We start from the raw sequence: 41070 nt of genomic DNA, 5'->3' as shown, positions 1-41070 counted from the left end.
CCGCCGAAGCCCTCAAACAGCTACTCTCACGACCAACAGAAACAGGTGTTGCAACCACCACCTGAATCCACCCCTCGACGTCGTCGCTCGTTGCGTGTGCATGTTCCGACGATCCACGCGTCGAACCACTCGTGGATCGTCGCAGACCCCGCTCGCCTCAGACCGCCTGAACGATCCCGTGCCGAGGCTACGAGCGCTCTCGCTCGCGCATCTCGACGTAGTCCCCGGCAGCGCACGCCGAGGTACCACTGACCGTGTCGCCCCCGCCGAGGTCGGAGGACTGGAACCCGATGTTCGCCACGCCGTCCCCGCTGCCGTCGACGCCGCTGTAGGACGCGTCGGGATCGGAGAACCGCTTCGTGTCGAGTCCGCGCTCGCCCCACAGCTTCTCGAGCGTCCGGATCCCCTGCTCGACGTCGCCGCGATCAGCACGGGACTTGATGTACGTGTAGTTCACACCCTCGCCGACGCCGCGCTCGTCCTCGCACGTGCCGAGCCGCGGCCCTTCCTGGACCGTCCACGTCCCGCCGAGCGCATCGGTCGTGTCGTCGACGAGTTGCTGGATGCTGCGCTTCGCATTGGCTGGCTCCTGGGTCGGTCGGTTCTCCATGTGTCCTCCAGAACAGCCGGCAGTCGTGCCGACGATCGCGATCGTGGTCACGGTGACTGCGATCCACTGCTTCAGGGCGGTCATCGGTGTCGGTCTCCGTTGGGTCGTCGGGTGTCCAGCATGTCACCCTGCCGGTGTCACGCGGTCGCCGTGACCGGTCGTCGTCTTAGCCACGTTCCTCAGCGACTCCGTGCCCGGGTCGAGGTAGCCGTTTCCGCTTGCGGTGTGCACGCCGTGGTCCTTCACGGGGTCGAAGCCGTCGGCGCCATCCGCGCCGAAGGTCTCCGCGCCGAAGCTGGAGTTCGTCGGGTCGAGCCGGTACGGCACGCTGAACCCTCTGCCGATGTAGGCGTACTGGTCGCCCAGCCCGGGAATGCCGACGAAGGTGTCCTGGGCCTGCCCCGCGTAGACGTGGTCAGCCTGGATGTCCTGCGCTGTCGGGATGGTCTGCGGGATGCCGGCAGACGCGATCGACGTGAACGAGTCGACGTGGACGCCTGGTGCCGTCAGCCCGATCGACGCCGTCGTGGTGCCGTACGAGTGTGCCAGGACGTTCGTCCGGGGCATGTCGCCGGCACGAACGGCGTCGAGCCCACGGATCGATGCCGCCAGCTTCGCCCCACCGCTCTCGGCCGCGTCCTCGTTGAAGACACCGAGGTCAGGCGGCGCTGGCGGCGCCTCGTAACCCATCCAGGCGATCACCGCACGGTTTCCCGGGCCGTCCACCTTGACCTGCTCGTCCGCGACGTTCTGCGCTGCTTGTACCCAACCGGTCATCGTCTTGGTGCTGGATCCCATCCCCGGAACGGCCCATGTGACGTTGGTCGCGGCGTCCAGGTCTCCGATCGAGACTGCGGCCAAGGGCGGGACGTCTCCCGTCAGCGAGATGAGGAACCGGTTGTCTCCCAAGCTGGCCCGGATGCTCCTCAGCGCTTCGCGCTCATCGGGATCGAGGTTCTTCCGCGCGAGACGGTCGTCGAGGACCTCTTGGTTCGCGGTGTTCCGTGCCCAGTACGGGATCCCCTCGAGGTTCCCGAGCATCGCGAGCACCTCGGGCGGCAACGCCAGGAGGTCCATCTCGTTCGCCTTCGTCAGACCGAGACCCACCCAGGTCGCCGCGACCTCGGCCGGCGTGGCCCCGGGTGCGAGCAGGGTTCGGAACGACGGGGGGATCGTCGCAGCAGCAGCGAAGTCGAGGACGGAGTTCGAGAGCGTGCTGCTTGCGCCGGCGCGTTCGAACGCGGACGCTATCCGCTCGATCCAATCTGCATCGGAAGCGTTCTCCTGCAGGTACCGGTCGAACCCCGGGAGCAGGGTCGAACTGGACACCTCTGCCCAGGAGCAGTTGCTCGTGAAGCCGGACCATGCCTTCCGCAGCTTCACCGCATGCTCCGAGAACCCGCGATCCGAGGCCCGCGCCGACGCCACGAAGGTCCGGAGCCGCTCGGGGTCCGCCGAACTGCGACCCATGCTCGACCCGCCAGCCGTTCGCGGACGGTCCGATGCGGAGAACGACGCCGAGATCGGTGTAGGTCGGATCGGGATGTCCGAGGGCTTCGGGTCGAACATCGGAGTCGGATTGACCTCGAAGATCCCCAGCGGTTCATCGTCGGCCTGCTGACGCGCGGTCTCGCGTCCCTGCCAGGCGTCGACAGCGGCCAGCCGTTCGCGCTCTCGCTGGGCCTCACCGATGACGACCTGCACCGCGTCCGCAAGTCGACCGAGCGCACCGGCGAGGCGGACACGATCAGCGGCTTCGGCCACCGCAGCTTCGGCGAAGCGGTCAGCGTAGGCACCGGAGAAGTCAGTGGAAGCGTCCTCGGCAGCTGATCGACGGGCAGAAGCCGCGAACAGCAACGTGATGTCCGCTCCAGTCGCCGCCTTGATCAGGCGGTTCGCCGCGCTTTCGTCGAACGGTATGGTCCCCAACATCGCCCCCGTGATGCTCGCTTCCGCTCATCGACGGCCGAGGCCTCAACCTTACCCATCGACGACGATGTGCGGACACTCCCGTCCCGGACCCTGCCCACGCCTCAGACGGCCGGCGCCGCGTCCCCCGCCGCTGCCGCCGGTGCTCCGGCCACCTCGAACGACGCCCCCGGCAACCGCTTCCGCATCACGTCGATCGCCGCCGGGTTGTCGTCCACCAGCACGTACCGCCGCCCCAACGCCTGTGCCACGGCACCCGTGGTCCCGCTGCCCGCGAAGAAGTCGAGCACCCAGTCCCCCTCGCGCGAGGACGCCTGCACGATCCGCCGCAGCACCCCCTCGGGCTTCTGCGTGGGGTAGCCGGTCTTCTCGCGACCGGTCGGCGACACGATCGTGTGCCACCAGACGTCGGTGGGCAGCTTGCCGCGCTCGCGCTTCTCGGGGGTGACGAGTCCCGGCGCCATGTACGGCTCGCGGTCGACGGCCTCGGAGTCGAACCAGTACCGCGACGGGTCCTTCACGTAGACCAGGATCGTGTCGTGCTTGGTGGGCCAGCGCGTCTTGGACTTGGCGCCGAAGTCGTACGCCCAGACGATCTCGTTCAGGAACGACTCGCGACCGAACAGCGCGTCGAGCAGCACCTTGGCGTAGTGCGACTCGCGGTAGTCGAGGTGCAGGTACAGCGTGCCGTCGGCGGCGAGCAGGCGCCAGGCCTCGATGAGCCGGGGTTCGAGGAACGACCAGTAGTCCTCGAACCGGTCGTCGAAGCGCATCAGGTCGCCGCGCACCCGCTCGTAGGTCCGGCCGTGGAACCCCATCACGGGCCCGTCGGCCTTCGGCACCGCTGAGGTCGCGTGGCGGCGCTGGTACCGGCCGGTGTTGAACGGCGGGTCGAGGTACACCAGCGTGAACGAGCCGTCCGGGTAGGCGGGGACCACGTCGAGGGCGTCGCCGAGGACGACGCGGTCCGGGCCTCGGTCGTCTCCCCTGCGCACGGACCCATTGTCGCGCACACCGAGCGAGCACGCTCGACGCGCACCGCACCGCACCGCACCGCACCGCACCGCACCGCACCGCACAGCACAGCGCACGGAGCCAGCGTGCAGCACAGAGCGCACGCCCAGGCCCCGGCGTACGGTCGAGTGCATGGCAGCAGCACCCGAGATCCGCAACGACACCGACAAGCAGCAGTACTCCCTGGTCGAGGACGGCGAGGTCATCGGCCTCGCGGCGTACGAGATCGACGGCGACGAGATCCGCTTCGTGCACACCGAGGTCGATCCCGAGCACCGCGGCGGTGGGCACGCGTCGATCCTGGTGCAGCACGCGCTCGACGACGTGCGCGCGAGTTCCTCACGCCGGGTCGTCGCACAGTGCAGCTACGTGCACGCATGGATTGAGCGGCACCCGGACTACCAGGAGCTCACCACGCGCTGAGCGAGCAGCACGACGCGCAGAAGCTCAGTACGACCGGTCGTGCGTCCCCATGCGGGCCTCGTGCCGCCCGGCGCTCCGCACCGTCGGCACCCGGATGAGCACGCTGCCGCTGAGCAGGTCGTGGTCGTCGTCCGCCGGCGACGGGGCCTGTTTCGGCAGGCGCGCCTGCCGTTCGTACTCGGCCTGCGTCTCGTGCCGGGTCGGTGCGAACACCTCGTCCAGCATCCCGACCATGCCTCCGGAACCGCCGCTGCGCTGGGACTTGTTCGACAGGTCGATCCACCCCAAGCGATCGGCGATCCACACCACGACGGCCACCGCGGCCACCGCCCCCAGGAAGATCAACCAGTTCACGGCAGCGACGCTACGTGGACCGCGCGGCGAGCGGATCAGCCGCGCGGGGGATTCCCATCATCCACACGTCTGGTTCATGAGGTCGGGGCGCACACTCGAACCAGCGGCGGCCGGGACGTCCCCCCTCAGCTCCGGCCGCCGCGTCAACGCCCGACCGAGCGCGGACGCCCGGCAGCCCCCGGGGGCTCACGGCACCCGCTCGAGCCACTCCTTCGTCGCGAACTTCGTCCGCACCAGCTCCTGCGCCCGCTCGCGCTCGGCCTCGGTCACGTGCCCCTCGGTCGCCCCGTACAGGCGGGTGAAGGTGCCGATCAGCCGCTCGATGATCTCGGCTCTGGACAGCCCGGTCTGCGAGCGGAGCGGGTCGACGCGCTTCGCGGCGCTGGTGGTGCCCTTGTCGCTCATCTTCTCGCGCCCGATCCGCAGGACCTGCACCATCTTCTCGCCGTCCATGTCGTAGCTCATGGTGGCGTGGTGCAGCAGCGATCCGGTGCCGAGGCGCTTCTGAGCGGCCCCGCCGATCTTGCCCTTGGTCGAGGTGATGTCGTTGAGCGGCTGGTAGTACGCCTCGATGCCGAGCGATTTGAGGGCCTCGATCACCCACTCGTCGAGGAACGCGTACGAGTCGGCGAAGGTCATGCCCTGCACCAGGTCGGACGGGACGTAGAGCGAGTACGAGATGACGGCACCGGCGTCCATGAACATCGCGCCACCGCCGGAGATCCGCCGGACCACCTGTACGCCGTACTTCTCAGCGCCGGCCGGGTCGACCTCGTTCTTGAGCGACTGGAACGAGCCGATCACGACGGCGGGCTGGTCCCACTCCCAGATGCGGAGGGTGGGCCCACGGCGTCCGGCGCCGACCTCTTCGGTGAGCACCTGGTCGAGCGCGAGGTGCTCGTTCGGGCTGATCGGCCCCTCGTGGACGATCTGCCAGTCGTGGTCGCGCCAGGTCGAGGCCCGCGACAGTGCGCGGCGCACGGCCACGCCGACCGACTCGGGCGTGAAGCCGAGCAGCACGGCGTCGGTCGGCAGGGCCGCCCGCACGGCCGTGGCGATGCCCGGTGCGTCGGTGGTGGCGGGGAGCCCGTCGACGGCCGCGTCGATGAGCGGCAGCGCGTCGTCGGGTTCCAGGAAGAAGTCACCCGCCAGACGGAACTGCTCGATCGTGCCGTCGACGACCTCGAGGTCGACGACGACCAGCTTGCCTCCGGGGACCTTGTACTCACCGTGCATGCCGCAACCCTATTCCGGACCGCCGACGGCCCGGCAGTGAGCCTGCCTGGTGACGGACTGGAGGCCCGTGGCGGTGCCGCCACGGGCCTCCAGTCCGTCGCCGGTCCCGCTTCAGGACCCGGCGAGCGCCGTCAGCGCGCCGTCACCCGGTCGAGCCACGCGACCAGGTCGGCGACGACCTCGTCGCGGTTCGTCTCGTTGTAGATCTCGTGGCGCGCGCCCTCGTACACCTGCACGGTCACGTCGGACAGCCGGCCGCGGCGGCGGTAGGCCTGCGCGAGCCGCTCGATCGACCGCGGCCCGCCCAGTGCGTCGTCGGACCCGACCTGCAGCAGCATCGGCAGGTCGTGCGGGATCCCCCGCCGTGGCACCCCGAGCAGCCGGAGGGTGTCGGCGAGCCCGAACAGCCCGATGACGTCGGCCTCGACCGCGAGCGGGTCGACCGCCACGGCGTCGATGATCTTCCGGTCACGGGTGAGCCACTCGAACTTGGTGGGCCCCGAGCCGGCGTGACGGGCGTTCAGGTCGCCGCTGTTCATCCAGCCGGGCAGCCGGTAGGCGCTCGCGGACAGGACGACCCCGTCGTAGGACGCCGACGAGGTGTTCACGATCCGCTGCGCCATGAGCGACCCCCACGAGTGCCCGAGCAGCACGAGCGGTAGGCCGGGTTCGTCGGCGCGTGCGACCGCACCCATCTGCTCGACCGCCGCGATGGCCGCACGCAGCCCGCCGGGGCCGAGCCGACCGAGCTTGGCGTGGTCGCCGTCCCACTGCGCCAGGCCGGTGCGTCCGTGCCCGCGGTGGTCGTTCGCGTGCACCGTGTAGCCGGCCCGCACCAGGTCCTGCGCGAGGGGCTCGTACCGCAGTCCGTGCTCGCCGACGCCGTGCGCGATCTGCACGACGCCCCTGGGTCGTGCCGCACGCCAGGTCGAGTAGACGATCTCGACGCCGTGTGCGTCGGTGAACGAGGCGTCGCCTCGAGCGGCGGAGAAGGTGGGCACGTGAGCATCCTCGCAGACAGGCACCTTCGCGGACCTGTTCACCCGGCGTTCACGCAGGCGGTTCCGGGGGTGGCCTACCGTCCTGCGCATGGACGTCATCGTCATCGTCACGCTGGTGATCGTCGTGGCCCTCGTGTTCGACTTCACGAACGGCTTCCACGACACCGCGAACGCCATGGCCACGTCGGTCGCGACGGGAGCGTTGAAGCCCCGGACCGCCGTGCTCATCTCCGCCGTGCTCAACGTGGTCGGCGCGTTCCTGTCCACCGAGGTCGCCAAGACCGTCTCGCAGGGCATCATCCGTGAGGGCGAGGGCGGCGTCAGCATCTCCCCCACGATGATCTTCGCCGGCCTCGTCGGCGCGGTGCTCTGGAACCTGGCGACCTGGTACGTCGGGCTGCCGTCGTCCTCCACCCACGCGCTGTTCGGCGGGCTCATCGGTGCCTCGATCATCGGTGCCGGGCTGAGCTCGATCAGCTGGGCGACGGTGGTGTCGAAGGTCGTGCTGCCGGCGCTCCTCTCGCCGCTCATCGCCGGGGTGATCGCCCTCGTGGCGACGTACCTGGCGTACGTGCTCACGAAGAACGCGACGACGCACGGTGCGGCGACGGGGTTCCGGCACGGGCAGACGATCTCGGCGTCGCTGGTGTCGCTCGCGCACGGCACGAACGACGCGCAGAAGACGATGGGCGTCATCACGCTGACCCTCATCGCCGCGAACTACCAGGCCGCCGGCACGGGTCCCGCGCTCTGGGTGATCCTGGCGTGCGGGCTCGCGATCGGCCTCGGCACCTACATGGGCGGCTGGCGGATCATGCAGACCGTCGGCAAGAAGATCTCCGACGTGCAGTCGCCACAGGGCTTCGCCGCCGAGACGAGCTCCGCCGCGACGATCCTCATCTCGTCGCACCTGGGCTTCGCGCTCTCGACGACCCACGTGACGAGCGGCGCCGTCGTGGGCTCGGGGCTCGGCAAGAAGCTCGCCGACGTGCACTGGTCGGTCGTCGGCCGCATCGTCGCCGCGTGGGTGATCACGCTGCCCGCCGCTGCGGTGGTCGGGGCGCTCGCGACCTGGCTCGCGTCGACCTCGGCGTTCGGGCTGGTGCTCGTCGCCGTCCTCGCCCTGGCCGGCGGGCTCACCTTCTACGTCCTCGCCAAGCGCAAGCCGATCTCGCACGAGGACATCACCACCGAGTCCGGGCCGGCCGAGCAGGCCGAGCCGCAGCCGACCGGCGCGACGAACTGAGGGGAACGACGATGGACATCGACTTCACCGCGATCGGCACGGTCGCCGGCGTCGGCTTCGTGGCCGCCGTGGGCCTGGTGCTCGTGTACACGCTCGGCCTCCGGCTGCTCGGGACGGGGCAGCCGGACGACGCGGGCGGCGAGCGCACGCAGTACTCCGACGAGAGCCCGCGCTCCGGGCACACCCCGCCGGCGGCACTGGCGGGTGCTGTGCTGTGCTTCGCGGTGTGCGTCGCCGCGGTCCTCGCGGGCATCTGGCTGACGATCCCCCAGTTCCACTGAGGACGTTCCTTCCCAGAACACCCGCGATGGCTGGTGGAATCGGGCGTACCCGGTCAGAACTTCCGACCAGGTACGCCCGATTCCACCCCGTACGCCCGATTCCACCCCGTACGCCCGATCCCACCCGGTACGCCCGATCCGACCCCGTACGCCCGATCCGACCAGGTACGCCGCGCCCGCCTGGGATGATCGAGCGGTGACGACCCACCACCACCTCGATGCCACCGCCGACACCGCCGTCGACGTCTTCACCGCCGAACGTCAGCCAGTCCTGACCGTGGAACCGGGCGACACGGTGACCGTCCGGACCCTCAGCGCCGCGGGCTACACGGAACGCCAGCCGGGCCCGGGTCTGGACGCCCCGACCCTGATCGACCCGCGCCGGGGCCACTGCCTCGTCGGACCGATCGCCGTCGCCGGTGCCCGTCCGGGGATGGTCCTCGCCGTGCACTTCGACGACCTCGTGCCCGACGACTGGGGCTACACCGCCTCGGGCGGCGTCGACTCCCCGGTCACCCGCGCACTCGGCCTGACCGACCCGGCGTCGCGGGGCCCGCTGCTCTGGGACATCGACGTCCCGGCCGGCATCGCCGTGAACCAGCTCGGCCTGGGGGTGCGCACGGCGCCGTTCCTCGGCGTCGTCGGCGTCCCACCGGAGGCCACCGGCGAACACTCCACGATCCCGCCCCGCACGGTCGGCGGCGGCAACATCGACTGCCGCGAACTCGTCACCGGCTCGACCCTGTACCTGCCGGTGACCGTGCCGGACGCCCTGCTCCACGTGGGGGACGGGCACGCGGCCCAGGGCGACGGCGAGGTCTCCGGCACCGCGGTCGAGTGCGGCATGACCACCACGATGACGCTCGACCTCCTCGACGAGGCCCCGGTCGCCGGCGTGCACGCCGACACCCCGGCCGGACGCATCACCTTCGGTTTCGACGTCGACCTCAACGTGGCGACCACCACGGCGCTCGACCGGATGGTCGACTGGATCGCCGGGCTGCACGGGATCGGCCGAGCCGAGGCACTCGCGATGGCGAGCGTGGCGGTGAGCATGCGGGTGACGCAGGTCGCGAACCGCACGTGGGGCGTGCACGCCCTGCTCCCGCACGACGCGATCCTGACGGACGCGCGGCACTGAAGGACGGGAGGCCCGCCCAACGCGAGCCGACCGGCGCACGCTGGGCGGGCCTCCCGTCCGACGTTCCTTCCCATCGCACCCGCGCTGGAAAGCGGGAACGGGCATACCTGGTCGAAAGAACCGACCAGGTACGCCCGTTTCGACCAGGTACGCCCGGAACGGTCACCTGTCACCCGATATGCAGTTCGTTCGCTGAACTAATGAGTTAGGCTGACGATCGATGACCGACGCCACCGACCTCCGCATCGCGGTGAACCGGCTGTCCCGCACCCTCCGTGCCCAGAAGGCCGACTCGAGCGTCACCGACGCCCAGTTCTCCGCCCTCGCCCGCCTGCACCGCGACGGCGCCATGACCCTGGCCGACCTGAGCCGACAGGACGGCGTCACCCCGCCCTCGATGACGAAGACGATCGCGGTGCTGGTCGAGCGGGGCCTGGTGTCGAAGTGCGGGCACGGGGACGACCGCCGCAAGGTGCTGCTCGGCGCGACGCCCGCCGGAGCGTCCTTCGTCGAGGAGACCCGACGCCGCCGCGACGGCTGGCTCACCCCGCGACTCGCAGCCCTGACCGGCGACGAGCGGAGCACCCTCGCCGACGCCACCGAGATCATGAGGAGGCTGGCCCAGCAGTGACCGCCATGTTCCGCTCCCTCGCCGGACGCAACTACCGCATCTGGTTCGCCGGGGCCCTGGTGTCGAACGTCGGCACGTGGATGCAGCGCACCGCCCAGGACTGGATCGTCCTGACCCAGCTCTCGGACAACAACGCCGTCGCGGTGGGCATCACGATGGCCCTGCAGTTCGGCCCACAGCTGCTGCTCCTGCCGCTCACCGGCCTCGCCGCCGACCGGTTCGACCGCCGGAAGATGCTCATGCTCACCCAGGGCCTGATGGGCCTGCTCGGGCTGGGACTCGGTGTCATGGTCCTCACGCACACCGCCACCCTGCTCGCGCTGTACGGCTTCGCCCTGGCACTCGGCATCGTCGCCGCGTTCGACGCCCCGATCCGGCAGGCCTTCGTCTCCGACGTCGTGCAGGGCGAGGACGTGTCGAACGCCGTCGCGCTGAACTCGGCGTCGTTCAACGCCGCACGCCTGATCGGTCCAGCGGTCGCCGGCGTGCTCATCGCGGCGATCGGGTCCGGATGGGTGTTCGTCATCAACGCCGGGTCGTTCCTCGCCGTGCTGCTCGCGCTGCGGTTCGTCGACCCCGCCCAGCTCACCGAACGGGTCCGAGCCGGCCGCGGCAAGGGGCAGATCGTCGCCGGCTTCCGGTACGTCCGCACCCGGCCGGACATCGTCGTCGTGCTCTGCATGATCTTCGTCGTCGGCACCTTCGGCGTGAACTTCCCGATCTTCACCTCGACCATGGCACGGGTCGAGTTCCACCAGGGCGCCGGCGAGTTCGGGCTGCTCAACTCGGTGATGGCGGTCGGTTCGGTGCTCGGCGCGCTGCTGTCCGCCCGGCGCGACAAGCCCCGGATGCGCACCCTCGTCCTCGCCGCCGGCGGGTTCGGGCTCGCGTGCACGGCCGCCGCCGTCGCCCCGACGTACTGGACCTTCGCGATCGTGCTGATGTTCGTCGGACTCGCGTCCCTGACGTTCATGACCACGGCGAACGCCCTGGTGCAGACCACGACGAAGCCCGCGATGCGCGGCCGTGTGATGGCCCTCTACATGGCGATCTTCGCGGGTGGCACCCCCATCGGTGCCCCGCTCGTCGGTGCGGTCGCCGACGCCTTCGGCCCCCGCTGGGCGATCGTGGTCGGCGCGGCCTCGGGCTTCGTGGCGCTCGGGATCGCACTCGTGTGGCTCGTCCGGTACCAGCGGGTCCGGTTGCGGTACGACGCCGACTCGCGACTGCACCTGGCGATCACGCATGCGGTGCCCGTGGTGGGCTCGCACGCTGCGCTCCGCCGCGAGCTGGAACGCGACGAGACCCTGGCCGACCGCTCCAGCGCCGTCTGACGGACCGGCGGGACGACCTGCGCGTCGGCCGACGGCCCGTGACGCCACCGGCCGCCGGACGGGAGGCCCGTGCCGGCGCCGCCCCGGGCCTCCCGTCCGGCGCGACGCGCGTCCACGGCCGCGGTCGCGACGCAAGGACCGGCCCCGTTCCGCCACACGCGCGTCCGGTCGGCTCAGAGCACGGGTGCCGACGCCGCGAAGACGCGTTCGTCGAGTGCCGCCGCGACGCGGTCGGCGGCGACCGCCAGGCGTTCCCCCACGTCACCGACCGCGGCGAGCACCGACTCTTCCGGGATCCCGTCGAGCTGTGCGCGCACCTCGGCGAACGCGGCGACCTCGTCCGCGACGCACGACGGGACGACGTCCGCCAGACACTCGGCGGCGCGGTGCACGGTGAAGCGCAGGGAGCGGGGGCTGTGCTCGTCGAGGAGCATGAAGGCGGCGGCATCGGCCGGCGTCGGAGCATGGTCGCGTCCACGCAGGAACGCCTCCCCCGCACCGCATGCCCGGAGCGCCGCGGTCCACGAGGTGACCGCGTCGGGTTCGAGCAGCCGCGACGCGAGCAGTCGTGCCGTGGAGACGCAGCGGGTGAGCGACCGGCCGAGGGTGAAGAACTCCCACACCTCGTCGCGGCTGGCGTCGCCCTCGACCACTCCGATGGCGAGGGCGCTGCGTTCCCGGACCCAGCCGAGGAACTCGTGCGCCCGGTCGGGAGCGATCTTCCGGGGCATCCGCGACCGGGTGACGTCGAGGCAGTCCCAGAGTTCGCTCGAGACGACCTCGCGGGCACGGCGGGCGTGGTCGCGCGCGACGGCGACCGCGGCGGCGATGGACGCCGGTTCGTGCCGGTCGAGCGCGAGGGCGTCGACGGTGGTGGCGCGGTCCGTGTCGTTCGCCGGGCCGGAGGCGCCGATGACGCCGCGGAGCTCGGTGGACACGAGCCGGTCGTCGTCGAGGGTGCCCGGTTCTCGCCGGGCGACGTAGACGTCGAGCAACCGTGCGACCACGTCGGTGCGCTCGACCGCGCTCCCCACGTGGAAGACGTTCCCCGCGAGTCGGCTCAGCACGGCTGCTCCTGCATGCCGAGAACCTAACGAGCCGTCGTTGCCGGGGTGTTACGGAACGGGGTCACGGGTGTTGCGGGTGTCCCGTCACCGCGCTCGCTAGACAATCTAACTAGAGCGTCTAGCATTGGGGCCATGACGTCCGAGGTGATGACCAGCACCGCAGGGTACTGGTACGAGGACTCCGCGGTCTCCGCCGTGGACGTCCTCAACGCCCTGCGACGGTACCGAACGGCCGAGAGCGCGGCCCAGCGTCGTGCGCGTGAGGCACTCGGCATCGGGGAGAACGCCCTGCTGGCGCTGCGCTTCCTGATCGACGCCGAGCACGACGGCCGCACCGTCAACGCGAAGGACCTCGCCGAGCGGCTCGAGATCACGGCGGCGTCGACATCGGCACTCGTCGACCGGCTCGTCCGCAGCGGTCACGTGGAACGACACCCGGACCCGAACGACCGCCGCGGCGTGATCCTCACCGCCACCGGCACCTCGATGCGGCACGCGCTCCGCGTCATCGAAGAACTCGACGCCCGTGCGCTCGAGGTCACCGAGCACCTTCCGACCAACGAGATGGCCGTCGTCGTGGACTTCCTCGACGAGATGGTCCGGGTCGTGGACGAGCTCGACGCCGGGTCAGACCAGCCCCGTCGCGCGTGACCGCGACGCCCGCGTGACCTCGACGCCCGCGTGACCTCGACGCCCGTCGCGCGTACCCTCAACGCCATGGACCCTCGCGGCGAGCACCACCCCGAGGACGACATGCCGTTCGCCGAGCTCGACTCGCAGGCCCGGGCCGACGCCGCACTCCGACGGATCCAGGCCGGTGCCGATCCCGCACGCGAGGCCTTCGACCTCGCCAACACCATGAACGACGAGGCCGTGGGGCGGCTCACGAAGCGCCTACGGCGGCTGTTCCGTCGGGGCTGATCCCCCGCGTCAGAACGCGGTGCAGACCGCGGCGATGTCGTCACCCCCGTGGCCGGCCGCGCTGGCATCGGCGTAGACGCGCCCGAGGGCCTCGAGCAGCGTCGTGGACACCCCGGACGTCCGGGCGGCATCGGTGATGAGTCCGATGTCCTTCCGCAGCCCGTCGAGTGCGAACTGCGCGGGGAACTCCCGGGCGATCATCGCCGCGCCCTTGGCGTGGGCGTAGGCGGAGTCGCTCGCACTCCCCTCGATGGCCTGCAGGAACAGCGCGGGGTCGAGTCCGAGTGCGGCCGCCAGGGCGAGCGACTGCCCGGTCGCCGCCGTGATCGAGGCGATCCAGGCGTTCGCGGCGAGCTTCAGCGCGGTGCCGTCGCCGACGTTGTCCCCGGCGCGGACGGTCTTCGCACCGATCGCGTCGAGCACCGGGTCGACGCGGTCGAGCAGGTCACTCGGCCCGGCTGCGAGCATGGTGAGCTTCCCCTGCTCGGCGGGGGCCTTCGTGCCGAGCATCATCGCCTCGACCAGGGTGATGCCGTACTTCTCGGCGAGCTGCACGACGGTCGCGGTGCCCTCGACCCCGATCGTCGAGGCCTGCACCCACACGGCGTCGGTGGGGGCATCGCCGGCGGCCTGCTCGAGCACGTCGACGACCGCGTCGGTGTCGAACAGGGTGAGCAGGACCACCTCGGCGCGCTCGACCGCGACGCCCGGTTCCGTGGCCACCGTCGCCCCACGGTCACCGAGGGGCGCTGCCCGGTCGGCGCTCCGGTTCCACACCGTGACCTCGTGGCCCTCGCGGAGCAGCGATCCGGCCACGCCGGCGCCCATCGCACCCGTCCCCAACACCGTCACTCGCACGTGCGTCTCCGTCCTGGCGCGACACCGTGCCGCGACCGTGTCGACGCTACGCCCGAGCGCCGCGGAGGCACCGGGCCGGGTCCAGGTCGGTCAGAGGAGACCGCGGGCTTGCAGCCAGGCAGCGGGGTCGATCGGAGTCCCCGCCACGATGACCTCGAAGTGCAGGTGCGCGCCGGTCGAGACGCCCGTGTCGCCGACGGCCCCGAGGCGTTCCCCCACGGCGACGACCTGGCCGGGTCGGACGTCGATCACGGACAGGTGCCCGTACCGGGTCTGGGTGCCGTCGGCGTGCTGCAGGAGGACCTGGTTGCCGTAGCCGCCGAGGACCCCGGCCGAGACGACCCGGCCGGGCAGCGCGGCGACGACCGGGGTCCCGATCGCCGCGGCGAAGTCGACCCCCTGGTGGTTCGACGAGCATGCCGCGCAGCCGACCACCCAGCGGGAGCCGAAGCCACCCTCGTCGGGGACCGCGCCGACGGTGGGACGGACCGCGCCGCCGGTCGGGCCCGAGCCACCGGGAACCCGGAGGGCTGCCGCAGCACGACCCACCGAGAAGTCGTCGCGGCCGGCGGTCGGCCCGGTCGAACCGTCGGCGGTGAAGTGCTGCGTGCCGGACGCTGCCGACGCCGCCGGGAGCACCCCGGCTGCGGCGGAGGCGGTCTGCGGCGCGGTGACGGAGACGAACAGGCACGCGACCGCGGTGGCTGCGGCGGCCGGGAGGGTGTGCCGGACCGGACCGCGGAAGAACGAGGTGCTGCGCGGAGCGGGTCTGCTCCGCGCAGCTGCGGGGGTGGAAGCCGGGGTGGCGGTGCCCCCTCCCGCCACCCCGGCGGCTCGGAGGGCGTCCGGCTCGGCGCTGTGATGCGCACGGCGTCGGCGGGACGCGGTCGATCGGTTGGCGGTGCGCCGTTGGGCACCGCGGGGACGCAGCGGAAGGTCGTCGCCGGACGCCGTCATCGTTCGGGGACCGGCCGGCTCAGACGCGGACGACGCCGTCGCGGGCGATCCGGTCGAGTTCGGACACGACGGCATCGACGACCGCGCGGGTGATCGCGTCGGCCACGGTCTCGACCAGGACGAGGTGTTCAGGACGGACCGTGACCTCGGTCACGAGGGCCGATGCCACCCGCACCGGGATCTCGTCGATCGCGGCGACCAGGGCCGCCGGCACCAGGGTGGAGTTCCCCGGGCGGACGGGCGCGGACATCGGCGAGGTCGGCACCGCCGGGGTGACGACGGCACGCGCCGGCGTCGGGACGGGTCGGGGAGCGTCGGCCTGATCGCGACGCTGGGCGATGGAGTCGAAGAGCGGGGTGGAGGACATGCTGCGGACGGTCCGATCTGGATGTCGTGGCTGGTCGTTCTCGGGCGACCGGCGATGGAGACGTGCCGTGCGGCACGTCCGCCATTCAACCATCGATATTTCAGATGTGCAATAGTGACCGGACAGTCGGCGCGATCAGTCCGGATCGACGGCAGCGGCGGTGGGGTCGTCCGGCTGCAGCGCACGTCGGACCCGCTCGACGATCGTCGCCGGCGGGTTGTTGTACGCGTTCGCCGGCTCCTGGCCGCTGAGCTCCTGGATCGCCGCCATCACCGCGTCGGTCGCATGCCGACGGGCACGACCGGACGATGCCTCACCGAAGGACGACAGGTCGAGCGGTCGCCCGAACTCGATCGTCACCCGGGCGAGCTTCGGGAACCGCGACCCGACCGGCTGCACGTCCTCGGTACCGCGCAGCGCGACGGGCACCACGGGAGCGCCACTCGTCAGCGCCAGCCATGCCACACCCGTGCGGCCCTTGTAGATCCGGCCGTCCAACGAGCGCGTGCCCTCCGGGTAGATCGCGAAGGCCTCGCCCTCCTGCAGTCGCGCGAGCCCGAGGTCGAGGGCCTGCTGCGCCGCGGCGCCGGCACCACGCTCGACGCCGATGGCACCGATCCCGCCGAAGAACGCGCGGGACACCGCACCCTTGACGCCCGAACCGGTGAAGTACTCCTGTTTGGCGAGGAACGACACCTTGCGCGGGGCCATCAGGGTGATCGCCGGGGAGTCGATGAAGGAGCGATGGTTGCTCGCGAGGATCACCGGGCCGCGCTTCGGGACGTTCCGGCGACCGATGATCTTCGGACGCCACAGCAGCCGGGCGAGCGGGGTCACGACCGCGCGGCTGAGCACGGTGGCGAACTTCGTCGAACCGGACACCGGACCTCCTCGTGATGACGAGCTACCGAGTGTAATGAGGCGCGCGGACGGCACATGCCGGTGGCGGCATGCAGTGGTGGCAGGGCGTCAGTCGGCCGCCGCGACGACGTCGAGGACCGCGCGACCATACCGCTCGAGCTTGGCGGCGCCGACCCCGGATATCTCACCGAGCTGGTCGACGTCGGCCGGGCGGACGGCGGCGATGCCCCGGAGGGTCGCGTCGTTGAACACCACGTAGGCGGGGACCCCCTGTTCGCGTGCTTCGGCCGCACGCCAGGCACGCAGGGACTCGAACAGGCCGACGGCTTCCTGCGGCATGTCGGTGACCACCGTCCGCCGGCTGCTGCGGCCCGCCCGGGGCGCCTTGACCGGGTCACGACGCATCCGCACCTGCACGGCGCCCTTCAGGACCTCGGCGCTGGTCGGGCTGAGGACCACCGTGCCGAAGCCGTCACCCGAGACCGCCGCGTAGCCCTGTGCCAGCACCTGTCGGGCGACCGCGCGCCACTCGCCGTCGGACAGGTCGGAGCCGATGCCGAAGGTCGCGAGTGAGTCGTGCCCGAGCTCCTGCACGCGCGGCGACTGCTTGCCGACGAGGATGTCGACGAGGTGGGAGACCCCGTACCGCTGGCGCCGCTCACGCTCGAGCCGGACGACGGTGGACAGCAGCTTCTGCGCGGGGACCGTGCCGTCCCACGACTCCGGGGGCGCGATGCACGTGTCGCAGTTGCCGCACGCCGTGCTCTCCTGCCCGAAGTACGCGAGCAACCGCACCCGGCGGCACTCGATCGTCTCGCAGAGGCTGAGCATCGCGTCGAGGTGGGCACTGAGCTGTCGACGGTGTGCGGCGTCCCCCTCGGACTGGTCGATCATCCGGCGCTGCTGCACGACGTCGTTCAGGCCGTACGCGAGCCACGCGGTGGCCGGCAGCCCGTCACGACCCGCACGGCCGGTCTCCTGGTAGTAGCCCTCGACCGACTTCGGGAGGTCGAGGTGCGCCACGAACCGGACGTCGGGCTTGTCGATGCCCATGCCGAACGCGATGGTGGCGACCATCACGACACCGTCCTCGCGCAGGAACGTCGACTGGTTGCGGGCGCGCACCCGGGCGTCGAGACCCGCGTGGTACGGCAGGGCGTTGATGCCCTGCTCGGCCAGCGCGGTCGCCGTGCGCTCGACGGAGTTGCGGGACAGGCAGTACACGATGCCGGCGTCGCCGCTGTGCTCCGTGCGGATGAAGGTGAGCAGCTGCTGCAGCGCGCCGGTCTTCGGCTCGATGCGGTACTGGATGTTCGGTCGGTCGAAGTCGGCGACGAAGTGCGCGGCGTCGTCGAGGCCGAGCCGGGCGGAGATCTCGCGGTGGGTCTGCGGCGTCGCGGTGGCGGTCAGGGCGATGCGCGGCACCGTCGGCCACCGCTCGTGCAGGACGCTCAGCTCGAGGTAGTCCGGTCGGAAGTCGTGGCCCCACTGGGCGACGCAGTGCGCCTCGTCGATGGCGAACAGCGACACGCGTGCCCGGTCGAGGAGCGCGCGGGTGGACTCGAGCCGGAGCCGCTCGGGCGCGAGGTAGAGCATGTCGACCTCGCCCTGCACCACGGCACGCTCGACGCGGGACCGCTCGTCGGGGCCCTGCGTGGAGTTGAGGAACGCGGCCCGGACACCGTTGGCCGCGAGGGCGTCGACCTGGTCCTGCATGAGGGCGATGAGTGGTGACACCACGACGCCGACGCCGTCTCGGACGAGCGACGGCACCTGGTAGCAGAGGGACTTGCCGCCACCGGTCGGCATGAGCACGAGGGCGTCGCCGCCGGCCACCACCTGGTCGATGATGGCCGCCTGCTCGCCGCGGAAGTCGTCGTAGCCCCACACGCGGTGCAGCACGTCGAGCGCAGCGGCACGGGAAGCAGACACGGCAGCGGGCGCGGGCGTGGTGCTCATGGCACGAGCCTACGGGCGACCGGCGACACCCACCGCACTGTCCACAGCGCCGTCCGTGCCGGAACCGGCACGGTGGTCGGAACCGGCCACGTCGTCGGCGCGGGCCGGCGTGGTCGCCCAGCCCGTGCCTCCAGGCCGGATCCAGCGGACGCCGCCCGCCCAGGCCGGGGTCACACCGCGGAACCGGGGCGCCTCATGGCCGGCGAACCGGCGGTCCAGTCCCCGCCACCAGGCCAGGATCTCGACCATGCCCCAGAACGCGAGTGACGTGACGAGCGTGGTGAGGGTGCCCTGCCACGTGCCGTTCGCGTCCGACGAGGTCAGGTCGATCCCGGACCAGCCGGGCGCCTGCAGCACGAAGATCATGATGTTGTTGAACGCGTGCTGCAGGACCGTGGCCTCGAGCCCGCCGGTCCGGAGCACGATGATCGCGGCGATCAGACCGAACGAGCCGACGTCGAGGATGCCCCACACGTTGTAGCCGTTCGGGATGTGCAGCAGGGCGAACACGACCGTCGACACCGCGACGGCGATGATCGTGCCCGCGCGACGCGGGATCCACGACGCGACGGTCTGCATGAGGAACCCGCGGAAGATGTACTCCTCCGCAGCGCCCTGGAACGGGACGAGCAGGACGACGAGGGCGATCGTCAGGGTGAGCGTGCCGAGGGAGACCGTCGACTGGCCGATGGCGTCGTGGTTCCAGGCGAAGCCGCCGTCGGTCGTGATCATCCCCCCGTCCCAGAACAGGCCGGTCTGCAGGACGAACATGACCGCCGCGATGACGAGCGTCGGCAGCAGGCACCATGCCGTCCAGGCCCACCGGACCCGGAACCGCGTCGACGACAGGATGCCGGCCGGTCCGATCCGCGCGATCTTCACCGCGAGCAGGATCCCCGGCAGCAACACCACGAGCGACACGAGCGACAGCGAAAGGACCAGCGGGTCGGTGGGATCGAGCGCGCCGCCGGCCAGGTCGTCCTGCAGGTCGATCAAGGCCTGCGGCCCCTGGGTGGCGCCGATCGGCACGAAGTACGCGACCGCGATGACGATCTGCGAGACGAGGTACCACCCCGCCAGGAACGCGAGGGCGACGAGCGGCCGCCACCACCTCCACCGTCCGTCGATCCGGGGCAGGCGCTGGTAGGGAACACTCACGTCCCGCAGGCTACCGGGCGAGGCAGGATGGGAGCCGTGCTCACCGTCCTGTTCGGCCTGTCCGGCGCGATCGTCTACGGGTTCGCCGACTTCCTCGGCGGACTCGCGTCGCGGCGGGTCCGGCCGGTCACCGTCACCGCGGTGGCGGCCGCGATCGGGATCGTGCCGCTGCTGATCGGCCTGGCGGTGGTCGGTGGCGTGTTCTCGTGGCCGGCCGCGGTCTGGGGTGCGGTCGCCGGGATCTCCGGCGGGGTCGGCGTGCTCCTGCTCTACGCGGCACTCGCGATCGGACCGATGAGCGTGCTCTCCCCCGTCACCGCCGTCTTCGCGGCCGTCGTGCCGGTGCTCGTCGCGGTGCTCCGCGGCACGGTGCTGTCGCCCGTCGCCACCGGAGCGCTCGTGGTCGCCGTCGTCGCGGTGGTCCTGGTCGCGGTGGTCCGGGACGCCTCGGGCGCCCGGCTGACCGCCCGGGGCGTGGCCGCCGCGGTCGTCGCCGGGTGTGGCTTCGGCGGGATCGTGCTCGCCTACGACATGACGCCGTCGGACTCGGGCGTCGCTCCACTCGTGGTCGCGCGGGTGCTGCAGGCGGTGCTGCTGGGTGCGGCGGCGATCGTCGTCGCGGTCCGGACGGGAGGCCCGGTGCACCCCTCGACGTCGGCTCGCCCGGACGGGGCTGCCGCGGTCCACGGGCGTCGGTCGGGTCGCGGGTGGGGTCCGCGGCTGCTGGTGAGCGTGGCCGCGTGCGGCGTCTTCGACGCGATGGCGAACGTGTTCATCCAGGCGGGGCTGCACAGCAGCGACGACCCGGCGACCCTGCCCGTCGTCAGCGTGCTCAACGCGCTGTACCCGATCGGCACGGTGGTGCTGGCCGGGGTCGTGCTGCGGGAGCGGTTGACCGTGCAGCAGTGGGTCGGCATCGTGCTGGCGTTCGTCGCGTCGGTGGCGCTGGCGCTGGCGTAGCGGGTCGGCGGCGCGGGCGGAGCGGGGCGGGCACGATGCCGAGTCGTTCGAACCGTGCGAGGTTGACCGCCCGGTGCGGACTTGCAGCACCGCACCGAGCCGCCAACGCCGCACCGGATTCGCGAACCCGCACGGTGCGACGGGCGGGCGCGGTCAGGCGTCGGGGATGAGGCGCTTGCCGAGCGAGACGGTGCGGTCGTCGGTGTACCCGAGGGACTCGTAGAACCCGAGCACCTGCTCGTTGCCGGCGCGCACCTGCAGGTTGAGCTTCGGGCAGCCGAGGTCGGTCAGGAGCCGCTCGAACTCGGCCATCAGGGTGCGACCGAGGCCCGAGCCCTGCAGGTCCGGGCGGACGGCGAGGTAGTTCACCCAGCCGCGGTGTCCGTCGAAGCCGGCCATGCCCGCGCCGACGACGCCTTCGCTGTCGTCCTCCTGCTCGGCGACCAGGAAGAGCTCGGGCTGGACCGTCAGCTTGCGGGCGATGTCACGGCGCGGGTCGTTCCAGGGTCGGACGAGGCCGCACGATTCCCACAGGGCGACGACCGCGTCGGTGTCCTCGGTGCGGAAGGGGCGGATCCGGTACTCCATGTCCCCCACGTTAACGGGGGTGGGGAGAACGTCGTCACCGACCTGTCGTCGTGATCTGATAGACCTGTCCGACCACCCAGCCGATCAGGAGCCCCGTGACCGCACACGACACCCTCCCGTCGCGCCGCAGCGCACGGGACGACGAAGCCGGTTCGCGGTCCCGGCGATCCCCCCGCAGACGGCAGACGGTCGGCGGCGCGATCGTGTCGCTCATCGCCGAACTGCTCATCATCGCGGGCGCCGGCACCGGCCTGTACGTCGTGTGGACGGCGTGGTGGACCGACGTGGTCGCCGTGAACGAGCAGACGAAGCTCGTGCAGGGCCTCGACCAGGTCACGACCCCGAAGGTCGAGGGCACGGAGCACCGCGGCACCGCACCCGTGCTGGACGAACCGCCGGGGTTGTCGGACGTGTTCGGGACGATGCAGATCCCTCGGTTCGGCAAGGACTACAACCGGCCGATCGGCGAGGGCACCGACCGCGAGCAGGTCCTCAACACCATCGGACTCGGCCACTACCAGGACACCGCGATGCCCGGCGCACCCGGCAACTTCGCCGTCGCCGGACACCGGGTCACCTACGGCAAGCCCCTCAACCAGATCGCAGAGCTGAAGAAGGACGACTCGATCGTGGTCCGGGTCACCGACGCGAAGACCAAGTTCGACGTCTGGTACGTCTACAAGGTCACGGGCAGCCAGATCGTCACGCCGGACAAGATCGAGACGATCGCGCCGGTGCCGAACGAGCCGGGTGTGGAGCCGACCCCGCAGGACCGCTGGCTGACCCTGACCGCCTGCCACCCGATGTGGTCGGCGGCGGAGCGGTTCGTGACGCACGCGAAGCTCGACTACTGGATGCCCGCGTCCGAGGGCACCCCGAAGGAACTCTCGGAGACCGCGAAGTGATCTTCCCCCTGGTCTGGCGTCTGCTGCCCGGACCCACCGCCCTGAAGGTGCTCGAACTGCTCGTGCTCCTCGCAGCCATCGTGTTCGTGCTGTTCCAGTGGGTCTTCCCGTGGATCGCGGCCGACATCCTGCCGCCGCCGGACGGCACGGTGGAGTCGACGCCGACGCCGACCCCGTAGACGGCACCGACCCGGATCGGACCCGCGCCCGGTTCTGCGCCTGCCCCTGCGCCTGCGCCTGGCCCGTCAGACCCGTCAGGCCCGTCAGACCCGTCAGACCCGTCAGACCGTGGTCGTCACCTGCGACCCGCCGGCCGGGGTGCGTCGGACAGCGATCCGCTCCGGGATCCGCTGCTTGAGCTCCTCGACGTGGCTGACGATCCCGACCTGTCGCCCGCCGGCCGTCAGCCGTGACAACTGCCCGATGACGTCGTCGAGGGTCTCGGGGTCGAGCGTGCCGAACCCTTCGTCGACGAAGAGGGTGCCGAGCGAGACGCCGCCGGCCTCGGCCTGCACGACGTCGGCCAGCCCGAGCGCCAGGCACAGCGACACGGTGAAGGTCTCGCCACCGGACAGGCTGCGGGGATCGCGCACGGTGTCGGTCGTGTGGTCGTGGACGGCGAGGGCGAGCCCCGTCCGACGCGCCCGCGAACCGGACTCCCGCTCGTCGGAGGTCTCGAGCGTGAACCGGCCGGCGAGCATGCCGCGCAGCCGGTCGTTCGCCGCGGCCACGACGTCCTCGAAGCGGCGCATGAGCACGTAGGTACCGAGCGTGATCCCCGTCGGGTTCACCGAGGCGACACCGTTCGCGACGTCGGCGAGCCGGACGACGGCGCGGCTGCGGGCCGAGGTCTCCTGCCGAGCGCGGACGGTCCGGTCGACCTCCGTCGCGCACTGCTCGACGGCCTCGGCGCGGTGCGCTGCGGTCACCGCGAGCCGTGTGGCCTCGTCCAGTTCGGCCGTGGCTCGGAGCCGATCGGCCTGTGCTGCCTCGAGGTCGAGCTGCTCCGGGTCGTCGTCGGCCGCCGCCACCACCGCTGGTTCGTCCAGCCCCGCCTGCACGACGGCGTGTTCGGCCTCGGCGGCGCTGATGCGGCTGCGGAACGTGGCGACGGCGCCGGGGTCGAGCAGGCCCGCCCGTGCTGCCGCGACGTCGGGGAAGTCCTGCTCGTCGAGGACCCGGGCGACCTCGGCCCCGCGCTCGTCACGGGCGCGGGCCGCGGTCGCCGCGCGCTCGTCGGCCTCGGCGAGGGCACGGAGCACGGTCAGTCGTGCGTCGAGCTCGGCGACCACAGCCCGGAGCGAGACGGGCTCGGCGTCGGTGTCGAGCAGCGCACCGAGCCGGGCGGCCGCGTCCTGCACGGATCGCAGGTCCGCCTCGAGCCGCTCGGCATCCGACGCCGCGGTCGACGCGAGCACCGTTCGGCGAGCATCGAGGTCGTTCCGCTCCCGCTCGAGCGCGCGGGTCGCGGTGTCGTGGGCGGACCGCTGCCGCTCGTGCTCCAGCACCAGCGCGGAGGCGTCGTGCGCGGCCCGGACCCGCTCGTCGGCGGCAGCTGCCAGCACGTCGAGCGCGGCACCGTCGACCGTGCCGACGACGTCGGTCAGGCGGAGGTGCTCGGCACGCTCGACCGCCAGGTCGGCCGCGGCGTCGGCGAGCTGCTGATCGGCGAGGCGGGTGGCGTCGCCCGCGGACTCCACCGCTTCGGTGGTCGGGTGGTCGTCCTGCGGCGAGGCCACCGACGGGTGCGCGGTCGACCCGCAGACCGGGCAGGGGTCGCCGGGGACGAGCGCTGCGCCGAGTTCACCGGCGAGCCCGGCGATCCGGCGCTCGCGCAGCGATCGTTCGGCGTCGAGGGCCTCGGTCGCCCGGCGGCGAGCATCGGCCACGATCCGTTCGGCCTCGGCGACGCGGCGCTCGGCGCGGTCGCGGGCGGCCAGGTCGGCGCGGAGCGACTGCACCCGAGCGACCTCGTGCGTCGCGGCGTCCGCGTCGGCAGCGGTCGTGGAGGCGACTCGGGCGGCCTCGACGATCCGCGCGCGTTCCGCCGGTCGGGCCTCGAGCGCGGTGTCGAGCGCGCGCAGTTCGTCCGTGAGTCGCGCGACGGTCGCGATGTCCTCGGCGATGGCGGTGCGCCGGGCAGCCGCACCGTCGTCGATCGCGACGAGGTGCCGGACCCCGGACAGGGCGTCGGTCAGGGTGTCGCGGCGCCGGACGGCGTCGGCCGCGTCGACGGCGTCGAGCCCGTGCTGTTCCCGCAGGCGAGCGGACGCCGTTGCGGTGTCGTCGGCACGTGCGGACGCGGCGTCGAGGCCGTCGGCCACCGCGGCGACCCGGGCGGCACGCTCAGCCACAGCGACCGCGGACCGTGCCCGCTCGATCGCCGGGGCGTCGGCGTCGAGGAGCGCCCGCCGTCGGAGCAGCGCCGCTCGTCGCTCGAGGGCCGCCGCACGCGCGGTCACCGATCGTTCGTGGTCGACCGCCGCGGTCGCGGTCGCGGCCGCACCGGCACGGGCCGCCCCGGCCGAGTCGGCGGCAGCCCGGAGGGAGTCCACCGTGTGCGGGACCACGGACTCGTCGGCGTCGTCGAGACCGGCGGCCTGCGCGAACCGGGCCAGGGCATCGCGGACGCGGTCGTCGGCGCCCTCGACCTCGGCCTGCACGGCCCGACGGCGCGTGGCGAGTTCGTCGGCGGTGCGGTCGTAGACCTGCGTGCCGAACAGCGACTGCAGGAGCTTCCGGCGGTCTTCCCCCGGGGAACGGAGGAACCGGGCGAACTCGCCCTGCGGCAGCACCACGGTCTGCAGGAACTGCGCGCGGTCGAGTCCGACGATCCGGGCGATCTCGACCGCGACCTCGGGGATCCGGGACGACATCGGCTCGCCGGCTACGTCGGTCGGCGCGGCCAACCGGAACAGCTGGACGGACGCCTGCTGCTTCACCGTGCCGGTCCCCCGCTGCTTCGGACGGTCGTACTGCGGCGTGCGTCGGACCCGGTAGGTGCCGGCACCGGTCTCGAACACGAGCTCCACGAACGGCTCGACCGCGGGGTCGGCGTGCTGGCTGTGCAGCCGGTCGGAGCTGGCGTCGGACCCGGCGAGTCCGCCGTACAGGGCGAACACGACGGCGTCGATGATCGTCGACTTGCCGGAACCGGTCGACCCTTCGAGCAGGAACACCCCGGACGCGGCGAGCGCGGCGAAGTCGATCGTCACGAGGTCGGGGTACGGCCCGATGGCGCGCAGTTCGAGCCGGTGCAGGTACATCAGCGGTCCCCTTCGCGCTGCAGGGCGAGCACCGCGGCTTCGTACGCCTCGGTCAGGACGGCCCGTTCGTCGTCGTCGGGGAGGCCGCCGGTGGCGAAGGCCACGAAGTCGCCGGCGACCTCGACCGGGTCGGACGTCGCCGTCACGGCCCGCGCGGCGGTCGTGGCCGGTCGGTCGGCCGGTTCGTGCGTGATCGCGAGGGCGTGCGGGAAGTGGTCCTTCACGCGGGCGTACATGCGCTCCGGGTGCACGGTGTCGGTCACCGCGACGCGGACCCAGGCGTCGGCGTCGGCCCGGAAATCGCCGGACTCGATGGCGTCGATGCTGCCCCGGACGTCGACGAGCCGCCGCGGAACCGGCGTCGGCACGAGCTCGGCGGTCACGGCACCGGCGGCGTCGAGGTCGACGATGGTCACGGACTTCCGCTGGTGCCGCTCCCCGAACGAGAACGCCAGCGGCGAGCCGGCGTACCGGATCCGACCGTCGTCGCCGACGCGCTGCGGGCCGTGCAGGTGCCCGAGGGCGACGTAGTCGAACCCGTCGAAGACCGACTCGGCCACGCGGTCCACCCCGCCGACGCGGATGTCCTGCTCGCTGTCGCTCGGGTCGGCGCCCCCGACGAAGGCGTGTGCCACGACGACGCTGCGGGTGTCGGCCCGGGTGGCGAGGTCGGCGCGGATGCGTTCGGTGGCGGCGTGCACGACGGCGTGGTGCGAGCGGGCGAGGGGTTCGTCGGGGACCGCGGCCAGGGCGTACCGGGTGAGGTCGGGGTGCAGGTACGGGATGCCGTACACCGCCAGCACGCCGTCGTCGTCGGTGACGAGCACGGGATCGGCCACGTGCGTGGGCTCGGCGAGGATGCGGACGCGCTGCCCCATCACCCCGGCACCGAAGCCGAGCCGAGCCGCGGAGTCGTGGTTGCCCGGGGTGAGCACCACCGTGGTGGTCTCGGCGAGGCGCTCGAGGGTCCGGGAGAGCATGCGGACGGCGTCGACCGGCGGGATCGCGCGGTCGTAGACGTCGCCGGCGATGACGACGAGGTCGACCGCGCGCTCGCGCACGAGGTCGACGAGCCAGTCGGTGAACGCCGCCTGGTGCTCGAGCAGGTCGGCACCCAGCAGTGTGCGGCCGAGGTGCCAGTCGCCGGTGTGCAGGATGCGCATGCGGCCACGGTAACGCCGGCCGGGGACATCCGAGGACACCTCGCGGTGCCCTGTGGACGACTCAGGCGGTCACACAGCTCGCGGACGCCAGACCCAGGACCGAGACGACCCGGACCTTGACCGTCGGCGTGCTCGTCGCGGTCCAGCTGCCCCCGAGGTTCGTGCGGAGGTGCAGCGTGTAGGTCGTCCCGAGGTTCAGGAGCCCGGCGCCACCGTAGGTCATCGAACGGGCGCCGGCGATCGTCGTCGTCGCCACCTGCGTCGTCCCGTTCATCAGGTCGAACGATGCCGGGACGGTCGCGCCGTTGTCGTAGGTCCAGGCGATCGTGACCGTGTTCGACCCGGCCGGGGCGCAGGTCAGGGTGGGGACACCGGTCGCCGTGCCCGCCGTGAAGTTCGCGGTCGGTGCGACGGTGGTCCGCGACCACGGGGCCGCGTCCGCCTGCGCGGGCAGCAGCACGCCGGCGGCCGCCGCGAGCACGAGCACCGCGGCGCCTCCGCCGATGCGGCGCAGCCGCCGTCCGCGACGGACTCGTCGACGGAGCGCGCGACGGGTGAGGACGGTGGACGCACCGGTCTGGAGGCCCGTGGCGGCGCCGTCCCGCGCCTCCCGGCCGTCGTCGGCTCCGTCTGCCGGGCCGGCGGCGTCGTCCGCACCGGCGTCGTCATCGGGACCGGCGTCGTCGTCCGCGCCGTCCTCGGCGACGAGCCGGCGGAGCGACCCGTCGATCGTGCAGAGGGCGAGGAGCGCGGTCAGGCCCAGTGCGAGCAGGACGACGCGGCCCCACTCCCCGGTGCTGATCCACTGGATCGGCGCCCCGATGTAGGGGATGCGGAGGAAGGCGACGCCGTGCACGGCGGAGCGTTCGATCGGTGTGGAGTCCTGCTGCGGGTTGGCGTCGCCCTTCGTGACCATGGTGCGTCGCGGACCGTCCTCGACGTAGCGGTGCATGCGCAGGTGGTCCGCCTGGTCCGGGTCGTCGGCGAGCAGGACCTTGCCCATGCTGATCTCGCCCGAGCCGACGGGACGCGAGACGACCACGTCGCCGGGGACGATGCGCGGCTCCATCGAGCCGGTCATCACGGTGGTGGGCTGCCAGCCGATGAGTGCCGGCGCGGCCGCCCAGAGCGCGAGTCCGAGCAGTGTCGCCACCACCCCGCGGGCGACGGTGGCGACGACGACGCGCCCCCACTCGACGGCGTCACGGATCGCTGCGTGCGGTGCGGGACCACCGTGCACTGCGATGCTGCTCATGACTGCCTTCGACCGGGGGCGCGTTGCGGGAGGGAACGGACGGGGCTGGTTCGGCCCCGGTCCCGACTCAGCTGTTCTGGGCCTCCCAGGTGAGGCCGAGGGCTGCGGTGCCGCCCTGCACGGTGTTCGGGGCGGTGCTCGAGACCGTGTAGGTGACGCGGTAGACACGCGACTCGGAGGCGGTGCCGGTCGGGGCCCAGGTGCCGACGCCGGTGGCGTAGTTGGTCGACGCGGTGCCGAAGGCGGCGAGGGTGCCGCTGTAGAGCGTCCCACCGGTGGCGGCCGGGGTGAAGCCGGAGCAGGAGCCGAAGCCACCGCCGGTGCCCTGCTCGACGGTCATCGTCATGTTGCCCGCCAGGTCCTTCGTGGTCGAGGCGTTCGTGCCGTACAGCTTCACGGTCGAGGGCAGCGAGCCGGTCGAGGTCACCGTGATGCAGTTCGCGCCGGTCGAACCGGGCTTCAGGTTGTTGGCCGTGAACAGCGCGGTGTTGTTGTCGTCGTCGGACAGGGCGACACTGCCGGCCGTCCAGTTGTTCGTCGGGTTGACGGTGGTGGAGGAGAAGGCCGCGTACGAGGCCGTCGAGACGACGACCCCCGAGGCGACGAGAGCAGCGGGGATGGCGATCCAGGCGGCGAGGCGGGCAGCACGAGGCGTGACACGAGACATGGTTGTACTCCGTGAGGAAGAGATCTGATCGGTGGTTCGGCCGGGCCCGCGGTGGTTGGTCGCGCTACGTGCCGAGGTGGTACGACGATCAAGTTACTTCTCCGTCGAGCAGCTCACAAGATGAAGAAGACCCCCCGTGGTGGGGGTATCTTGATCGTCGAGATACTTGTTCACTGAAGTTCCCACCCCCACCGAGAAGAGCTCCCATGACGGACACCGACCCGGTCGTCCTGCCCCAGCACGCACCGGCCGTCCCCGCGGCCCGCGTCGCGCCCACCACGCCCCCGGCACCGGTGTCGCCCGACGTCACGGTCCTCGACCCGGTCACCGCCGACCCGGACCCGGACGCCGACCTGCCGCGCCTGCTGACCGCGTTCCGGGTGCTCCAGATGCAGCACGCGCGCGTCCTGCACCACGAGAGCACGAGCCGCGGACTGAACGCGACGGACACCCGCTTCGTGTTCTTCCTCAACGCAGCCGGCGGCCACGGCGTGACCCCGAAGCAGGCCGGCGAGTACCTCGAGCTCACCACCGGGGCGATGACGTCGCTCATCGACCGCCTCGAGAAGCACGGGCACCTCGAGCGCCGCCCGAACCCCGAGGACCGTCGGAGCGTGCTCCTGCACCTCACGCCGTCGGGCACCGCGGTCGCCCGCGAGGTCGGAGCCGTCTACTCGCAGGCGTTCCAGCAGGTCGTCGCACCGTCGGACCGCGCCGTCGTCGCCACCGCCTTCGAGGGGTTCGCCGCTGCCCTGGAACGCCACCACCGGTCGTCCACAGCGTGACAGCGGGTGTCACGGCCCGCGCGTAGCGTGAGCGCCATGACCCCCTCTGAACTCCTCACCGAAGCGTTCTCCCGCGTCCCCGAGACCGTCGAGCGGGCCGTCGACGGGCTCTCCGAAGACCAGCTCGCGGCACGACCGGCAGCCGGGGCGAACACCCTGGCGTGGTTGGCGTGGCACATCGCCCGCGGCCAGGACGCGCAGATCGCCGACCTCGCCGGCTCCGAGCAGGTCTGGACGGCGGACGGCTGGTACGACCGGTTCGGGCTACCGTTCCCGGCCGAGGCGCTCGGCTACGGCATGTCCCGCGACGACGTCGGCCGGGTGCGGGCCTCCGCGGAGCTGCTCACCGGGTACCTGCGGGCGGTGCACGAGCGCACCGTCGCCTACCTCGGTACGCTCGGCCCGGACGACCTCGACCCCGTCGTCGACGAGGCGTGGGACCCGCCCGTCACCGCCGGCGCGCGGCTCGTGAGCATCCTCGACGACTGCACGCAGCACGCCGGGCAGGCCGGCTTCGTGCGCGGGCTGCTGTTCTTCAACCGCTGACGCGGTCCCGCGGTCGCGCGGTCACTTCGTGAGCAGCAATGGTCGGGTCCGACGTCGCGACCCGACCATTGCTGCTCACCATGTGACGGACGGGAGGTGGGCCTCACCCGCCGGTACCGGCGTGACGCGCCAGCGGCACGACGGCCGTGACGGCTGTAACGGGAGGCCCGGTACCAGCTGGTACCGGGCCTCCCGTCCGTCGTGTGGTCGCGACTAGCGCGCCGCGAGCTCCGACACGATGCCGTCACCGGGTGCGGCCTGCACCAGGTCCGCCTCGATCTCGGCGCGCTCGAGGATGCCCTCGATCTTGCGGATGCGTCCACGCGGGACGATCGTCACGACCGTGCCCTCCTTGCCGGCACGACCCGTGCGGCCGGAGCGGTGCATGTACGCCTTGTAGTCGTCCGGGGCGTCCGCCTGCACGACGAGCGAGACGTCGTCGACGTGGATGCCGCGGGCGGCGACGTCGGTGGCGACGAGCACGTTCACCCGGCCGCTCGTGAGCAGCTGCAGGTTGCGCGTGCGGCGCGACTGGTTCAGGTCACCGTGGAGCGAGGTGGCACGGATGCCGGCGTCCTCGAACTGGTCGGCCAGACGCTCGGCGTAGGCGCGGGTCCGGGCGAAGACGATGGTCTTGCCGTCGCCGGCGACCAGCTCCTCGAGGAGACGGTCCTTCTCGCGCTGCTCGACCACGAGGACACGGTGGTCGATGGTCGAGGACGCCTGGTCCTCACCCGCGACCTCGTGCACGCTCGGCTCGTGCAGGAACTGCTCGACGAGCGCCGCGACCTGGGTGTCGAGCGTCGCGCTGAAGAGCAGCTTCTGCGCGCGGTTGCCCTGCGGGGTGACCTCGGCCGTGGCGGAGAGGATCTCCTGCACCGGCTCGAGGAACCCGAGGTCGCACATGTGGTCGGCCTCGTCGAGCACGGAGATGATGACCTCGCTGAGGTCGAGCTTCCCCTTGTTCATGAGGTCCTGCACACGACCGGGGGTGCCGACGATGATGTCGACGCCGCGCTCGAGCGCGCCCTCCTGACGGCCGTAGGGCACGCCGCCGTAGATCTGCGTCGTGAACAGGCCGACCGAACGGGCGATCGGCTGCACCGTGCGGTCGATCTGCAGGGCGAGCTCGCGGGTCGGCGCGAGGATGAGCGCACGCGGGGCGCGGCCCATCTTGCGCTTCGTGCCGCCGCCGTGCTCCATGAGCTTCTCGACCAGGGGCGCACCGAAGGCGATGGTCTTGCCGGAGCCCGTGCGACCGCGGCCGAGGACGTCCTTGCCGGCGAGCACGTCGGGGATCGTCGCCGCCTGGATCGGGAACGGGCTCGAGGCACCGAGCTCCTGCAGGGCACGGGAGATGTTGCCGCCGATGCCGAGGTCGCCGAAGGTCACACCCTCGACGTCGGCCGCGATGGTGGCCTCGGCCTGGAGCTTCTCGAGCTTGACGTCGTCGGCCGGCACGAACTTGCCGCGCTCGGGCTCGTCGAACGAGCGGCGCGGGGTGCGGTCGTCGCGGTCGAACTTGCGCGCTGCGCGGTCGTCACGGTCGAAGCTGCGACGGGGACGGTCGTCGTTGTCCCGACGGGGCGCACGGTCGTCGCGGTTGAACGAACGAGGAGCGCGGTCATCGCGGTCGAACTTGCGCGGAGCGCGGTCATCACGGTCGAAGCTGCGACGGGGACGGTCGTCGTTGTCACGGCGGGGGGCACGCTCGTCGCGGTCGAACTTGCGCGGAGCGCGGTCGTCACGGTCGAACGAACGACGGGGACGGTCGTCGTTGTCACGACGAGGCGCACGGTCGTCACGGTCGAACGAACGACGGGGACGGTCGTCGCGGTCGAACGAGCGACGCGGACGGTCGTCGTTGTCACGGCGGGGCGCGCGGTCGTCACGATCGAACGAACGACGCGGGCTGGGCCCCTGCGCGCCGGTACCGGCGCGACGCGGAGCCTGCGAAGCGTCGGGACGGCCGTGCGAGTAGGGAGCGTCGTTGTCACGACGCGGAGCGCGATCGTCCCGGTTGAAGGAACGCGGAGCGCGGTCATCGCGGTCGAACGAACGACGGGGCCGGTCGTCGTTGTCACGACGCGGCGCACGGTCATCACGATCGAACCGACGCGGGGCGCGGTCGTCACGGTTGAAGTCGCGACCACCACGGTCGTCGCGGGAGGGGCGGCGCTGGCCGCCGCCGTCACGCGGCTCCCAGTTCGGACGGGCCGGACGCTCGCCCTGGGATGCACGTCCGCGACGTTCCTCGGCGTCCCAGCGCTGCTTCTGACGCGGCTGCGACGAGTCGGCGGCACGGAACCCGCGGTGCTTGCTGCTGCGGGCGGCAGGGGTGCCGTTCGGGTGGCGGACGCGGTCGGAGGCGCGGTTGTCCGCGCCGCCCTTGTTGTACGGGGCCATGGCTACTTTCTCGGGTGCGCAACGTACCGCAGCGCCCGACAGCGACATCGGCGGGGGCTGCTTGCGGAGAGGGGGTTCATCCCGTCGCGAGTCGACGTGATTCCAGCCCTCGAGCAACACACACCCAGCAGAATTTCCGTGATCACAATGTCACGACGTCGAAGGCCGACCGACCGAGTCTACGCGAGCCGGTGCCCTGACGCCAGCCCTGCTCGGTCCGGCGGCGGCGTGCAGGGCGCGGGACGGGCCTCCAGGCCGGTGGTCGGGCGCTCAGGACTCCGCGAGCCGACGACGCTGCTCGGCGACGTCGAAGTCGGCCTTCGGCCAGGACAGGTGCATGTCCTCCAGCGCGCGGAGCAGGAGCTGCTGGACGGCGAGGCGGGCGTACCACTTGCGGTTCGCCGGCACGACGTACCAGGGCGCCTGCGGGGTCGACGTGCGGTCGAAGGCGATCTGGTACGCCTGCTGGTAGCGGTCCCAGAGCAGGCGGTCGTCGATGTCGGCCGGGTTGAACTTCCAGTGCTTGTCGGGGCGGTCGAGCCGGTCGCCGAGGCGTTCGCGCTGCTCGTCCTTCGAGATGTGCAGCATGACCTTGACGATGGTCGTGCCGGCGGCTGCGAGGCCGTCCTCGAACGCGGTGATCGCGCCGTACCGTCGTTCGATCTCGTCCGGTGCGGCGAGCCCGCGGACGCGCTGGGCGAGCACGTCCTCGTAGTGCGATCGGTCGAAGACGCCGAGCTGCCCGGCGGCCGGCAGCTGCTTCTCGATGCGCCAGAGGAAGTCGTGCTCGCGCTCCTCGGCCGTCGGGGCCGTGAAGCCGGCGTAGTGCACGCCGTTCGGGTCGACCGCACCGACGACGTGCGAGACGATGCCGCCCTTGCCCGCGGTGTCCATCGCCTGCAGCACGAGCAACACCCGGCGCTCGTCGCCGGCGGTCGACGCCGCGTACAGGCGCTCCTGCAGGGCCGCGAGGCGCGAGGCGCCGGCGGCGAGGGCCTCGAGTCCGTCGATCTTGCGACCGGGGAAGCCCGGGGTGCCGTCGGGGTCGACCTGGTCGAGGCGGAACCCCGGTTCGACGCGAAGCAGCGGTTCGGGATCGGCGTTCCAGGCCTTGCGACTGCTCACGGGTCCTCCTGCGGTGCTCCGGTCGGCGACTGCCGTGCTCATCCTCGCACTGCCGGGTGTCGCCAGTGGTCCGGTCGACCCGGGTTCCTCCGCTCGGGTTCCTCCGCTCGGGTGACGTGGGCCGCTGCGGGTGCGGCTAGCGTGGACGTGATGAAGTCCGTCCGCCGCTCAGTGCTCGCGCTCGTCGCCGCGGTGGTGGCGCTCGGCGCGATGGCGTCCTGCAGCACGGACCCGGTCGGCGACGAGAACGCCACGGTGACCGCGGACAGCGTCATCTACCCGCTGTCGCTGCGGTACCACGGCATCGACGTGGTGGCGGACGTGCCGTACGGCGCCGATCCGTTGCAGCGGCTCGACGTGTGCCTGCCCGCGGACAGCGACCCCGCGACGACTGCGACCCCCACGGCGGCGCCGACCGCCAGCGCCACCGCCGAACCGGACGCCGAGGCGGTCGAGGCCACCACGGGTCGTCCGGCGGTCCTGATGATCCACGGGGGCAGCTGGTCGCACGGCGACAAGGCGACGGCCGCGTACCGGTCGGTGTGCAAGTACCTGGCGTCCGAGGGCTTCGTGACGTTCAACGTCGACTACCGGCTCGCGCCGACCGACCCGTTCCCGGCAGGGCTCGACGACGTCCGCCGTGCGCTCGACTACGTGTTCCGCCCGGCGACCCTGGAGACCTACGACGTCGACTCCCAGCGCGTGGGCGTGTTCGGTGGGAGCGCAGGCGGCAACCTCGCCGCGATGCTCGCCGTCACCGACCACGAGTCCGCCGCCTACGCCGACGGCGACCGGATCCGCGCCGTGGTCGACCTGAGCGGGCCGACGAACCTGACGACCCGGTCGACCGAGCCCGACGGGGTGTCCGCGGCCTTCCAGCGGAAGCAGCTGCTCTACCTCGGGTGCCGGTCCTACGCGAAGTGCCCGGCCGCGACCCGGGCGTCGCCGGAGTTCCACGTCACCTCGGACACCGCGCCGTTCTTCATCGGGCACTCCACGGACGAGTTCATCCCGATGTGGGAGTCGCAGGAGTTCGCGGCGACGCTCCGGTCCCACGACGTGCCGGTGACGTTCGTCGCGGTCGAGGGCACGGCGCACTCCATCGCCCAGCTCGACGAAGCGATGAGCCGCCGCGTGGTCACGTTCCTGCGGACCCAGCTGGGCTGACCCGTCCGGGCGACGGACCGCGTGCCCCGGGCGGGTGGCACCCGGAGTCGGGACTGCCGCTGCCGCGCGTCCGGCAGCAGACTTCCGTGGTGACCGACACCTCGACCCGCCCTGCCCGCGCCGCTGCGACCCGCTGGGACCGCCCCGCGCTGCAGACGTTCGCGGAGCTGCTCCTCGGGCTGTCGTTCGTCGCCGCGGTGGCCTTCGGCGGCTACGCATCGGTCACCGGACAGCTGGCCGTCGTGTCGCAGGGCGCCGCCGTGGTGTTCGTCGTGACGCTGACCCTGGTGCTGGTGTCGTGGTTCCGCGCCGTCGAGCGCGAGGAGCGGACCGTGGTGTCGCCCCTCGCCGCGGTCGACGCCGAGTACCGCCGCTAGGCAGCGCTGCCGGAACGCGCCGCCCGGCGACGCTGTCGCTCCTGCCGTCGCTCCGACCGCTCGTGGCGGCGCTCCGCCCGCGCCTGCTTCCGGGTCTTCCCCGCGGCGATCCGGTCGTCGTTGCGTTCGCGAGCCCGCTCGACCACGAAGTACAGCGCCGGCAGGACCACGAGCGTCAGCAGCGTCGAGGACACCAGGCCGCCGATCACGACCAGTGCCAGCGGCTGCGAGATGAACCCGGACTTGCCGGTCAGGCCGATCGCCATCGGCAGCAGCGCGAAGATCGTCGCCATCGCCGTCATCAGGATCGGGCGGAGGCGTCGCGTGGCGCCCTCGATCAACGCCTCGCGCACCCGCAATCCGCGCCGTCGGTACTGGTTGACGAGGTCGATGAGCACGATCGCGTTCGTCACGACGATGCCGACGAGCATGAGCAGGCCGATCAGCGATGCGACGCCGATCGGGACGCCGGACACGATCTGCAGCAGGATCGCGCCCGTCGCCGCGAACGGCACCGACACGAGCAGCAGCAGCGGCTGGAGCAGGCTCCGGAACGTCGCGACCATGATCACGTAGACGATCAGCACTGCGACGAGGACCGCGAGCCCGAGCTGCGAGAACGCCGACGACTGGCTGGCGGCGACACCACCGATGGAGGCGGTCGCGCCCTTCGGCAGGTCGAGCTCGTCGACGGCGGTCGTGACGGACTGCACTGCTGCACCGAGGTTCGTGGCATCCGGTGACACCGTGATCGTGGCGGTGCGGGCGGCGTTCGTCGTGGTGACCGTGGTGGGGCCCTCGGACTCCTCGACCGTGGCGACGTCGGACAGCGGCACGGTACCGGTGCTCGTCGGGACGTCGATGGCACGGAGCGCGGCGATCGTGGTCGGCGGCTCCGGGTCGGCGATGTAGACGTCGAGCGTCGCGTCGTCGATCTCGATGCTGCCGGTGTCCCGCGGTGAGACCGCCGCGGCGACGAGGCCGCCCACCTGGGTCTCGGTGAGGCCGAGGGACGCGGCCTCCGCTCGGTCGACGCGGACGGCGAGGAACGGCTCCGCGGCGGACAGGTTGCTGGTCGCGCCCGTCGTGTCCGGGACCGACTGCATGGTCTTCAGCACCTGGCGCGACGCCGTCTCGAGCTGTGCCTGGGTCGGCGCGGTCACGTCGACCTCGATGTCGCTGCTGCCGCCGAACCCGCCGCCGGACGACGCGATGGTGACCTCGCCGACGTCGTCGATCCCCGCGATCGACTTCCGGGCGTCCGCCTGGATCGTCGGCTGGTCGGCCTCGGCGTCGGTCGTCACGGCGTACTGCACCGAGGCGCTGCCGCCACCGCCGAACGCCGCCTGGATCGACTGGCCGCTCGTGCCGATGGTGGTCTGCACGGTCTCGACGCCCTCGACGTCCTGCAGCGCCCGCTCGACCTTGCGCGCGGACTCGGACTGGACGGCGAGGCTCGAACCCGCCTTCAGGTCCTGTGTGACCGTGAACGTGTTCTGCCCCGAGTCGCCGAGGTAGTTCGTGGTGACGAACGGCAGCGTGGCGACCGTACCGCCGAGCACCACGACGGCGAGCAGGATGACGACGACGGGCTTCCGGACGACCCACCGGAGCACCGGCAGGTAGACGCGGCGCAGACGGTCGGCCCGGCCGGCGTCGTGCAGGTCTGCGGCGGAGGCGAGCGCACCCTCGGACCGATCACCCTCGGCGACGGCCGCCGACGGTGCCGATTCGGCGTCCGCATGCGCTGCCGACGTGGCGTCGCCCGGCTTCGCCTTCGGCGGGCGCAGCCACCAGTACGCCAGCACCGGGACGATGGTGAGCGAGACGAACAGCGACGCGACGAGCGCCAGGGTGACGGTGACCGCGAACGGCCGGAACAGCTCCCCCACGAGTTCCGCGACGAACGCGACCGGCAGGAACACCGCGACGGTGGTCAGGGTCGAGGCGGTGACGGCACCGGCGACCTCGCGCACGGCGTCCCGCACGGCGCGGCTGCGGTCGACACCGGGCAGCATGTGCCGCTTGATGTTCTCGATGACGACGATGGAGTCGTCGACCACACGGCCGATCGCGATCGTGAGGGCGGCCAGCGTGATGATGTTGAGCGTGTACCCGGCGGCCCGCATGCCGATCGCGGCGAGGAGCACCGACGTCGGGATCGAGATCGCGGTGACGAGCGTGGAACGCCACGACAGCAGGAACACCAGGATCACGATCACCGCGAAGGCGAGCCCGAGCAGGCCTTCTTCGGCCAGGGAGTCGATGGACTGCTGGATGTAGGGCGCCTGGTCGAAGACGACGGTGAAGCGGGGGTCACCCGCGATCTTGTCCTCGATGCCGGGCAGGGCGTCGCGCACGGTCGTCGAGACGTCGACGGTGTTGGCCTCCTGCGTCTTCGTGATCGAGATCGTCAGGGCCTGCTGGCCGTCCACGCGGCTGATCGAGGTACGTGGCGACTCGGTGATGGCGACCTTCGCGACGTCACCCAGCGTGGTGTCGGTCGGCGTGGCCGCGGTCGTGGTTCCGCCCGTCGTCGCGCCGTCCGTCGTCGCCGTCCCCGTCGTGCCCGCAGCGGTGTCGCTCGTCCCGGCTGCACCGGTACCGGTCGCACCCGTGGCGGCCCCGTCAGCCCCGCCGGCACCGGTCGTCGAGTCACCCGCACCGGCGGCGGTCCCGGAGCCGGAACCGGAAGCGCCCGAGTCCGACGAGCCGGTGAGCGGCAGCGCGCGGATGTCCTCGAGCGAAGCGATCCGCTCACCCGTCTGCACCGACAGCGTCGAGCCGTCCTCGGTGATGGTGCCGCCGGGGATCAGGGTGCCGTTGTCGTCGAGCGCGTCTGAGATCGCCGTCTGGCTGAGGCCACGGGCGGCGAGCTCGTCCTGGTCGGGCGTGATGACGACCCGACGTCCGGGGTTGCCGAAGACGTCCGCCTGGCGCACACCGTCGAGCTTCTCGAGGTCGGGGATCGCCGAGGCCTGGAGCCGGTCGACGAGTTGCTCCTGGTTGCCGGACGCCGAGACCGCGACCTGCAGCACCGGCAGGTCGTCGAAGGACCCGGTGACGATCTGCGTCTGCACCGAGTCGGGCAGCGACAACGCGTTCACCGCGGTCTGGATCTTGTCCTCGGCACTGGCCAGGTTCGATCCGTACTGGAACGAGGCCGACACCACGCTCTGTCCGGTGGACGAGGTGGCGCTGGTCGACTCGAGGTCCGGGACCACCTGGATCGCCTGCTCGATCTTGGTCGAGACGTCGTTCGAGACGACTTCCGGCGTGGCTCCGGGGTAGGCGCTGACGATCGCGACCTGCGGGAACTCGACGCTGGGGATCAACTCCTGCTTGAGGCTCGAGAGCGCGATGCCGCCGAAGACCGCGACGACGATCGTGACGAGCGCGATGAGGGCCCGGTTGCGCAGGCTGAAGACCGAGAGGAGGTGCACGGCATCGATCCTCGCAGGACCGACCGACGAACGTTCGGCTGGCAGCCAGAACCCGCCGTCGGATCAGGACCTCAGGATCAGAACCCGCCGAGCAACAGGTAGGCCCCGAGCACCGCGACGGTCCCGACGACCCCCGTGCCGAGCGCCACCACGCGCGCGACGGGTGAGCGGGTGCCGAGGACCCCGATGCCGAGGAGCACGACCCCGACCGCGATCTCGACGACCCAGGTCTCGTGCCCCGTCGTCGCGGCGACCTGCAGCAGCCCCCGGACGCCCTCTCCGACGAGCACCGCGGCCGTCACGCCGGAGGCCCCCGCACGCCACCGGGCGTCGCCGGTCCGCACTGCCACGGCCACCGCCCCGGCCAGCAGCCCGGCCGGGACCCCGAGCAGCACCCACGGGTTCGTGATCGACAGCACGTCCGGGAACCCGCGCAGGACCGTCGTGAGCCAGTAGCCGACGTGCATGAGTTCGAGGAGCACGACGCCGAGCACCATCGCGAGCGGCAGGGCGACCCGGCCCGCTCGTGCTCCGGCCGCCAGGCAGAGCAGCGCGGCCACCAGGAACCACGGTCCGGCCGAGTTCGACACCGAGGCGAGTGCGGGCACCGCCTGCCCGAACGAGGTCAGGACGCCCACCAGGAAGGCCCCACTCAGGGCGATGGTGACGCGCACCACGGCGGGGACCGCCACGGGCGGCTCGACGGGCAGGGGCCGAGCGGGGCGGGTTCCGGCGGACAGGGTCGCGTTCATGGCACCAGCCTCGCCGCACGGCTCCGGCGGCACATCACCCCGAGGAGCGAGAACCCCCGACCGAGCCTCACCCCAGAGGATGACCTCTCAGACCACCGCCGCCAACGACCCCCGCACCCCGGTCGACTCGCCACCGACCCGTTCCCACGACCGCGACAGCACGTCGACCAGCCGCCCCCGGTCGGCCGGCGCCATCGTGAACGGCACCCGCAGGAACCGTTCGAACCCGCCGTCCGGCCCGAACACCCCGCCCGAGGCCAGCACGACGCCCTCGGCCCGCGCGGCGAGCACGAGCGCGCTCGACACCGGCCGCCCGAGCCCCACCCACGTCGTCAGCCCGCCCGCCGGTGCCGGGACGTCCCACTCCGGCAGCCGCGCTCGGAGCGCACCCACGACGGCGTCGCGACCCTCGCGCAGGGACGCACGCCGCGCCTCCAGGACGGCCGCCGTGCGCGGGACCAGCTCGCGCACGACCAGCTGGTCGAGCACAGGGGTGCCGAGGTCGCCCGTCGGGCGGGCGAGGAGCAGCCGCTGCAGGAGCGCCGGATGGGCGCGGATCCAGCCGATCCGCAGGCCGCCCCAGAAGACCTTGGCGGCGGAACCGATCATCACGACCGACGCCCCCGACGGGTCAGCCGCTGCCAACGGCGGCGACGGCTCGCCGTCGATCCGGAGCTCCCCCATCGTCTCGTCGGCGATGACGGTCGTGCCGACGCTCGCGGCGACCGACAGCAGCGTGGCGCGCGTCGACGCCGCCATCGTCGCGCCCGTCGGGTTGTGCAGCTCGGGCATGACGTAGGCGACGGACGGTGCGGTGCGGCGCAGCGCGGTCTCGAGCGCGGCGGCGTCCCAGCCACGGTGGGCGTCGACGGGGACGCCGACCAGGCGGCCGCCGACCTCCCGGAAGGCCTCGTGCGCGTGCGGGTAGGTCGGGGACTCGACGAGCACGGCGTCGCCGCGGCGGACGAGCACGCGTGCGAGCAGGGCGATGGCGTGTTGCGCGCCGATGGTGACGATGACCTGGGCCGGTTCGGTCGGCAATCCCCGCTCGGTGTACCGCTCGGCGATCGCGGCGCGGAGGCCGGGGTCGCCGACGGTGTCGTAGCCGATGCCGGCGAGCGCAGCGGGCACGTGCCGAACCGCGCGCTCGACCGCCTCGTCGATGCCGGGGGCCGCGTGCAGGGCCGCTTTCCGGAGGTCGAGCAGGTCCCCCTCGACGACCCCGCCGAGCCGTTCTGGATCGGGCCGGCCGACCAGGTCACGGGGCAGGTGGACCACGCTGCCGGAGCCACGGACGGACACCAGGAACCCGTCGGAGCGCAGTCGGGCGTAGGCGTTCGCCACGGTGGTGCGCGAGACGCCGAGCGCTGCGGCCAGTCCGCGCTCGGCCGGCAGCCGGACGCCCTGGGCCACGCGGCCGTCGATGATGAGGACCCGGAGGGCGTCGGCGAGCGCCTCGTAGGCCGGGGCGTCGGTACCGGCGCGCCAGTCGGTCAGCAGGAGCGACGCCGCGCGGGCACTGATCAGGACAGGAGGCACGGGTCCACGGTAGCGCGATTGGCTCTCGACCAGCAGGCCAATCTGTCGGGACCATGGAGCCATGCCCCGCCGCACCGCCCTCACCCTGCGCTTCGTCCAGCTCTTCGTCGGCCTGTTCCTCTACGGTGCCTCGACCGCCCTGCAGGTCCGCGCTGTGGTCGGCGTGAGCTCTTGGACCGTGCTGACCCAGGGGCTCGAGAACGTCGTGCCGTGGTCGTTCGGCGTCATCACGGTGGTGTCGAGCGGCGTGATCCTGCTGCTCTGGATCCCGCTGCGCCAGAAGCCGGGCATCGGGACGCTGCTGAACGCCCTGGCGATCGGGCCGAGTGCCGACCTGGTGCTCTGGCTGGTGCCGGAGCCGTCGGGGATCGTCGCCCGGATCGGGCTGTTCGCCGCAGGGCTCGTGCTGCTCGCGGTCGCGACGGCGTTCTACATCGGCGCGGGGTTCGGCACGGGCGCGCGGGACGGCCTGATGGTGGGCCTGCACGAGCGGCTCGGCTGGCCGATCTGGTTCGCCCGCACCCTGGTCGAGGTCACGGTGGTGATCGTCGGGTGGGTCCTCGGCGGGGACGTCGGCGCCGGCACCGTCATCGCGGCGTTCGCGATCGGGCCGATGGTGCAGCCGCTGATGCCGCACTTCCGCCGGTTCCCGTGGAGCTCCGAGCGGACGGCGGCACGCGCCGACACGGTCCCCAGCGCCGCCGCGCCCTGCGCGAGCTCGAGATGGCACTGTCGTCGTTCCGGCAGCAGGTGCGTGCGGACCTCCGTCGTCGGGCGA

The 41070-nt window shown here is 72.0% G+C and carries 39 protein-coding genes; 16 read left to right on the top strand and 23 right to left on the bottom strand.

Annotation, left to right across the window (positions count from 1 at the left end):
• Window positions 1–187: 187 nt before the first annotated feature.
• The 3 genes from KK097_RS15665 to KK097_RS15655 all read right to left on the bottom strand — a co-directional run bounded on the left by KK097_RS15665 (window position 188) and on the right by KK097_RS15655 (window position 3534).
• Window positions 188–694 (bottom strand): hypothetical protein, encoded by a 507-nt coding sequence (locus tag KK097_RS15665; protein WP_214529152.1) that lies wholly within the window; start codon window positions 692–694, stop codon window positions 188–190.
• Window positions 695–733: 39 nt separating this feature from the next.
• On the bottom strand, window positions 734–2542 hold the full coding sequence (locus tag KK097_RS15660; protein WP_214529153.1) for an alpha/beta hydrolase: 1809 nt from the start codon (window positions 2540–2542) through the stop codon (window positions 734–736).
• Between the two features lie 101 nt (window positions 2543–2643).
• Window positions 2644–3534, bottom strand: a complete 891-nt coding sequence (locus KK097_RS15655) for a DNA-methyltransferase (RefSeq protein WP_110858951.1) — start codon at window positions 3532–3534, stop codon at window positions 2644–2646.
• 151 nt (window positions 3535–3685) lie between these two features.
• On the opposite strand from KK097_RS15655, the gene KK097_RS15650 reads away from it, so the two are divergent.
• The gene (locus KK097_RS15650) at window positions 3686–3976 is read left to right on the top strand and encodes a GNAT family N-acetyltransferase (RefSeq protein ID WP_214545378.1); all 291 of its coding nucleotides are present in this window, start codon (window positions 3686–3688) and stop codon (window positions 3974–3976) included.
• 24 nt (window positions 3977–4000) lie between these two features.
• On the opposite strand, the gene KK097_RS15645 is transcribed toward KK097_RS15650, so the two are convergent.
• The 3 genes from KK097_RS15645 to KK097_RS15635 form a co-directional block, all read right to left on the bottom strand.
• Window positions 4001–4330 carry a hypothetical protein gene (locus KK097_RS15645; protein WP_214545377.1) on the bottom strand — a complete coding sequence of 110 codons (330 nt, stop codon included), beginning with the start codon at window positions 4328–4330 and terminating at the stop codon, window positions 4001–4003.
• A 186-nt stretch (window positions 4331–4516) separates the two neighbouring features.
• The gene (lplAB, locus tag KK097_RS15640; RefSeq protein ID WP_214545376.1) at window positions 4517–5566 is read right to left on the bottom strand and encodes a lipoate-protein ligase LplAB; all 1050 of its coding nucleotides are present in this window, start codon (window positions 5564–5566) and stop codon (window positions 4517–4519) included.
• A 131-nt stretch (window positions 5567–5697) separates the two neighbouring features.
• Complete coding sequence (locus KK097_RS15635; protein WP_214545375.1) at window positions 5698–6567, bottom strand: alpha/beta hydrolase; 870 nt, start codon at window positions 6565–6567, stop codon at window positions 5698–5700.
• A gap of 88 nt (window positions 6568–6655) precedes the next feature.
• Here KK097_RS15635 and KK097_RS15630 point away from each other — a divergent pair, with 88 nt between their 5' ends.
• From KK097_RS15630 to KK097_RS15610, 5 genes are all read left to right on the top strand, one after another.
• Complete coding sequence (locus KK097_RS15630) at window positions 6656–7813, top strand: inorganic phosphate transporter (protein ID WP_214545374.1); 1158 nt, start codon at window positions 6656–6658, stop codon at window positions 7811–7813.
• An 11-nt stretch (window positions 7814–7824) separates the two neighbouring features.
• Entirely contained in the window at window positions 7825–8094 is a 270-nt protein-coding gene (locus tag KK097_RS15625; RefSeq protein ID WP_214529159.1) for a hypothetical protein, read from the top strand.
• A 196-nt stretch (window positions 8095–8290) separates the two neighbouring features.
• Window positions 8291–9235 carry an acetamidase/formamidase family protein gene (locus KK097_RS15620; protein ID WP_214545373.1) on the top strand — a complete coding sequence of 315 codons (945 nt, stop codon included), beginning with the start codon at window positions 8291–8293 and terminating at the stop codon, window positions 9233–9235.
• 220 nt (window positions 9236–9455) lie between these two features.
• Window positions 9456–9866 (top strand): MarR family winged helix-turn-helix transcriptional regulator, encoded by a 411-nt coding sequence (locus KK097_RS15615; RefSeq protein ID WP_214545372.1) that lies wholly within the window; start codon window positions 9456–9458, stop codon window positions 9864–9866.
• The gene (locus KK097_RS15610; protein ID WP_214545371.1) at window positions 9863–11200 is read left to right on the top strand and encodes an MFS transporter; all 1338 of its coding nucleotides are present in this window, start codon (window positions 9863–9865) and stop codon (window positions 11198–11200) included. Before KK097_RS15615 ends, KK097_RS15610 begins: the two co-directional genes overlap by 4 nt.
• A gap of 173 nt (window positions 11201–11373) precedes the next feature.
• Here the strand turns inward: KK097_RS15610 and KK097_RS15605 are convergent, their stop codons facing one another.
• Entirely contained in the window at window positions 11374–12267 is an 894-nt protein-coding gene (locus KK097_RS15605) for an alpha-E domain-containing protein (RefSeq protein ID WP_214545370.1), read from the bottom strand.
• Window positions 12268–12399: 132 nt separating this feature from the next.
• Here KK097_RS15605 and KK097_RS15600 point away from each other — a divergent pair, with 132 nt between their 5' ends.
• Window positions 12400–12918: a MarR family winged helix-turn-helix transcriptional regulator gene (locus KK097_RS15600; protein WP_214545369.1), complete on the top strand. Its 519-nt coding sequence runs from the start codon at window positions 12400–12402 to the stop codon at window positions 12916–12918.
• A gap of 66 nt (window positions 12919–12984) precedes the next feature.
• On the top strand, window positions 12985–13188 hold the full coding sequence (locus KK097_RS15595) for a hypothetical protein (RefSeq protein ID WP_214529164.1): 204 nt from the start codon (window positions 12985–12987) through the stop codon (window positions 13186–13188).
• Between the two features lie 9 nt (window positions 13189–13197).
• Here KK097_RS15595 and KK097_RS15590 read toward each other — a convergent pair whose 3' ends face one another.
• From KK097_RS15590 to KK097_RS18775, 6 genes are all read right to left on the bottom strand, one after another.
• A complete protein-coding gene (locus KK097_RS15590; RefSeq protein ID WP_307858801.1) occupies window positions 13198–14034 on the bottom strand; it encodes an NAD(P)-dependent oxidoreductase in 837 nt (278 codons plus the stop codon).
• A gap of 102 nt (window positions 14035–14136) precedes the next feature.
• Window positions 14137–14871: a M23 family metallopeptidase gene (locus KK097_RS15585; RefSeq protein WP_214545368.1), complete on the bottom strand. Its 735-nt coding sequence runs from the start codon at window positions 14869–14871 to the stop codon at window positions 14137–14139.
• A gap of 151 nt (window positions 14872–15022) precedes the next feature.
• Window positions 15023–15370, bottom strand: a complete 348-nt coding sequence (locus tag KK097_RS15580) for a hypothetical protein (RefSeq protein WP_214545367.1) — start codon at window positions 15368–15370, stop codon at window positions 15023–15025.
• A gap of 135 nt (window positions 15371–15505) precedes the next feature.
• Complete coding sequence (locus KK097_RS15575; RefSeq protein ID WP_214545366.1) at window positions 15506–16252, bottom strand: lysophospholipid acyltransferase family protein; 747 nt, start codon at window positions 16250–16252, stop codon at window positions 15506–15508.
• An 87-nt stretch (window positions 16253–16339) separates the two neighbouring features.
• A complete protein-coding gene (gene recQ, locus KK097_RS15570) occupies window positions 16340–18190 on the bottom strand; it encodes a DNA helicase RecQ (protein ID WP_214545365.1) in 1851 nt (616 codons plus the stop codon).
• 9 nt (window positions 18191–18199) lie between these two features.
• Window positions 18200–19348, bottom strand: coding sequence for a CPBP family intramembrane glutamic endopeptidase (locus KK097_RS18775; protein ID WP_214545364.1), 1149 nt, complete (start codon window positions 19346–19348; stop codon window positions 18200–18202).
• 36 nt (window positions 19349–19384) lie between these two features.
• Here KK097_RS18775 and KK097_RS18770 point away from each other — a divergent pair, with 36 nt between their 5' ends.
• Window positions 19385–20308, top strand: a complete 924-nt coding sequence (locus KK097_RS18770) for an EamA family transporter (RefSeq protein WP_214545363.1) — start codon at window positions 19385–19387, stop codon at window positions 20306–20308.
• Between the two features lie 153 nt (window positions 20309–20461).
• Here the strand turns inward: KK097_RS18770 and KK097_RS15555 are convergent, their stop codons facing one another.
• Window positions 20462–20896 (bottom strand): GNAT family acetyltransferase, encoded by a 435-nt coding sequence (locus KK097_RS15555; protein ID WP_214529171.1) that lies wholly within the window; start codon window positions 20894–20896, stop codon window positions 20462–20464.
• A gap of 95 nt (window positions 20897–20991) precedes the next feature.
• Here KK097_RS15555 and KK097_RS15550 point away from each other — a divergent pair, with 95 nt between their 5' ends.
• Together KK097_RS15550 and KK097_RS15545 are read left to right on the top strand one after the other, a co-directional pair.
• Window positions 20992–21801 carry a class E sortase gene (locus tag KK097_RS15550; RefSeq protein ID WP_307858419.1) on the top strand — a complete coding sequence of 270 codons (810 nt, stop codon included), beginning with the start codon at window positions 20992–20994 and terminating at the stop codon, window positions 21799–21801.
• On the top strand, window positions 21798–21980 hold the full coding sequence (locus tag KK097_RS15545) for a hypothetical protein (RefSeq protein ID WP_250896814.1): 183 nt from the start codon (window positions 21798–21800) through the stop codon (window positions 21978–21980). The genes KK097_RS15550 and KK097_RS15545 overlap by 4 nt, the downstream gene beginning before the upstream one ends.
• Before the next feature lie 102 nt (window positions 21981–22082).
• On the opposite strand, the gene KK097_RS15540 is transcribed toward KK097_RS15545, so the two are convergent.
• The 4 genes from KK097_RS15540 to KK097_RS15525 all read right to left on the bottom strand — a co-directional run bounded on the left by KK097_RS15540 (window position 22083) and on the right by KK097_RS15525 (window position 28152).
• Complete coding sequence (locus tag KK097_RS15540; RefSeq protein WP_214545362.1) at window positions 22083–25067, bottom strand: AAA family ATPase; 2985 nt, start codon at window positions 25065–25067, stop codon at window positions 22083–22085.
• Window positions 25067–26230 (bottom strand): metallophosphoesterase family protein, encoded by a 1164-nt coding sequence (locus tag KK097_RS15535; protein ID WP_214545361.1) that lies wholly within the window; start codon window positions 26228–26230, stop codon window positions 25067–25069. Before KK097_RS15535 ends, KK097_RS15540 begins: the two co-directional genes overlap by 1 nt.
• Window positions 26231–26291: 61 nt before the next feature.
• On the bottom strand, window positions 26292–27485 hold the full coding sequence (locus KK097_RS15530) for a S24/S26 family peptidase (RefSeq protein ID WP_214545360.1): 1194 nt from the start codon (window positions 27483–27485) through the stop codon (window positions 26292–26294).
• Between the two features lie 67 nt (window positions 27486–27552).
• Window positions 27553–28152 carry a M73 family metallopeptidase gene (locus KK097_RS15525; RefSeq protein WP_214529175.1) on the bottom strand — a complete coding sequence of 200 codons (600 nt, stop codon included), beginning with the start codon at window positions 28150–28152 and terminating at the stop codon, window positions 27553–27555.
• Between the two features lie 206 nt (window positions 28153–28358).
• Here KK097_RS15525 and KK097_RS15520 point away from each other — a divergent pair, with 206 nt between their 5' ends.
• Complete coding sequence (locus KK097_RS15520; RefSeq protein ID WP_214545359.1) at window positions 28359–28937, top strand: MarR family winged helix-turn-helix transcriptional regulator; 579 nt, start codon at window positions 28359–28361, stop codon at window positions 28935–28937.
• A gap of 36 nt (window positions 28938–28973) precedes the next feature.
• The gene (locus tag KK097_RS15515; protein WP_214545358.1) at window positions 28974–29483 is read left to right on the top strand and encodes a mycothiol transferase; all 510 of its coding nucleotides are present in this window, start codon (window positions 28974–28976) and stop codon (window positions 29481–29483) included.
• Window positions 29484–29696: 213 nt separating this feature from the next.
• On the opposite strand, the gene KK097_RS15510 is transcribed toward KK097_RS15515, so the two are convergent.
• Window positions 29697–31889, bottom strand: coding sequence for a DEAD/DEAH box helicase (locus KK097_RS15510; RefSeq protein WP_214545357.1), 2193 nt, complete (start codon window positions 31887–31889; stop codon window positions 29697–29699).
• A 270-nt stretch (window positions 31890–32159) separates the two neighbouring features.
• Window positions 32160–33014 carry a PPK2 family polyphosphate kinase gene (locus tag KK097_RS15505; RefSeq protein WP_214545356.1) on the bottom strand — a complete coding sequence of 285 codons (855 nt, stop codon included), beginning with the start codon at window positions 33012–33014 and terminating at the stop codon, window positions 32160–32162.
• Between the two features lie 150 nt (window positions 33015–33164).
• Between KK097_RS15505 and KK097_RS15500 the strand changes: the two genes are divergently transcribed.
• Entirely contained in the window at window positions 33165–34181 is a 1017-nt protein-coding gene (locus KK097_RS15500; protein ID WP_214545355.1) for an alpha/beta hydrolase, read from the top strand.
• A gap of 89 nt (window positions 34182–34270) precedes the next feature.
• Window positions 34271–34558 carry a hypothetical protein gene (locus tag KK097_RS15495; protein ID WP_214529181.1) on the top strand — a complete coding sequence of 96 codons (288 nt, stop codon included), beginning with the start codon at window positions 34271–34273 and terminating at the stop codon, window positions 34556–34558.
• On the opposite strand, the gene KK097_RS15490 is transcribed toward KK097_RS15495, so the two are convergent.
• The 3 genes from KK097_RS15490 to yczR all read right to left on the bottom strand — a co-directional run bounded on the left by KK097_RS15490 (window position 34555) and on the right by yczR (window position 40292).
• A complete protein-coding gene (locus tag KK097_RS15490; RefSeq protein ID WP_214545354.1) occupies window positions 34555–38001 on the bottom strand; it encodes an efflux RND transporter permease subunit in 3447 nt (1148 codons plus the stop codon). The genes KK097_RS15495 and KK097_RS15490 overlap by 4 nt on opposite strands.
• Window positions 38002–38078: 77 nt before the next feature.
• Window positions 38079–38753 (bottom strand): DUF6518 family protein, encoded by a 675-nt coding sequence (locus KK097_RS15485; RefSeq protein ID WP_214545353.1) that lies wholly within the window; start codon window positions 38751–38753, stop codon window positions 38079–38081.
• Between the two features lie 87 nt (window positions 38754–38840).
• Window positions 38841–40292 (bottom strand): MocR-like transcription factor YczR, encoded by a 1452-nt coding sequence (gene yczR, locus KK097_RS15480; RefSeq protein ID WP_307858420.1) that lies wholly within the window; start codon window positions 40290–40292, stop codon window positions 38841–38843.
• 61 nt (window positions 40293–40353) lie between these two features.
• Here yczR and yczE point away from each other — a divergent pair.
• Window positions 40354–41070, top strand: a 717-nt coding sequence (gene yczE, locus KK097_RS15475; protein WP_214545352.1) for a membrane protein YczE, incomplete at its 3' end; no start/stop codon positions are given.

Source organism: Curtobacterium flaccumfaciens, from assembly GCF_018598405.1.
GTDB lineage: Bacteria > Actinomycetota > Actinomycetes > Actinomycetales > Microbacteriaceae > Curtobacterium > Curtobacterium aurantiacum.
Note: the sequence above shows the minus strand (reverse complement) of the source record. Positions and strands in the feature narration are given on the sequence as shown.

What these genes read in the sequence shown, in the direction of transcription:
- KK097_RS15665 (WP_214529152.1), bottom strand. Translation starts at nt 694, where the DNA reads ATGACCGCCCTGAAGCAGTGGATCGCAGTCACCGTGACCACGATCGCG.
- KK097_RS15660 (WP_214529153.1), bottom strand. Translation starts at nt 2,542, where the DNA reads ATGTTGGGGACCATACCGTTCGACGAAAGCGCGGCGAACCGCCTGATC.
- KK097_RS15650 (WP_214545378.1), top strand. Translation starts at nt 3,686, where the DNA reads ATGGCAGCAGCACCCGAGATCCGCAACGACACCGACAAGCAGCAGTAC.
- lplAB (WP_214545376.1), bottom strand. Translation starts at nt 5,566, where the DNA reads ATGCACGGTGAGTACAAGGTCCCCGGAGGCAAGCTGGTCGTCGTCGAC.
- KK097_RS15630 (WP_214545374.1), top strand. Translation starts at nt 6,656, where the DNA reads ATGGACGTCATCGTCATCGTCACGCTGGTGATCGTCGTGGCCCTCGTG.
- KK097_RS15625 (WP_214529159.1), top strand. Translation starts at nt 7,825, where the DNA reads ATGGACATCGACTTCACCGCGATCGGCACGGTCGCCGGCGTCGGCTTC.
- KK097_RS15615 (WP_214545372.1), top strand. Translation starts at nt 9,456, where the DNA reads ATGACCGACGCCACCGACCTCCGCATCGCGGTGAACCGGCTGTCCCGC.
- KK097_RS15600 (WP_214545369.1), top strand. Translation starts at nt 12,400, where the DNA reads ATGACGTCCGAGGTGATGACCAGCACCGCAGGGTACTGGTACGAGGAC.
- KK097_RS15595 (WP_214529164.1), top strand. Translation starts at nt 12,985, where the DNA reads ATGGACCCTCGCGGCGAGCACCACCCCGAGGACGACATGCCGTTCGCC.
- KK097_RS15580 (WP_214545367.1), bottom strand. Translation starts at nt 15,370, where the DNA reads ATGTCCTCCACCCCGCTCTTCGACTCCATCGCCCAGCGTCGCGATCAG.
- recQ (WP_214545365.1), bottom strand. Translation starts at nt 18,190, where the DNA reads ATGAGCACCACGCCCGCGCCCGCTGCCGTGTCTGCTTCCCGTGCCGCT.
- KK097_RS15555 (WP_214529171.1), bottom strand. Translation starts at nt 20,896, where the DNA reads ATGGAGTACCGGATCCGCCCCTTCCGCACCGAGGACACCGACGCGGTC.
- KK097_RS15540 (WP_214545362.1), bottom strand. Translation starts at nt 25,067, where the DNA reads ATGTACCTGCACCGGCTCGAACTGCGCGCCATCGGGCCGTACCCCGAC.
- KK097_RS15535 (WP_214545361.1), bottom strand. Translation starts at nt 26,230, where the DNA reads ATGCGCATCCTGCACACCGGCGACTGGCACCTCGGCCGCACACTGCTG.
- KK097_RS15530 (WP_214545360.1), bottom strand. Translation starts at nt 27,485, where the DNA reads ATGAGCAGCATCGCAGTGCACGGTGGTCCCGCACCGCACGCAGCGATC.
- KK097_RS15525 (WP_214529175.1), bottom strand. Translation starts at nt 28,152, where the DNA reads ATGTCTCGTGTCACGCCTCGTGCTGCCCGCCTCGCCGCCTGGATCGCC.
- KK097_RS15520 (WP_214545359.1), top strand. Translation starts at nt 28,359, where the DNA reads ATGACGGACACCGACCCGGTCGTCCTGCCCCAGCACGCACCGGCCGTC.
- KK097_RS15515 (WP_214545358.1), top strand. Translation starts at nt 28,974, where the DNA reads ATGACCCCCTCTGAACTCCTCACCGAAGCGTTCTCCCGCGTCCCCGAG.
- KK097_RS15510 (WP_214545357.1), bottom strand. Translation starts at nt 31,889, where the DNA reads ATGGCCCCGTACAACAAGGGCGGCGCGGACAACCGCGCCTCCGACCGC.
- KK097_RS15500 (WP_214545355.1), top strand. Translation starts at nt 33,165, where the DNA reads ATGAAGTCCGTCCGCCGCTCAGTGCTCGCGCTCGTCGCCGCGGTGGTG.
- KK097_RS15485 (WP_214545353.1), bottom strand. Translation starts at nt 38,753, where the DNA reads ATGAACGCGACCCTGTCCGCCGGAACCCGCCCCGCTCGGCCCCTGCCC.